This window comes from Noviherbaspirillum sp. ST9 (assembly GCF_048799745.1).
In the GTDB taxonomy this organism is placed as follows: domain Bacteria; phylum Pseudomonadota; class Gammaproteobacteria; order Burkholderiales; family Burkholderiaceae_D; genus Noviherbaspirillum.
The window spans coordinates 1-55,585 of the sequence record NZ_JBLWFR010000015.1; the positions used below are offsets into that span (position 1 = coordinate 1).

60 protein-coding genes (1 of these 60 cut by a window edge) are annotated in these 55,585 nt (G+C 60.3%); 33 read left to right on the forward strand and 27 right to left on the reverse strand.

Annotation, left to right across the window (positions count from 1 at the left end; translation table 11 throughout):
* The 8 genes from ACNOHI_RS23685 to ACNOHI_RS23720 form a co-directional block, all read left to right on the forward strand.
* Nucleotides 1-2,264 (forward strand): tetratricopeptide repeat protein (locus tag ACNOHI_RS23685; protein ID WP_420477187.1); only part of this gene is annotated, 2,264 nt, incomplete at its 5' end.
* Nucleotides 2,261-3,031 carry a glucose-1-phosphate cytidylyltransferase gene (gene rfbF / locus ACNOHI_RS23690; protein ID WP_420477188.1) on the forward strand — a complete coding sequence of 257 codons (771 nt, stop codon included), beginning with the start codon at nt 2,261-2,263 and terminating at the stop codon, nt 3,029-3,031. The genes ACNOHI_RS23685 and rfbF, both read left to right, overlap by 4 nt.
* Entirely contained in the window at nt 3,025-4,101 is a 1,077-nt protein-coding gene (rfbG, locus tag ACNOHI_RS23695; RefSeq protein ID WP_420477189.1) for a CDP-glucose 4,6-dehydratase, read from the forward strand. Before rfbF ends, rfbG begins: the two co-directional genes overlap by 7 nt.
* Nucleotides 4,098-5,336 (forward strand): methyltransferase domain-containing protein, encoded by a 1,239-nt coding sequence (locus ACNOHI_RS23700; protein ID WP_420477190.1) that lies wholly within the window; start codon nt 4,098-4,100, stop codon nt 5,334-5,336. Before rfbG ends, ACNOHI_RS23700 begins: the two co-directional genes overlap by 4 nt.
* On the forward strand, nt 5,333-5,872 hold the full coding sequence (rfbC, locus tag ACNOHI_RS23705; protein WP_420477191.1) for a dTDP-4-dehydrorhamnose 3,5-epimerase: 540 nt from the start codon (nt 5,333-5,335) through the stop codon (nt 5,870-5,872). Before ACNOHI_RS23700 ends, rfbC begins: the two co-directional genes overlap by 4 nt.
* Nucleotides 5,869-6,357, forward strand: coding sequence for an acyltransferase (locus ACNOHI_RS23710; protein WP_420477192.1), 489 nt, complete (start codon nt 5,869-5,871; stop codon nt 6,355-6,357). Before rfbC ends, ACNOHI_RS23710 begins: the two co-directional genes overlap by 4 nt.
* Nucleotides 6,354-7,184, forward strand: a complete 831-nt coding sequence (locus ACNOHI_RS23715; protein ID WP_420477193.1) for an NAD-dependent epimerase/dehydratase family protein — start codon at nt 6,354-6,356, stop codon at nt 7,182-7,184. The genes ACNOHI_RS23710 and ACNOHI_RS23715 overlap by 4 nt, the downstream gene beginning before the upstream one ends.
* 2 nt (nt 7,185-7,186) lie before the next feature.
* The gene (locus ACNOHI_RS23720; RefSeq protein WP_420477194.1) at nt 7,187-7,966 is read left to right on the forward strand and encodes a cephalosporin hydroxylase family protein; all 780 of its coding nucleotides are present in this window, start codon (nt 7,187-7,189) and stop codon (nt 7,964-7,966) included.
* On the opposite strand, the gene ACNOHI_RS23725 is transcribed toward ACNOHI_RS23720, so the two are convergent.
* Nucleotides 7,963-9,786, reverse strand: a complete 1,824-nt coding sequence (locus ACNOHI_RS23725) for a tetratricopeptide repeat protein (protein WP_420477195.1) — start codon at nt 9,784-9,786, stop codon at nt 7,963-7,965. The genes ACNOHI_RS23720 and ACNOHI_RS23725 overlap by 4 nt on opposite strands.
* A gap of 541 nt (nt 9,787-10,327) precedes the next feature.
* On the opposite strand from ACNOHI_RS23725, the gene ACNOHI_RS23730 reads away from it, so the two are divergent.
* The 8 genes from ACNOHI_RS23730 (at nt 10,328) to ACNOHI_RS23765 (ending at nt 17,493) form a co-directional block, all read left to right on the forward strand.
* The gene (locus ACNOHI_RS23730; RefSeq protein WP_420477196.1) at nt 10,328-11,866 is read left to right on the forward strand and encodes a flagellin; all 1,539 of its coding nucleotides are present in this window, start codon (nt 10,328-10,330) and stop codon (nt 11,864-11,866) included.
* A gap of 99 nt (nt 11,867-11,965) precedes the next feature.
* Nucleotides 11,966-12,352 (forward strand): flagellar protein FlaG, encoded by a 387-nt coding sequence (locus tag ACNOHI_RS23735; protein WP_420477197.1) that lies wholly within the window; start codon nt 11,966-11,968, stop codon nt 12,350-12,352.
* A gap of 21 nt (nt 12,353-12,373) precedes the next feature.
* Complete coding sequence (gene fliD / locus ACNOHI_RS23740) at nt 12,374-14,398, forward strand: flagellar filament capping protein FliD (protein WP_420477198.1); 2,025 nt, start codon at nt 12,374-12,376, stop codon at nt 14,396-14,398.
* A gap of 34 nt (nt 14,399-14,432) precedes the next feature.
* Complete coding sequence (gene fliS, locus ACNOHI_RS23745) at nt 14,433-14,918, forward strand: flagellar export chaperone FliS (RefSeq protein WP_420477199.1); 486 nt, start codon at nt 14,433-14,435, stop codon at nt 14,916-14,918.
* 4 nt (nt 14,919-14,922) lie between these two features.
* Complete coding sequence (locus ACNOHI_RS23750) at nt 14,923-15,261, forward strand: flagellar protein FliT (protein ID WP_420477200.1); 339 nt, start codon at nt 14,923-14,925, stop codon at nt 15,259-15,261.
* Between the two features lie 5 nt (nt 15,262-15,266).
* Nucleotides 15,267-16,412, forward strand: coding sequence for a flagellar hook-length control protein FliK (locus tag ACNOHI_RS23755; RefSeq protein WP_420477201.1), 1,146 nt, complete (start codon nt 15,267-15,269; stop codon nt 16,410-16,412).
* On the forward strand, nt 16,399-16,722 hold the full coding sequence (locus ACNOHI_RS23760; RefSeq protein ID WP_420477202.1) for an EscU/YscU/HrcU family type III secretion system export apparatus switch protein: 324 nt from the start codon (nt 16,399-16,401) through the stop codon (nt 16,720-16,722). Before ACNOHI_RS23755 ends, ACNOHI_RS23760 begins: the two co-directional genes overlap by 14 nt.
* Entirely contained in the window at nt 16,723-17,493 is a 771-nt protein-coding gene (locus ACNOHI_RS23765; RefSeq protein ID WP_420477203.1) for a flagellar brake protein, read from the forward strand.
* A gap of 25 nt (nt 17,494-17,518) precedes the next feature.
* Here the strand turns inward: ACNOHI_RS23765 and fliE are convergent, their stop codons facing one another.
* Entirely contained in the window at nt 17,519-17,860 is a 342-nt protein-coding gene (gene fliE / locus ACNOHI_RS23770) for a flagellar hook-basal body complex protein FliE (protein WP_420477204.1), read from the reverse strand.
* 324 nt (nt 17,861-18,184) lie between these two features.
* Here fliE and fliF point away from each other — a divergent pair, with 324 nt between their 5' ends.
* The 13 genes from fliF to fliR all read left to right on the forward strand — a co-directional run bounded on the left by fliF (nt 18,185) and on the right by fliR (nt 29,011).
* Nucleotides 18,185-19,741, forward strand: a complete 1,557-nt coding sequence (fliF, locus tag ACNOHI_RS23775; RefSeq protein ID WP_420477247.1) for a flagellar basal-body MS-ring/collar protein FliF — start codon at nt 18,185-18,187, stop codon at nt 19,739-19,741.
* A complete protein-coding gene (fliG, locus tag ACNOHI_RS23780) occupies nt 19,734-20,729 on the forward strand; it encodes a flagellar motor switch protein FliG (protein WP_420477205.1) in 996 nt (331 codons plus the stop codon). The genes fliF and fliG overlap by 8 nt, the downstream gene beginning before the upstream one ends.
* A gap of 17 nt (nt 20,730-20,746) precedes the next feature.
* The gene (locus tag ACNOHI_RS23785; protein WP_420477206.1) at nt 20,747-21,403 is read left to right on the forward strand and encodes a flagellar assembly protein FliH; all 657 of its coding nucleotides are present in this window, start codon (nt 20,747-20,749) and stop codon (nt 21,401-21,403) included.
* Nucleotides 21,400-22,800 carry a flagellar protein export ATPase FliI gene (fliI, locus tag ACNOHI_RS23790; protein ID WP_420477207.1) on the forward strand — a complete coding sequence of 467 codons (1,401 nt, stop codon included), beginning with the start codon at nt 21,400-21,402 and terminating at the stop codon, nt 22,798-22,800. The genes ACNOHI_RS23785 and fliI overlap by 4 nt, the downstream gene beginning before the upstream one ends.
* A 29-nt stretch (nt 22,801-22,829) precedes the next feature.
* The gene (gene fliJ, locus ACNOHI_RS23795; RefSeq protein ID WP_420477208.1) at nt 22,830-23,270 is read left to right on the forward strand and encodes a flagellar export protein FliJ; all 441 of its coding nucleotides are present in this window, start codon (nt 22,830-22,832) and stop codon (nt 23,268-23,270) included.
* Between the two features lie 10 nt (nt 23,271-23,280).
* A complete protein-coding gene (locus ACNOHI_RS23800; protein WP_420477209.1) occupies nt 23,281-24,567 on the forward strand; it encodes a flagellar hook-length control protein FliK in 1,287 nt (428 codons plus the stop codon).
* Between the two features lie 170 nt (nt 24,568-24,737).
* A complete protein-coding gene (gene fliL, locus ACNOHI_RS23805; RefSeq protein ID WP_420477210.1) occupies nt 24,738-25,259 on the forward strand; it encodes a flagellar basal body-associated protein FliL in 522 nt (173 codons plus the stop codon).
* A gap of 4 nt (nt 25,260-25,263) precedes the next feature.
* Nucleotides 25,264-26,265 carry a flagellar motor switch protein FliM gene (gene fliM / locus ACNOHI_RS23810; protein WP_420477211.1) on the forward strand — a complete coding sequence of 334 codons (1,002 nt, stop codon included), beginning with the start codon at nt 25,264-25,266 and terminating at the stop codon, nt 26,263-26,265.
* Nucleotides 26,258-26,674 (forward strand): flagellar motor switch protein FliN, encoded by a 417-nt coding sequence (gene fliN, locus ACNOHI_RS23815; protein WP_420477212.1) that lies wholly within the window; start codon nt 26,258-26,260, stop codon nt 26,672-26,674. The genes fliM and fliN overlap by 8 nt, the downstream gene beginning before the upstream one ends.
* Nucleotides 26,671-27,099 carry a flagellar biosynthetic protein FliO gene (fliO, locus tag ACNOHI_RS23820; protein ID WP_420477213.1) on the forward strand — a complete coding sequence of 143 codons (429 nt, stop codon included), beginning with the start codon at nt 26,671-26,673 and terminating at the stop codon, nt 27,097-27,099. Before fliN ends, fliO begins: the two co-directional genes overlap by 4 nt.
* Nucleotides 27,089-27,865: a flagellar type III secretion system pore protein FliP gene (fliP, locus tag ACNOHI_RS23825; RefSeq protein ID WP_420477214.1), complete on the forward strand. Its 777-nt coding sequence runs from the start codon at nt 27,089-27,091 to the stop codon at nt 27,863-27,865. The genes fliO and fliP overlap by 11 nt, the downstream gene beginning before the upstream one ends.
* 12 nt (nt 27,866-27,877) lie before the next feature.
* The gene (gene fliQ, locus ACNOHI_RS23830) at nt 27,878-28,147 is read left to right on the forward strand and encodes a flagellar biosynthesis protein FliQ (RefSeq protein ID WP_420477215.1); all 270 of its coding nucleotides are present in this window, start codon (nt 27,878-27,880) and stop codon (nt 28,145-28,147) included.
* A gap of 69 nt (nt 28,148-28,216) precedes the next feature.
* The gene (gene fliR, locus ACNOHI_RS23835) at nt 28,217-29,011 is read left to right on the forward strand and encodes a flagellar biosynthetic protein FliR (protein WP_420477216.1); all 795 of its coding nucleotides are present in this window, start codon (nt 28,217-28,219) and stop codon (nt 29,009-29,011) included.
* A 52-nt stretch (nt 29,012-29,063) separates the two neighbouring features.
* Here fliR and flgL read toward each other — a convergent pair whose 3' ends face one another.
* From flgL to flgB, 11 genes are all read right to left on the reverse strand, one after another.
* On the reverse strand, nt 29,064-30,257 hold the full coding sequence (gene flgL, locus ACNOHI_RS23840; protein WP_420477217.1) for a flagellar hook-associated protein FlgL: 1,194 nt from the start codon (nt 30,255-30,257) through the stop codon (nt 29,064-29,066).
* A 20-nt stretch (nt 30,258-30,277) separates the two neighbouring features.
* Nucleotides 30,278-32,185, reverse strand: coding sequence for a flagellar hook-associated protein FlgK (gene flgK / locus ACNOHI_RS23845; RefSeq protein ID WP_420477218.1), 1,908 nt, complete (start codon nt 32,183-32,185; stop codon nt 30,278-30,280).
* A gap of 95 nt (nt 32,186-32,280) precedes the next feature.
* Nucleotides 32,281-33,195, reverse strand: coding sequence for a flagellar assembly peptidoglycan hydrolase FlgJ (gene flgJ / locus ACNOHI_RS23850; protein ID WP_420477219.1), 915 nt, complete (start codon nt 33,193-33,195; stop codon nt 32,281-32,283).
* 1 nt (nt 33,196) lies between these two features.
* Entirely contained in the window at nt 33,197-34,330 is a 1,134-nt protein-coding gene (locus ACNOHI_RS23855) for a flagellar basal body P-ring protein FlgI (protein ID WP_420477220.1), read from the reverse strand.
* Nucleotides 34,331-34,349: 19 nt separating this feature from the next.
* Nucleotides 34,350-35,018 (reverse strand): flagellar basal body L-ring protein FlgH, encoded by a 669-nt coding sequence (locus ACNOHI_RS23860; RefSeq protein ID WP_420477221.1) that lies wholly within the window; start codon nt 35,016-35,018, stop codon nt 34,350-34,352.
* A gap of 21 nt (nt 35,019-35,039) precedes the next feature.
* Nucleotides 35,040-35,822: a flagellar basal-body rod protein FlgG gene (gene flgG, locus ACNOHI_RS23865; RefSeq protein ID WP_420477222.1), complete on the reverse strand. Its 783-nt coding sequence runs from the start codon at nt 35,820-35,822 to the stop codon at nt 35,040-35,042.
* A gap of 41 nt (nt 35,823-35,863) precedes the next feature.
* Entirely contained in the window at nt 35,864-36,604 is a 741-nt protein-coding gene (gene flgF / locus ACNOHI_RS23870) for a flagellar basal-body rod protein FlgF (RefSeq protein WP_420477223.1), read from the reverse strand.
* A 52-nt stretch (nt 36,605-36,656) separates the two neighbouring features.
* A complete protein-coding gene (gene flgE, locus ACNOHI_RS23875; RefSeq protein WP_420477224.1) occupies nt 36,657-37,877 on the reverse strand; it encodes a flagellar hook protein FlgE in 1,221 nt (406 codons plus the stop codon).
* 37 nt (nt 37,878-37,914) lie between these two features.
* Nucleotides 37,915-38,583 (reverse strand): flagellar hook assembly protein FlgD, encoded by a 669-nt coding sequence (locus ACNOHI_RS23880; RefSeq protein WP_420477225.1) that lies wholly within the window; start codon nt 38,581-38,583, stop codon nt 37,915-37,917.
* A gap of 14 nt (nt 38,584-38,597) precedes the next feature.
* Nucleotides 38,598-39,002, reverse strand: coding sequence for a flagellar basal body rod protein FlgC (gene flgC / locus ACNOHI_RS23885; protein WP_420477226.1), 405 nt, complete (start codon nt 39,000-39,002; stop codon nt 38,598-38,600).
* Between the two features lie 2 nt (nt 39,003-39,004).
* Complete coding sequence (gene flgB, locus ACNOHI_RS23890) at nt 39,005-39,418, reverse strand: flagellar basal body rod protein FlgB (protein WP_420477227.1); 414 nt, start codon at nt 39,416-39,418, stop codon at nt 39,005-39,007.
* Between the two features lie 170 nt (nt 39,419-39,588).
* Between flgB and flgA the strand changes: the two genes are divergently transcribed.
* The 3 genes from flgA to ACNOHI_RS23905 all read left to right on the forward strand — a co-directional run bounded on the left by flgA (nt 39,589) and on the right by ACNOHI_RS23905 (nt 41,196).
* On the forward strand, nt 39,589-40,296 hold the full coding sequence (flgA, locus tag ACNOHI_RS23895; protein WP_420477228.1) for a flagellar basal body P-ring formation chaperone FlgA: 708 nt from the start codon (nt 39,589-39,591) through the stop codon (nt 40,294-40,296).
* Between the two features lie 110 nt (nt 40,297-40,406).
* A complete protein-coding gene (gene flgM / locus ACNOHI_RS23900) occupies nt 40,407-40,712 on the forward strand; it encodes a flagellar biosynthesis anti-sigma factor FlgM (RefSeq protein ID WP_420477229.1) in 306 nt (101 codons plus the stop codon).
* Between the two features lie 7 nt (nt 40,713-40,719).
* On the forward strand, nt 40,720-41,196 hold the full coding sequence (locus ACNOHI_RS23905; protein ID WP_420477230.1) for a flagella synthesis protein FlgN: 477 nt from the start codon (nt 40,720-40,722) through the stop codon (nt 41,194-41,196).
* Nucleotides 41,197-41,245: 49 nt separating this feature from the next.
* Here ACNOHI_RS23905 and motD read toward each other — a convergent pair whose 3' ends face one another.
* The 10 genes from motD to cheY all read right to left on the reverse strand — a co-directional run bounded on the left by motD (nt 41,246) and on the right by cheY (nt 51,373).
* Nucleotides 41,246-42,007, reverse strand: a complete 762-nt coding sequence (motD, locus tag ACNOHI_RS23910; protein WP_420477231.1) for a flagellar motor protein MotD — start codon at nt 42,005-42,007, stop codon at nt 41,246-41,248.
* An 11-nt stretch (nt 42,008-42,018) separates the two neighbouring features.
* Entirely contained in the window at nt 42,019-42,756 is a 738-nt protein-coding gene (locus ACNOHI_RS23915; RefSeq protein WP_420477232.1) for a flagellar motor protein, read from the reverse strand.
* A complete protein-coding gene (locus ACNOHI_RS23920) occupies nt 42,738-43,469 on the reverse strand; it encodes an RNA polymerase sigma factor FliA (protein ID WP_420477233.1) in 732 nt (243 codons plus the stop codon). The genes ACNOHI_RS23915 and ACNOHI_RS23920 overlap by 19 nt, the downstream gene beginning before the upstream one ends.
* Nucleotides 43,470-43,513: 44 nt before the next feature.
* Entirely contained in the window at nt 43,514-44,323 is an 810-nt protein-coding gene (locus ACNOHI_RS23925) for a MinD/ParA family ATP-binding protein (RefSeq protein ID WP_420477234.1), read from the reverse strand.
* Complete coding sequence (flhF, locus tag ACNOHI_RS23930; protein WP_420477235.1) at nt 44,316-45,644, reverse strand: flagellar biosynthesis protein FlhF; 1,329 nt, start codon at nt 45,642-45,644, stop codon at nt 44,316-44,318. Before flhF ends, ACNOHI_RS23925 begins: the two co-directional genes overlap by 8 nt.
* The gene (flhA, locus tag ACNOHI_RS23935; RefSeq protein WP_420477236.1) at nt 45,641-47,728 is read right to left on the reverse strand and encodes a flagellar biosynthesis protein FlhA; all 2,088 of its coding nucleotides are present in this window, start codon (nt 47,726-47,728) and stop codon (nt 45,641-45,643) included. The genes flhF and flhA overlap by 4 nt, the downstream gene beginning before the upstream one ends.
* A complete protein-coding gene (gene flhB, locus ACNOHI_RS23940) occupies nt 47,725-48,894 on the reverse strand; it encodes a flagellar biosynthesis protein FlhB (protein ID WP_420477237.1) in 1,170 nt (389 codons plus the stop codon). Before flhB ends, flhA begins: the two co-directional genes overlap by 4 nt.
* A 161-nt stretch (nt 48,895-49,055) precedes the next feature.
* On the reverse strand, nt 49,056-50,270 hold the full coding sequence (locus ACNOHI_RS23945; protein WP_420477238.1) for an EAL and HDOD domain-containing protein: 1,215 nt from the start codon (nt 50,268-50,270) through the stop codon (nt 49,056-49,058).
* A gap of 51 nt (nt 50,271-50,321) precedes the next feature.
* Entirely contained in the window at nt 50,322-50,960 is a 639-nt protein-coding gene (cheZ, locus tag ACNOHI_RS23950) for a protein phosphatase CheZ (RefSeq protein ID WP_420477239.1), read from the reverse strand.
* A 14-nt stretch (nt 50,961-50,974) separates the two neighbouring features.
* Nucleotides 50,975-51,373, reverse strand: a complete 399-nt coding sequence (gene cheY / locus ACNOHI_RS23955; RefSeq protein ID WP_420477240.1) for a chemotaxis response regulator CheY — start codon at nt 51,371-51,373, stop codon at nt 50,975-50,977.
* Here cheY and ACNOHI_RS23960 point away from each other — a divergent pair.
* Nucleotides 51,372-51,560 carry a hypothetical protein gene (locus tag ACNOHI_RS23960; RefSeq protein WP_420477241.1) on the forward strand — a complete coding sequence of 63 codons (189 nt, stop codon included), beginning with the start codon at nt 51,372-51,374 and terminating at the stop codon, nt 51,558-51,560. The genes cheY and ACNOHI_RS23960 overlap by 2 nt on opposite strands.
* Here the strand turns inward: ACNOHI_RS23960 and ACNOHI_RS23965 are convergent.
* The 4 genes in view from ACNOHI_RS23965 to ACNOHI_RS23980 are tightly spaced (at most 55 nt apart) and all read right to left on the reverse strand, a layout consistent with a single transcriptional unit that may run on beyond the window.
* Nucleotides 51,549-52,625: a protein-glutamate methylesterase/protein-glutamine glutaminase gene (locus tag ACNOHI_RS23965; RefSeq protein ID WP_420477242.1), complete on the reverse strand. Its 1,077-nt coding sequence runs from the start codon at nt 52,623-52,625 to the stop codon at nt 51,549-51,551. The genes ACNOHI_RS23960 and ACNOHI_RS23965 overlap by 12 nt on opposite strands.
* Before the next feature lie 50 nt (nt 52,626-52,675).
* Complete coding sequence (gene cheD / locus ACNOHI_RS23970; protein WP_420477243.1) at nt 52,676-53,287, reverse strand: chemoreceptor glutamine deamidase CheD; 612 nt, start codon at nt 53,285-53,287, stop codon at nt 52,676-52,678.
* Nucleotides 53,288-53,290: 3 nt separating this feature from the next.
* Entirely contained in the window at nt 53,291-54,178 is an 888-nt protein-coding gene (locus ACNOHI_RS23975) for a CheR family methyltransferase (protein ID WP_420477244.1), read from the reverse strand.
* A 55-nt stretch (nt 54,179-54,233) separates the two neighbouring features.
* Nucleotides 54,234-55,585, reverse strand: the 3' portion of a protein-coding gene (locus tag ACNOHI_RS23980) for a methyl-accepting chemotaxis protein (RefSeq protein WP_420477245.1). It continues 268 nt past the right edge of the window; the window shows 1,352 of its 1,620 coding nt (coding positions 269-1,620); its start codon lies off the right edge, out of view — the gene reads right to left on this strand; it ends in the stop codon at nt 54,234-54,236.

The following is a 55,585-nucleotide window of genomic DNA, read 5'->3' on the forward strand; positions in this document are numbered from 1 at the left end:
TTGAACTGTGCTACACCTCGCCGGTATGGGACGTGTACCGCGAGGTCGACATCGTGCTGGACTGCTTCCCGCACAACTCCGGCACCACCACCTACGAAGCCTTGTGGATGGGCGCGCCGGTCGTCACCCTGGCCGACCGGCCTTCGGTCGGCCGCCTCGGCGCCAGCATCCTGTCCTGCATCGGCAAGCCCGAATGGATCGCCGGCTCGGTCGACGACTATGTCGAGCGCGCCGTCTCCCTGGCACAGGACACCTCGCTGCTGGCTCGGGAGTGCGCCTCCCTGCGCCAGACCATGCTCGCCTCACCCCTCCTGGACCAGGACGGCTTCGCACGCGACATGGAAACGGCCTACCGGAACATGTGGAACGCCTGGTGCAACGTTCCCTCACCGGCTGGCACGCTGTCGATCGGGCTCGCCTTCGAGCATCATCGTGCCGGCCGCCTGGCGGAAGCCGAACACATCTACCGCGAGCTCATCAAGCAGGATCCCGCCAACGTCGATGCGCTGCATTCGCTCGGCCTCGTGTATCACCAGCGCGGCGACCATACCACCGCCGAATTCATCATACGCAAAGCCCTTGACCTGATGCCGGCTTTCGCCACCGCACACAACAACCTCGGCTTCGTTCTCGAAGCGAGCGGCAAGCGGGACGAGGCGATCGAAGCGTATCGCCACGCCATCCAGGCGCGTCCCGATTACATCGACGCCTATCTCAATCTCGGCAATGCCTTGCATAACAACGGCCGGCTTGAAGAGGCGGCCGAAGTCTTCCGGCACGCTGTCGAACTTCGCCCGGACTATGCAAAAGCGCACAACAACCTCGGGTTCGTGTTGCAGAAACTGGGACGACTGGAAGAGGCGGCTGCTTCCTGCCAGCGCGCCATCGCCATCCAGCCCGATTATGTCGGCGCCTACAATAACCTGGGCGAGATCTTCCAGAAGCAGGGCCGGCTGGGCGATTCAATCGATTGCTATCGCAAGGCGCTCGACATTGACCCGAGCGCGGGACAGATCCAGAGCAACCTGTTTTTCTGCCTGAACTACCACCCGACCCTGCCGGCATCGGAGATTTTTGCCGCCTATCGCCAGTGGAACGAACAGCACGCGGCGCGCTTTTCAGCCCATCTTCCTCCGTTCGCCAACAGTCCTGATCCTCAACGCCGCCTGCGCATCGGGTATGTCTCGCCGGACTTCCGCGAGCACTCCGTCATGCACTTTGCCGGCGCGCTGATCGAAGGACACGACAAGGCGCGCTTCGAGGTGTTCTGCTACTACAACCATTACCTGCACGACGCCTGCACCGAACGCGTCATCGCCGCCGCCGACCACTGGATACCCTGCCTCGCCATATCCGACGAGGCGCTGGCCCAACGCATCCGCGACGACCGCATTGACATCCTGATCGACCTGGCCGGCCACACTGCTGGCAACCGTCTGCTCGTGTTCGCCCGCAAGCCTGCCCCCGTGCAGGCCTCATGGCTCGGATTCGGCTACACCACCGGATTGACGGCCATCGATTACCTCATCGGCGATGACGTATTCACTCCGACGGGCTGCGAATCGCTGTTCAGCGAATCCATCTGGCGCCTGCCGCATGCTGCCTGGGCCTACCGGCCGCCGCAGGATGCGCCTGAGCCGGGAGAGCTGCCTGCCCGTCGCAACGGCCACATCACCTTTGCGTGCCTGAGCCGCACGGACCGCATCAATTCCCGTACCGTCGAGGCCTGGGCCAGGATTCTGCAGCGCATGCCGACGGCACGCCTTCGCCTCGACAGCCGGAATCTCGGCGATCCGGGCGTGCGTGCCCGCATCGAGGCACAATTCGCTGCCCTTGGCATCCCGGCCAGTCAACTCCAGATGGGTTTTACTTCGCCGGCCTGGGAGGTCTACCGCAACGTCGACATCGTGCTGGACTGCTTCCCGCACAATTCGGGCACCACCACATATGAAGCCTTGTGGATGGGCGTGCCGGTCGTCACACTTGCCGACCGCCCCTCGGTCGGCCGCCTCGGCGCCAGCATCCTCTCCTGTATCGACAGGAAGCAGTGGATTGCCACCGATGTCGATGATTACGTCAACCGGGCGATCGCCCTGGCGGAAAACGCCGACCGGCTTGCCCGGGAGCGTGCCGGCCTGCGCCAGGCGATGCTTGCCTCGCCCTTGCTGGATCAGGCAGCATTTGTTCATGATATGGAAGAAGCCTACCGCGCCATGTGGTACAAATGGTGCGAAAGCGAAATCAAGAAAAGGGAGTTTGCATGAAAGCCGTCATCCTCGCCGGCGGGCTGGGGACCCGCATCCTTGAGGAAAGCCACCTGCGACCGAAGCCCATGGTCGAAATCGGGGGCAAGCCGATCCTGTGGCACATCATGAAGATCTTTTCCCATCATGGCGTGAACGATTTCGTGATCTGCCTCGGCTACAAGGGTTACGTCATCAAGGAATACTTCGCCAACTATTTCCTGCACATGTCGGATGTCACATTCGATCTCGGGAAAAACAGCATGGAAGTCCATGAGCAGCATTCCGAGCCCTGGCGCGTCACACTCGTCGATACCGGCGAACAGACCATGACCGGCGGACGCCTCAAGCGCGTAAAAAACTACCTGACACCCGGCGAACCGTTCTGCTTTACTTACGGGGATGGTGTCGCCGATATCGACATCACGGCAGAGATCGCGTTCCACAAGGCGCACGGAAAGCTTGCAACCGTCGCGGCTGTCCAGCCTCCGGGCCGGTACGGCGCGCTCGTGCGCAGCGGCGAAACAGTCGAAGGGTTCATGGAAAAACCGCGCGGCGACGGCGGCTGGATCAATGGCGGATTCTTTGTCCTGCAACCGGAAGTGGTCAAGTACGTTGCTGAAGATGCAACCAGCTGGGAGGTCGAGCCGATGACCAACCTCGCCGCCGACAAACAAATGATGGCGTACGAGCACAGCGGGTTCTGGCAGCCAATGGACACGCTGCGCGAGAAGAACATGCTTGAAGACCTGTGGCAAAGCGGCAAAGCTCCCTGGAAAACATGGTGACGACGGATATTCACGACCTCGCAACGGCCTTCCGGGGACGGAAGGTATTTCTCACGGGTCATACAGGCTTCAAGGGAGCCTGGCTAGCCCTGTGGCTGAAACGTCTTGGCGCGGAGGTCACTGGCTACGCGCTCGCTCCCAATTCAGAACCGAGCCTGTTTGAGGTCGCCGGGATCCGGAACACCCTGGCACGTCATGTCGTTGCGGATATTCGCAGTCTTGCTGACGTGACCACGGCGATGCGCACGGCTGCGCCCGACGTGGTATTCCACCTTGCCGCGCAGCCGCTCGTCCGTGCCAGTTACCGGGATCCTGTCGAGACATGGTCCACCAATGTCATCGGCACCGTGCATCTTCTCGAAGCAGTGCGCAGCTGCCCGTCCGTCCGGGCCGTTGTCGTCGTTACCACGGACAAGTGCTACCAGAACCTTGAACGTGATGTCGCCTTTGCTGAAACCGATCCGCTTGGCGGAAACGACCCATACAGCGCTAGCAAGGCCGGCGCAGAGCTGGTCGTCCAGAGCTACCGGAAAAGTTTCTTCGCCAACGGGCCACTGGTCGGGTCGGCCCGTGCCGGCAACGTGATTGGCGGTGGCGACTGGTGCGAAGACCGCCTGATTCCCGACGCTGCCCGCGCAACGGCAGCCGGCAACCCTCTCCTGATACGCAATCCGAACGCCACCCGGCCCTGGCAGCATGTACTGGAAGCGCTGCACGGTTACCTCCTGCTTGCATCACGACTCCTCGCCGGCGACGCCGCCTTTGCCGACGCATTCAATTTCGGCCCGAATGCGAGCGACAATATCGCTGTCGGTGACGTGCTCTCGCGAATGCAACAACACTGGCCGGAACTGCACTGGCAACTTGACCCGCAATCTGCGCATGCACCGCACGAAGCGCGCCTTCTGTGTCTCGACGCGAGCAAGGCGCAACGCATGCTGGGATGGACGCCGCGCTGGGACCTCGATACCGGATTGAAGAAAACCGCCGCCTGGTATCGCGAGGTGCTTCGCAATCCCGGGATCGCGCGCGCCCTGACGGAACAACAACTGGACGAATTTGCCGCATGAATACACCTGCCCTCTGCCGTTCCTGTGCCGAGCCGCTCACGCATACGGTAGCCGACCTTGGCCTCTCTCCCGTATCCAATGCCTTCGTCAAGCCGGAGGATGCCGCGAAGGGCGAGATTTTCCATCCACTGCACGCGTACGTCTGCCACCACTGCTGGCTGGTCCAGTTGCCAGCGACCACCGACGCCCGCACGCACTTCCACGAAGACTACGTGTACTTCTCGTCATTTTCGAGCTCATGGGTGGAGCACGCCAAGCGTTACGTCGACGCGATGATTCCGCGCCTCCATCTGAATGCATCCTCGAAGGTCATGGAACTCGCCAGCAACGACGGTTATCTGCTGCAGCATTTCGTGAAAGCCGGCATCCCCTGCCTCGGTATTGAGCCAACCGCAAATACGGCAGCGGCGGCGCGGCAAAAAGGCGTGGAGAGCCGGGAAATGTTCTTCGGCCGCAGCACGGCCGCGCAACTCGCCCAGGAGGGATGGCAGGTAGACCTACTTCTCGGCAATAACGTCCTCGCGCATGTTCCCGACATCAATGATTTTGTCGGCGGAATGCCGACCGTACTGAAACCGGAAGGCGTCGTCACACTGGAATTTCCGCACCTGCTCCGCCTGATGGCGGAAAACCAGTTCGACACGCTGTATCACGAGCACTACTCCTACCTCTCGCTGACCGCGCTTCTCCCCATCTTCAAACGAGCCGGGTTACGCCTGTTCGACGTCGAACAGCTCCCGACGCACGGCGGCAGCCTGCGCATTTATGCTTGCCGGGAGAATGCGTCGCACGCGGACACAGGCATGGTCGCCCGGTGCGTGCAACAAGAAAAGGACGGCGGGCTGACCGACCTCGGTACCTATGCAGCCTTTGAAGAAAAGGTGCGGGAAACCAAGCGCGCCCTGCTGACATTCATGATTGCAGCCAAGCGGGAAAAAAAGCGTATTGCAGCCTACGGAGCGGCAGCAAAGGGCAATACCCTTCTCAATTATTGCGGCATTGGCACCGACTTCATCGACTACGTCGTGGACAAGAATCCGGTCAAGCAAGGGCGCCTGCTGCCGGGGAGCCGGATTCCCGTACGTTCGCCCGACGCCGTATTCGAGACAAAGCCGGACTACCTGCTTATCCTGCCTTGGAACATCAAGGAAGAAGTGATGCAGCAGATGCAAGGCGTACGCGATTGGGGCTGCCGCTTTGTTGTCCCGATCCCGTCGGTTGAGGTTGTACTGTGAAGTTCATCCCGACCCCGCTTGCTGGCGCTTTCGTCATCGAAATGGAGCCAGTCGAGGACGATCGGGGCTTTTTCGCACGCACAGTCTGCACCGAGCAATTTGCGCTGCACGGTTTGAAAGCCGCTTTCGTCCAGCAAAGCGTTTCATTCAACACGAAAGCCGGAACCTTGCGCGGCCTGCATTTTCAGGCCGCGCCCCATGAAGAAGAAAAGCTGGTGCGCGTTACCGCCGGCGCAATCTTCGATGTCATCGTCGACCTGCGCCGGGATTCTCCAACCAGGGGGCGCTGGTTCGGCGTCGAGCTCACCGCTGCCAATCACCGGCAGTTGTACATTCCCTGCGGCGTTGCACACGGATTCCAGACACTCAGTGCCGGGACCGAGGTCCTCTACGAAATGACCGTCCCCTTCGCGCCGCAATCCGGGCGCGGGATTCGCTGGGACGATCCACAACTCGGCATAGAATGGCCGGCTTGCGGCGAGCGCACGATTTCCGCAAAAGACCGGGCGCTCCCTGCTCTTTCGGAGCTTTCATGATTGAAATTCATCCGACTGCCCGCGTGTCGGCACTCGCCGATATTGAAGATTCCGTACGCGGCACGCGCATCACGATCGCGGAAGGCGTCGTCATCGACTCCTTCGTGAAAATCAAGCCGGCGGGTGGCGCCGGCGATGTCTTCATCGGCCCGCACACCGTGATCAATTCCGGCTGCGTCCTCTATACCGGAAACGGTATTCGCATGGGGACAGGTGTGGCAATTGCAGCAAACTGCACCTTCGCTCCGGTGAACCACGAATACAAGCGCCGCGACATCCCGATTCGCGCACAAGGCTTTCGCCCAAGCAAGGGCGGCATCGTCATCGGCAACGATGTCTGGATTGGCGCGAACTGCGTATTCCTCGATGGCACCGTGGTTGAAGACGGATGCGTCATCGCGGCAGGCTCGGTTGTTCGCGGGACGCTTGAGGCGTACGCGGTCTATGGCGGAAGCCCCTTGGTGAAACTGGGAGAGCGAGGGTGAAATATACTGTCCTTGGTGCCTCCGGATTCATTGGGCGACACCTTGTTGCGGCCTTGGTGCGGGAGGGACACCAGGTTTACGCGCCCCCCAGAGGATCCGCGGAGATATTCGAACAGCCATTGGGGCACGTTCTATATTGCATCGGCTTGACCGCAGATTTCCGAACACGCCCCTTCGATACGGTCCGCGCGCATGTCACATTACTTGGCGATGTGCTTGAGAAAGCGGAGTTCGAGTCTCTCCTGTATCTCTCCTCGACACGCGTGTATGCGCGAAGCAGCTCTGGTACCGAACAAGCGAACATTCCGGTTGATGTCCACGATCCATCGGACTTGTACAACATCACGAAACTTGCTGGCGAATCCCTTTGTCGCTCTTGCGGACGGACCGGAGTGAAGATTGCGCGTCTGTCGAATGTCATCGGCAAGGACACGGCATCGGAGAACTTCCTGTTTGCATTGATCAGGGAGGCATTGTCCGGACGGATCTTGCTCCAATCCGATCCGGCATCTTCGAAGGACTATATCCTCCTGGAAGATGTGGTTTCGCTGCTACCGCGTATTGCCGTCAGTGGCAACCACTTCATTTACAACGTTGCAAGCGGCCGCAACCTGGCGCACACAGACATTGTCGAGGCACTCATGCGTTTGACCTCGTGCCAGTACGAGGTGCTGAAGGGATCTCCCCGGCACGATTTCCCCGCGATTGACATTGCCAGGATACGGACAGAGTTTGGCTTTTCACCCTCTTCCGTACTTGACCAACTTCCGACCTTGCTGGCCGAAGCGGCCAAAGGCAAGACAATACCAATTGACCAGGCAGGATGAAAATGGACCCCATTCAGCAATTCGAAAAAGAATCCCAGGAACGTATTGAGAAGTTCGGACAGGACCATGATTTCCAGGCACTGTCCCGCAACTGGCTTGAAGCATCAATGAGCCGCCAGTACGTCTACAACTTCCACCACATGGGCCGCCCGATCATCCAGTATCCGCAGGACATGGTCGCAATGCAGGAACTCATCTGGCAGGTACGCCCCGATCTCATCGTCGAAACCGGAATCGCACACGGCGGCTCACTGGTGCTGAGTGCATCGATGCTGGCCCTGCTCGACATGTCGGATGCGATCGAGGCAGGCGTGACGATGGATCCAAAGGTGTCGCGCCGCAAGGTGATCGGTGTCGACATCGACATTCGCCCCCACAACCGAGCCGCGATCGAGGCGCATCCGATGGCGAGCAGAATCCAGATGATCCAGGGATCCTCGATCGCAGCTGACGTGGTCGCGCAGGTCAAGGCAGCCGCGGACGGATATCAGCGTGTGCTGGTCTGCCTGGACTCCATGCATACGCATGACCATGTGCTTGCTGAACTGGATGCTTACGCGCCGCTGGTATCGAAAGACAGCTATGTCGTTGTCTTCGACACCTTCGTGGAAGACATGCCGCAAAAGTTTTTCCCCAACCGGCCTTGGGACGTGAGCAATAATCCGAAAACCGCAGTCTGGGAGTATCTCAAGTCGCACCCGGAATTTGAAATCGACCGGAGCATTCCGAACAAGCTGATGGTCACGGTAGCGCCCGACGGATTCCTGCGCCGCATCGCCTAGCGCTTCGATACTGCTTCGAGGCGCTCGACAACACGCTCAATGACATCGCCCCACTCCCCGGGACGACTCTGCCTGAATATCTGCATCCCCGGATACCAGGGCGAATCGTCCCGGCCGCGCATCCAGCGCCAGCACGCATCGAAGCGCGACAGCATCCAGACCGGTTTCCCCATCGCCGCGGCAAGGTGCGCAACAGACGTGTCGACACTGATCACGAGGTCGAGATTGGCGACGATGGCAGCAGTGTCCTCGAAATCGGCGATGTCGCGTGTGACGTCCTTCAACCGCTCCCATGCCGGATTGCTCCTTGCCTCCTCTGCAGCATCACCCAATTGAAGGCTGATGTATTCCACGCCCTGGCACCGTGCAAGCGGCACGAGCTGCTGCAGGCTTAAACTCCGCCGCCGATCCACCTGACTCTGTTGCTCGCTGAAACGCCGCGGATTGCCGGCCCACACAAGGCCGACCCGCATGCAGTTGGAGATCCCGAGTCTCTGGCCCCATTGGCCGACATGAACCGGATCAGGGGCGAGATAGGGAATTTGTGCTGGCACAGTTTCAATCCGGGTGCCGAACGCCAGCGGCAGGCTCATCAACGGGCAATGCAGGTCAAATGCCGGCAACGGGTCCCCTCGGTGCACGACAAGGCTGACGCCGCGCACCGAACGCAATAGTCTTCCAAGGGGAGCCTGGCATTCCAGTATGACGCGCGCGCCGAGGTCGGCCACCATCGGGGCATATCTCACGAACTGCAGTGCATCGCCGAGCCCCTGTTCGGCATGCAGGAGAATGGTTTTTCCGGCAACACCCTCGCCTTGCCATTGGGGAGAGGAAAAATCGCGCCGGTGCCGGCGGCTGCTTTCCGCGCCCAGCCAGCGCCATTCATACGCGCGCCAGCCGGACGCATAGTCCCCGCGCGCGAGGGCGAGGAGCGACATGTTGTAATTCAGTTCAGGATTGCCTGGCGACCTCGCGAGAAGCGTACGGAAGCAGCCTTCGGCTTCGTCGAAGCGTCCCAATTCGTACAACACCGCGCCGAGGTTGTGCCTGGCATTCTCATGCCCCGGCTGCATTGTTAACACATGGTTGAACCAGTCCGAAGCGTCCTCCAATGCACCGGCACTTCGGCATGCCACGCCAATATTGTAGGCAGCAGCGGGATAATGGGGCTGGATCTCGAGGGCACGACGAAAGCTGCCGACGGCTTCAATAAAGCGCATTGCCGCCGATTGGAGCACCCCAAGGTTGTACCACGCCAGGGCATGACGAGGTTGCAACTGAAGCGCCTGGGAGTAACAAGATTCCGCTTCGCCCAGGTTTCCCCTCTCTTTTAACACCGTCCCCAGATTGATCCAGCACTCCGGATGTCCAGGATTCGATGCCAGGGCACGCCGGTAGGCCGTCTCGGCCCCCTGTAAGTCCCCTTGTTCCTGGAAGGTGACGCCGAGGTTGTAATGTGTGTCGGCACCAGCCGGATCCAGGTCAATCGCCCGCTGATAACAGGCGTGCGCCTTCGCCCAGTCTTTAGATTCCCTGAACACATTACCAAGCGCGGTATGAATTGCGGAAGCGGAGGGATTTTGCCTCAGTGCCGCCTCCAACCGGCGCTGCGCCAATACGTAGTCTCCGCGTTGATATTCCAGCAACCCGGCAAGATAGAGCGCGTCCACGTTGGCCGGTTGGACAGCAAGTAACTTTTCGTACAACGGCTGCGCGCCGTTCAGGTCACCCGATTGATGCAATTGCATGGCGCGCTGCAACAAGGCGCCAACATCCTGTTCATGTCCGGCCTTTGAGCCGTCGGGACTGGAAACGCCCATCTTCTACCTGCCCTGGTTTAACGTTTGTCGATTTTGAAGCGCTCCATGGTATAGCACGTCCAGCCGTCTCGCATTAAACCGAGGCCCGCATGCAAGCAGACCGCCCGACATAATGCCAGTTATGCAATATCCAAATGAGGAATTGAAGGCTTGAAGCGTCGTTGAGCGTCGATTTGCCCCCTCGAGGCGTCCCATAAAATGTGCCAGCTGAAACTTTTTGAGAATTTCTCGAAAAAATTGATCCGAGACAGGCTTAATTCTGTAAGCAATTGAAACAAAACAGATTTTTCTCCGAAATTCAGCAAAAAAAATTTTCGTAAAGTTGGCTTAAGTTTTGGGAAATGGAGCCGAATAAGGGGTTGTAGAAGGAAACAGTTTCTCGGCGAATAATCGGAAAAAACAGGACTGCAACATTAAACTTTCCTGGCATCAATCCGATAAAGAGTTACAACAGCGGCCTGCACAGCAAAGCTGAACCAGCAAAAGGCCAAAGTTAGGCACGTTAGCCGAAGTCCTCGGACCCCAGTAAAGGAGAATCAAAATGGCCTCATATATCAACACCAACATTTCCTCGTTGACCGCACAACGCAATCTGACGTCGTCGCAGTCCTCGCTGACCACTTCCCTGCAGCGCCTGTCCTCCGGCTTGCGTATCAACAGCGCCAAGGACGATTCCGCCGGTATGGCAATTGCCGACCGGATGAGCGCCCAGATCCGCGGTGCCAACCAGGCAGTCCGCAATGCAAACGACGGCGTCTCCCTCGCACAAACGGCTGAAGGCGATCTCGCTCAGATCACCTCGAACCTCCAGCGTGTTCGCGAACTGGCCGTGCAGGCAGCAAACGCAAGTAACAGCTCGACCGACCGCGCAGCACTGAACAACGAAGCTTCCCAGCTGATCTCTGAAATCGATCGCGTGGCATCCAGCTCCTCGTTCAACGGCGTGAAACTGCTCGACGGCACCTTCACTTCGCAGGCCTTCCAGGTCGGCGCCAACAACACCGCCAGCGACCGCATCAGCATCTCGTCGATCGCCAGCGCAAAGACCGCAAGCCTCGGCGTCGGCGGCGGCTCCAGCTACTCCACCTCCTTCGCATCCGCTGCCGTCACCACGAGCGCGCTGTCCGCAGGCGACCTGACGATCAATGGCTACGAAGTCGGCGCATCCACGACGGACGGCGTGTCCTCCCTGAACGGTGACGCCAGCGCGATCGCAAAGGCAGCCGCAATCAACGCGATCTCGGCCCAGACGAACGTTACTGCAACCGTGTCCTCGACCGGCGTAACGGGTACCGCAGGCGCAGCATCCGCCGCTTCGGTCGCAGGCTACGACACGGCAATCAGCGCCGGCGTGTACACCATCAACGGTGTCGCCCTGGGTGCACTGAGCGCCGCTGCTTCGGCCGCCCAGCGTGCTTCGGATACCGCAGCAGCAGTGAACAAGATCAGCTCGCAGACCGGTGTGACAGCAACGATCAACACCTCGACTGGTGCAGTGGACCTGACCGCCGCAGACGGCCGCAACGTCTCCGTCGTCGTCAGCAACGCAGGCCAGGCTGGCATGGCGTTCAACTCGTCCTCGACGGGTATCACCCATACCGCCATCACCTCGGCTGCAGCCCAGAGCTCCACGAGCACGACGAGCGCAACGATCTCGCTGTCCTCGACCTCGTCCGCCGGTATCACCATCGGTGGTGCGAATGCAGCGCGCGCAGGCCTGTCCGGCAAGGTTGGTCTCAACTCGGCAACGGCTACTGCAGGCGCCGGTGTATCGACCCTCAACCTGGGCACGATTGCAGGAGCACAGGCGGCGTTGACAACAATCGATGCGGCACTGTCGACAGTGAACACCACCCGTGCATCGCTCGGTGCGATCCAGAACCGCTTCACCTCTGCGATCAGCAGCCTTGAAACGACGTCGGAAAACCTGTCTGCATCGCGTAGCCGGATCCAGGACGCAGACTTCGCGGCTGAAACTGCGAACCTGACCCGCGGCCAGATCCTGCAGCAGGCTGGTACGGCGATGCTGGCGCAAGCCAACGCCCTGCCGAACGGTGTGCTGTCACTGTTGCGCGGTTAATCGACAAAATGAAGTAGCAGAGGTAACTCGATAAGAGTACTCTGACAAGACGGAAGGCGGGAAACCGCTTTCCGTCTTCCCACTGTAAGGGGCAGAATCATGGACACCAATCGCATCTCGGGGGGCAACCAGGCGTTAACCGGATTTCTAGCGCCTACACAAAAGCATGAAATTCCGCAGGCACCTGCGGCAGCTGCCCCAACAGTTCCAAACAACGGTGAACGCGTCACCGCGCCCGAAGCGGCAAAAAACGTCAAGGTCAATGAGGCCGAGCTGAAGCGCTCCTTGGAAGCGATCAACCACTTTCTTCAGCCCGTCAATAACGATATCGAATTCAGCATCGACGAAGAAACCGACCGGACGCTGATCAAGATCATCGACACCAAGACACAAACTGTCCTGCGACAGATTCCCACAAAAGAAGCACTGGCAATCGCAAAAGAGCTGGACAGACTGCAAGGCCTGTTAGTCAAGGATAAAGCCTAATTCAAGGCAAGGACGGGCAAAATGGCGATCTCTTCCGCTGGAGTAGGCTCCAATCTCGACATCAACAGCATCATCACCCAGTTGATGAGCGTCGAACAGCAGCCGTTGGTGGCGCTGGCCAAGAAAGAAGCAAGCTTTCAAGCCAAGCTGACCGCGGTTGGCACCCTGAAAGGCGCCCTGTCGAGTTTTCAGTCAGCGACACGTGCACTGGCCGACCCGGCCAAGTTCCAGTCAATGCGCACCACGGCGGCCGATGCGACCATCGTTTCTGCCAGCGGTAGCGCGACCGCGGTTCCCGGCACGTATTCTCTTGAGGTCACGAAGCTGGCACAGGCGCAGAAACTTGCCACAGCAGGCCAGGCCAACAGCAATACGGCGATCGGCAACGGAACCCTCACGTTCGACTTTGGCACGATCGGCAACGTCCCGCCGGGAACGTTCAACAGCACGACCGGCCAATATACGGGCGCATCATTTACCAGCAGCGGCTCGGGCACAAAGACCGTTACGATCGACGCGACAAACAACTCGCTTTCCGGCATCCGGGACGCCATCAACAAGGCCAAGATCGGTGTCACGGCAACCATTGTCAATGACGGGGGAACTTCGCCCTATCGTCTTGTGCTGACGGAGAACAGCACCGGCAAAGCCAGCAGCATGAAAATTTCAGTGACGGGTGACGCGGCGCTTTCCAGTCTGCTGGCGCACGATCCGTCAAACGATACCGGCCAGGCGCTGAAAGAAACCATGGCCGCCCAGAATGCGGAGTTCACCGTCGACGGCATCGCGGTTTCCAAGAGCACCAATTCTGTCAATGATGTCATCCCGGGAGTGACGCTCAACCTCCTCAAGACCAACAGCGGCAGCGCGACAACCGTCACGGTTGCAACGGATACCAGCGCGGTCATGGGCAACGTCGGCCTCTTCGTGAAGGCGTATAACGACGTGACGCAGACACTCAAGGACCTGTCCGCCTATAACGCCACAACGAAACAGGCGGCAGTACTCAATGGCGATGCATCGGTAAGGAATATTCAGGCGCAAATCCGCAACCTGCTGAACACGACCATTTCCGGCGGCGCCGGCGCTTTTACAGACCTGTCGCAAATCGGCGTCACGATCCAGAAAGATGGAAAGATGGCGGTCGACAATACGAAACTGCAGGCCGCAATGGACAGCAGCTTCAAGGATGTCGCCGCCATGTTTTCTGCGGTAGGAAAGGCTTCGGACAGCCTGGTCAGTTATTCGGGCTCGACAAGCAGCACGAAATCAGGTGCCTACGCACTCAATATCACGCAACTCGCAACCAAGGGCACTTCCGTAGGCGGCGCTGCCATCGGCTCGCTGACAATCGACGCAACCAATGATGCGCTCGACGTCAAGCTTGACGGCGTGACCGCGAGCATTTCGCTTACGCAGAAAACCTACGCGTCCAACGCAGAGCTGGCTGCCGAAATCCAGTCCAAGATCAACGGCGTAGCGAATTTCGTGGCGTCGGGATCCGTGGTCAGCGTCACCGAGTCGGCTGGCGTCCTTACCCTGACATCGAGCCGGTACGGATCCGCCTCCAATATCAGCATTACCGGCGGAACCGGCAAGGACAATGTGGTGGGTGCCACACCGACGAATACTCCGGGGGTGGACGTTGCGGGCACGATCAATGGCTCCGCGGGCGCGGGTTCCGGGCAGATACTTACCGGCGCAACCGGAAATGATGCCGAGGGACTCAAGATCGTGATTTCGGGTGGCGCGCTTGGCGCACGCGGCACGATCAATTATTCGCAGGGCTACGCGTACCAGTTCGCCGGCCTTACGGACCAGATACTAGGCACCACCGGCGCGATAACGTCACGCACTGAAGGCATCAACAGCTCGTTGAAGAGCATCGCGCAACAGAAGGAACGCATTGGCGTCCAGCTTGCCGCAGTCGAGAAACGGTATCGTGCGCAATTCACCGCGCTGGATACGGCGATCAGCAGCATGAACAAGACTAGCGCGTTTCTTACCCAGCAGCTCGGCATTTTGAACAAGCAGGCCGCGGGTTAGCATACAGGGCAATATTGAGGAATCGGAGGAAAGAATGTTTGGATCGCCGAATAGTGGAGCAAGCGCATACGCAAAAGTCGGTGTCGAAACTGGCGTCGTCGCAGCTAACCCGCACAAGCTGATTATCATGCTGTTCGAAGGTGCGATGGTTGCCATTGCATCAGCGACCAAGCTGATGCAAGCCGGCGACATCCCGAACAAGGGACTCGCCATCTCCAAGGCAATCACAATCATTGAAGACGGCCTTCGTGCGAGTCTTGACAAGAATGTCGGCGGCGCCATCGCCCTCAATCTCGATGCGCTATATGAATACATGGGCACTCAGTTGCTCCTTGCCAATGCCAAGAACGATCCGGCCCTCCTTGATGAGGTGTATCAATTGCTGAACGGCCTGAAGAGCGCCTGGGAAGCCATTGGCGCAACAACGAACGCTGCAAACGCACAGGAAGTTGCTGCGCCCGTCAAGAAATCGGGTTACGACTCGCTGTCCCCACAAACTTCCAGCCTTGTGAAAGCCTGACCACATGAACAGCTTAGAAGTCATTTCTCTTTACGAAACCGTCGCAGATATTACCGACCAGATGCTTGCCGCAGCACGTGTCGGCGACTGGGAATTGCTGGCTCAGCTGGAAAGCCGCTGCTCCAGTCAGGTCGAATTCATCAGGAACAACGAAGAGCCACGGCAACCGCTGTCCCCGACCGCCCGTGAGCGCAAGGTCAAGATCATCAAGAAGATCCTCGATGACGACCGGCAGATTCGCGACATTACTGAACCGTGGATGGCCCAGCTGTCCGCGATGATCAAGAGCACCGGCACCGAGCGCAAACTCTCCCAGGCCTACGGCGCGAACCAGTCAGGTTAAACATCATGCTGCCGCGGGCCGATCTCAATCCCACCCGGCCCCTGGCCTCCCTGGAGGCCGCCACCACCGTCGTATCGTCGACGGACGCGCGCCTCGAAGTATTCACCCGGCTGAACCAGATCGCCATCGGCCGCGAACTCCAGGCGACCGTCGATGCGATGCTCGACAACGGCACCTACCTGGTGAAGGTTGCCGATACAACCGCCCGCATGGCCCTGCCCGTGGGGACCAAGGTCGGCGACACGATGTCCATGGTGTTCATCGCCAAGGATCCCCGCCCTACCTTCCTGCTGACACAGCAGCAAGGCAGCACACCCGCCTCCCTGAGCACCACCGCGCGCCTGATCGACCATCTCCTGCATGCCGCGGAACAGGAAGGCGCCCCGAGCGCCGTCACCACACGCATCCCGCTTGTCCCCTCGCCCGCGGCAATGGAGCCGAAGCAGGTGGCATCGGCCTTGCAGAACGCGCTGTCGGCGAGCGGACTCTTTTACGAGTCCCACCTCCACGAATGGATCAGCGGAACAAGACCCGCCGCGGAGCTGGCACGCGAACCGCAAGCACAGCTGTCAGGAAGCCTGAAACCTGCGCAAACAACTCCGGCCCAGGACGCGAACAGCGTCGATCTGGGGCGCCTTGCGGCGAATATGCGCGAGATTGGCGATGGCGCACACAAGCTGATGAACCTGATCCGCGAAGCGCAGCTTCAGCCCGCAAATACAGCCGCAATTGATGCCGACCTGATCGCGCCAACACAGTCCGCGCTGCCCACCGTAGAGCCGGAGGCTGCCCGCATGATCAACCTGCAGCTGAACGCACTCGAACACCAGGCGATCCGCTGGCAAGGCCAGTTGTGGCCAGGCATGCCCATGGAGTGGGAAGTCCAGGAAGAACACGAGCACGGCGGACGCTCGCAGGGAAACACTGAACCGTCGACCTGGATGAGTACGGTTCGTTTCGAACTACCGCACCTTGGCGGCGTTGCGGCCACCATCCGGCTGGTGGGTGATCGCGTCCATGTACAGGTCAACACCCAGACCGAAGACACGGCGACCACCGTCCGCGCCTTCGGCGGAATGCTCGCGGACGCGTTGGACGCAGCGGGCACGCCGCTCGATTCCTTGTCGGTGAAACAGCATGAATCGCCCTAACCCGGCCCAGAGCGCCGTTGCGCTCGCCTACCAGACCGGCGACCTTGCCCCCAAAGTTGTCGCCAAAGGCCGCGGCATGATCGCGGAAGAGATCATCTCGCGCGCACGTGAACACGGCGTGTTCGTGCACGAGTCCAAGGAGCTCGTCGCATTGCTGATGCAGGTCGATCTGGACAAGCACATCCCTCCAACCTTGTACCGGGTAGTGGCGGAATTACTCGCATGGCTTTACCATATCGACGCGATCAAGCACACTGGAGAAAAGGGGCCGCAACCACGCCCCTTACACGGACCGGAAAAGCAGGGATAAATGTCATTCAACACCAAGTTCGGCACGGAGGACGTCAGCCCGTACCAGGTACATTCGCGCCGCGAAATCATCGGATTGCTGCGCTCGATGCAGGAGCGCAATCAGCTTGTCACCATGCAGGCCGCCGGCGGTGCAGATGCGGTTGTCACATCGATACTGGAAGTTGACGAGGAAAGCGGCATCGTGGTGATTGACCGCGCGCCAACCAATACGGTGAACCAGCGCCTGATGGGAAGCGACAACGTTTCCTTCGAAACCGTCCTCGACAATATCCGCATCCTGTTTTTCACCAACAAGGTCAGGGAATGCCTTTATGACAATCTCCCTGCGCTGTATATCGCGATTCCACCCAGCCTGATCCGCCTGCAACGCCGCGAGTACTATCGCGTCCCTACCCCGGTCGCTAATCCGGTGCGCTGCGCCATCCGCATTCCTCCTGACGGGGAGGCCGGTGGTCCCGGTACAACGGCGATCGTCACGCTCAAGGACATCAGCGGCGGCGGTATCGGGGTGATTGATGAGAAGAAGACGCTTGATAACACGATCGGGCGCGTGTACACGGAGTGCAGGATCGATATCCCGGGCGGCACGGTCGTGACGTGTACGCTACAGGTACGCAATTCGCACGACCTGTCCCTTGTGAGCGGCAAATCCATCCGCAAGATCGGCCTGATGTTCGTCAACCTGCCCAGCCCCATGCTGGCGGTAGTGCAGCGTTACATCACGAAGATCGAGCGCGAGCGTAATGCCAAGGCGACCGGGCTGAACTGACTACGGCCGGGTGAGCTCAGGTGCCTTACACCTGCATGTTCATGATGTCGTGATAGGCCGATACGAGCTTGTTGCGGACCTGGATGGTGGCCTGGAATGCAATGTTGGCCTTCTGGGAATTGATCATGACATCGGACAGATTGACGCTGTCGTCGCCCAGCACGAATTTCTTGGCGAGTTCTTCCGACTTGGTTTGCGCACCGTTGACCTGATCGAGCGCGGATTTGAGCGCACCGGCAAAGTCGACTTTGGCCGCGGGCTTCTCTCCCTGGATGGGACTGACCGGACCGTCGGGACGCGTCGCCGCAGCCCTGAGCTGTGCGATCATTGCCTCGATCTTGCTCGCATCGATCATTCCGGTCTTCATTGATCCCCCTTCCATCGTCCGCCGCGCATGACGGCATTGCCTTTTTTCACAGCGCTAAGGTAACACGCAAAAAAGATGCGCCGGCCGGGGATAAACACAGGAAACATTGTTCTGTTCCAACGATCAAATCCGCATAACAGGACGAAAATCCTACACTAAGGCGAAAACCTCGATTTGCAGGACCAAAATGACCAATAACATCGTGAACGACAAGATTGCCGGAGGCGCAACGTGGCGGTAGCCGGTGAAGGCGCCGTCGTACCGGCTGCCCCTGGCGGGATAGTCGGCTTCGCCCAGACGCCGGGCGGGCGCAACTTTTTCCTGATGCTCGGCGTCGCCGCCGTGGTCGGCGTCATGTCCGGTGTCTGGCTGTGGAGCCAGCAGCCGGACTATCGCGTGCTCTTTTCGAATTTTTCCGACCGCGATGGCGGCGCGATTGTCGCCGCTCTGCAGCAGTCCAACGTCCCCTACAAGTTTGCCGACGGCGGCAGCGCCATCCTCGTGCCCGCCAACCAGGTCCATGACGTGCGCCTGAAGCTCGCCTCCCAGGGCCTGCCCAAAGGCGGCAACGTCGGTTTTGAACTGATGGAAAACCAGAAGCTCGGTGTTTCCCAGTTCCTCGAACAGGTCAATTTCCAGCGCGCCCTCGAAGGCGAACTGGCACGCTCCATCCAGTCGGTCGGCGCCGTGCAGGCCGCCCGCGTCCACCTTGCCCTGCCGAAGGCCTCCGTCTTCGTGCGCGACCAGCAGAAGCCGACCGCATCGGTCCTGCTGAACCTGCACGCCGGCCGCTCGATGGACCCGCAACAGGTCAGCGCAATCGTCCACCTGGTGGCGAGCAGCGTACCCGATCTCCCCACGAAGAACGTGACGGTGGTCGACCAGAATGGCAACCTGCTGTCGGAAACCGGCAACAAGAGCAGCAATGGCCTCGACCCGACGCAGCTCAAGTACGTCCAGGAACTGCAGCAAAGCATCGTGAAGCGCATCGAATCGATCGTCACGCCGATCGTCGGTCCGAACAACGTGCGCGCCGAAGCGACGGCAGACGTCGATTTCTCGCACTCCGAACAGGCCGCGGAAACCTACAAGCCGAACGGCACGCCGAATGCCTCCACGATCCGCAGCCAGCAGAGCAGCGAATCGCAGAGCAACGGCAGCCTCGGCGCATCCGGCGTGCCCGGCGCACTGAGCAACCAGCCGCAGCCCAACGCGACCGCGCCGATTGCCGGCGCCAGCGCCCCTGGCTCGACACCTCAAGCAGCGGCGACGCCCAGCGGCAATGTCCAGAAAGACATGACCGTCAATTACGAAGTCGACAAGACAGTGCGCTATGTGCAGCAGCCGATGGGCGGCATCAAGCGCCTCTCGGTCGCCGTCGTCGTCAATTACAAGAAGGAAGTCGCGAAGGACGGCAAGGTCTCGATGAAGCCGCTGTCCGACGCCGAGAAAGCCCAGATCAACGATCTGGTCAAGGAAGCAATGGGCTTCAACAAGGATCGCGGCGACAGCCTGAACGTGGTCAACAGCCCGTTCGCCGGCCCGGAAAAGGAAGAGATTCCGGAGACGCCGATCTGGAAGCGTCCGGAAGCCATCGACATGGGACTCTCCGGCGGCAAGTACCTGCTGGGCATCGCTATCCTGGCCTATCTGTTCTTCGGCGTCCTGCGGCCGCTCTTCCGTCGCATCATGAAATCGTTCGAACCGCCGCCGGCGCCGGTTGAAGACGACACCGTGGTTCACATCCAGCATGAAGTGGAACCGATGGGCACCAAGCCGCGCAGTTACCAGGACAACCTGGAGGCCGCGAAGACCTTGGCCAAGAACGATCCGAAGATGGTAGCTAACGTAGTCAAAGCATGGGTAGGCGCAAATGAATGAGGATGGCGTAACAAAAGGAGCAATCCTGATGCTGGCGCTCGGTGAAGAAGAAGCCGCCGAGGTGATGAAATACCTCGGTCCGCGCGAGGTGCAGAAACTCGGCGCGGCCATGTCCACCATGAAGGCGGTCGCCAGCGAACAGCTCGAAGCGGTGCTCAACGACTTCCGCGACGAAACCGAGCAGAACACCTCCTTCGGCCTCGACTCCGACGAATACATCCGCACGGTGCTGACCAAGGCGCTGGGCGAGGACAAGGCATCGTCCCTGCTCACCCGCATCCTCGGCACGCGCGACGCCAGCGGCATCGAAAGCCTGAAGTGGATGGACGCGCAGTCCGTCGCCGACCTGATCCGCAACGAGCATCCGCAGATCATCGCCACCATCCTGGTGCACCTCGAGCGCTATCACGCCTGCGAAGTCCTCACGTATTTCACCGAGCGCCTGCGCAATGACGTCGTGCTACGCATCGCCACGCTGGACGGCGTGCAGCCGACCGCCTTGCGTGAACTGAACGAAGTGCTGACCAAGCTGCTGACCGGTAACGAGAACCTGAAGAAGAAGCCGATCGGCGGCGTGCGCACCGCGGCGGAAATCCTCAACTTCATGAGCGGCGACACCGAGACCTCGGTGATGGACAACCTGAAGAACTACGACAGCGACCTCGCCCAGAAAATCATGGACGAGATGTTCGTGTTCGACAACATCATCGACATCGACGACCGCGGCATCCAGGTGCTGCTGCGCGAAGTGCAGTCCGAATCCCTCATCGTCGCGCTCAAGGGCGCCAACCAGGACCTGCGCGAGAAGATCTTCAAGAACATGTCGCAGCGTGCGGCGGAAATGATGCGCGAAGACCTCGAATCCAAGGGCCCCGTTCGCCTGTCCGAGGTGGAAGCGCAGCAGAAGGAAATCCTGCAGATCGTGCGCCGCCTGGCCGACGAAGGCCAGATTATCCTGGGCGCCAAGGGCGACGACCAGTTCATTTAATTTAGGCCAGGACCACAATGAGTTCGAATGTCATTCCGAAAGAACACCTCACCGCTTACCAGCGTTGGGAAATGGCGTCTTTCGGCGACGATCGGCCGAGCCAGCAGAATACCGCCGCGCAGCAGCTCGCGGCCCAGCAGCAGGCTGCCGAGGAATTGGCGCGCCAGCGCGAAGAAGCGCGCCAGCAAGGCTATGCGGAAGGATTCAACCAGGGCCATGCGGAAGGCATGCAGGCCGGCCGCATGGAAGCCGCGCGCGAAACGACGCGCATTCACCAGGTGGCGGAGTCGTTCGGCGCCGAGATGTCGCAGGTCAATGACGCCATCGCGGACGACATGCTCAATCTCTCGCTGGACCTTGCCAAGGCCATGCTGAAGACGGCATTGCGTGTCAAGCCGGAGCTGGTACTTCCTGTTGTGAGCGAGGCCATCCGCTACCTGCCCAGCGTGCAGCAGCCCGCCCTCCTCGTCCTCCATCCCCAGGATGCCGCCATCGTGCGCAGCCACATGACGGACGAGCTGGAAAAAGCCGGCTGGCGCATTACCGAAGACATGCAAATCGAACGCGGCGGCTGCCGCGTCGAAACCGCCAGCAACCAGATCGACGCCACCCTGCCCGTTCGCTGGCAACGCATCGCCGATGCGCTCGGCAAACAGACCGACTGGCTCGAATGAACGGCTCCCACACCGAGCGCTGGCAATCCTACCTGCGCGACTGCGCATCGCTCGTCACCATCCCTGAACCCATGCTGGTCTCGGGCCGCGTCACCCGCGTGGCCGGACTTGTGATGGAAGCGGTCGGGCTCAAGCTGGCAGTCGGCAGCGCCTGCACCGTGCCGCTCCCGAGCGGCGCAAAAATCGAAGCCGAAGTGGTCGGATTCGAGAACGACAAGCTGTTCCTGATGCCGCAGAGCGATGTGGAAGGCGTCGTGCCCGGCACGCGCGTCTATCCCGTGGAAGTGGTGCAAAGCCTCCCCCGTCCCGGCACCGTCAATCATCCGCGTCGCCGTCCCAGTGACCGTGGACGCCATTTGCCCGTCGGCGATGAACTGCTCGGCCGCGTGCTCGACGGCGCGGGGCGTCCGCTCGACAACCTCGGTCCGCTGCACAGTTCGCATGCGGCACCGTTGAGCGTACGCGCGGCCAATCCGCTTAATCGCGCACCGATCACCGACGTCCTGGACGTCGGCGTCAGGGCGATCAACAGCATGCTGACCGTCGGCCGCGGCCAGCGCATGGGCCTGTTTGCAGGCTCCGGCGTCGGCAAGAGCGTGCTGCTCGGAATGATGGCGCGCTACACCGGCGCCGACGTCATCGTCGTCGGCCTGATCGGCGAACGGGGCCGCGAAGTCAAGGAATTCATCGAGCAGATTCTCGGGACCGAAGGCCTGGCCCGCTCGGTCGTTGTCGCCGCACCGGCCGACACGCCGCCCCTGATGCGCCTTCAGGGCGCCGCCTACACGCACACCATCGCCGAATACTTCCGCGACCAGGGCAAGAGCGTCCTGCTCATCATGGATTCGCTGACGCGCTATGCAATGGCGCAGCGCGAGATTGCGCTGGCGATCGGCGAACCGCCTGCAACAAAGGGCTATCCGCCATCCGTCTTTGCCAAATTGCCAACACTGGTCGAACGCGCCGGCAACGGCCGCGTGGGCGGCGGCTCGATCACCGCGTTCTACACCGTCCTGACCGAGGGCGACGACCAGCAGGACCCGATCGCCGACTCTGCGCGCGCGATCCTGGACGGCCACATCGTGCTCAACCGCAGCCTGGCGGAAGCGGGCCATTATCCGGCGATCGACGTTGAACAATCGATCAGCCGCGCGATGCACAACATCACGAGCGACCAGCACCAGAAGCTGACGCGAAAACTGAAGCAACTCTACTCGCGCTACCTGCGCAACCGCGATCTGATCAGCGTCGGGGCGTACAGTCCGGGCTCCGATCCGGTGCTCGACGAAGCCATCGCAATGAACCCGCGAATCGAAGCCTTCCTGCAACAGGGGATCCACGAGCGATCCGGCATTCAGGAGAGCTTGGGGGAACTTGCCACGCTTTTCGGGGGATAGGTGCTGACGGCGCAGACCTATAATGAATCATGGCAATAAACCCTGCGCTCGAAACACTTATCGAACTGGCAACAAGCCAGACGGACGAGGCCGCCAAGCGACTCGGCCTTGCCATTCGTGCGTGTGAAGATACCGAACAGAAGCTGACCATGCTGCTGCAGTACCGCGAGGAGTACGAGGCGCGCTTCCGGGCGACCCTCACCTCCGGCTTCACGGCCGCGGGTTACCGCAATTTCCAGCTTTTCCTGGACAAGCTCGACACGGCAATCGCAGGGCAACAGAAGATCGTCAACGACGCCAAGCGCCGCATCGTCGACGAGCGCAGCCAGTGGCAGTCATGCGAACGCAAGCGCATGTCCTATGACACGCTGGCCACGCGGATGCACAAGGCGGAAGAGCGCAAGGCGAACAAGCTCGATCAAAAGCTGATGGACGAGTTCGCGACACGGCAGTCAAATTACAAACGGTAGGACACTGAGCATGCAAACCTCACACGTATCCAACGCGGCAAACGTGCTGGCTTCGACGCCGGCGCCGAACAAGCACTCCGATGCAAATGCTGCCGCAGAACCGTTCGGCCAGGTCCTGTCGCGCGAAGTCTCCCAGCGCAGCAACGCCAACGAGCCACCGAAGGCCAAGGAAACAGGCAACGCCGCACCGCCGCCCCAGCAGGCAATGAAAGCGCCCGCCAAGCAATCCGAATCCAAGGCACCGACCAAGCCCGCCGAGGCAAAGCCTGCCAAGGAAACCAAGGCGGCCGACAAGGCGCAGGCAGACGAGGAAACAAGCGACGTATCGTCGGCATTGCCGGACGACTTGCTCGCCCTTGTCGCTACAGTGAACGAATTGAATACTCCGGCAACGCCGGCAACCGATACACAACCGGTGCAAACGGCCCCCGTCGTGCAGGACGTCCAGCAAGCGATTGCGCCGACGGCCCTGCCTGGCATCGCCGTCACACCCGATGTGAAGCCGGCCGAACCGGAAGTCGCATTGCCGACGGCTGCACCAGCCATCGGCACGCAGGTTGAAGCAACGGCGCTCGCTACGGCCGGCGCAGCAATCAAGGAAGACAAGGCTTCGCTGTTGCCGAAGCATTCCGAGCGCGGCGCCAAGGTCGAGCTTCCGGCTGCGGCAACGCATGCCGCAGTCAAGGCAGAAGACGTGAATGCACAGGCGGCCGCCCAGTCGGCCTCCACCAAGGCACAGGATTTCACCGCCGCGATGAGCGATACGCTCAATGGCGTCGCCAACGGCATGCAGCCGGTGCAGCAGCAAGCGGGCTTGCACGCTTTGCAACAGCATGGCGCCCAGTCCGCAGAGCGCCTCACGCCGCGCGTCGGCACACCGGCGTGGGACCAGGCCCTCGGCCAGAAAGTCGTATGGATGGTGGCCGGCGAACAGCAAAGCGCCTCGCTCACGCTCAACCCGCCCGACCTTGGTCCGTTGCAGGTCGTACTGAACGTCTCCAATTCGCAGGCGAACGCCACCTTTATCGCCGCCCAGCCGGAAGTGCGCCAGGCGCTTGAAGCCGCGCTGCCGAAGTTGCGCGACATGCTTGGCGAAGCCGGCATCCAGCTCGGACAGGCCAGCGTCAACAGCGGAACACCGAACCAGCAAGGCAATTTCGAACAGCAAGGATCGCAGGCGGCGCGTGGCCATGGCCATGCAGGGAATCGCGAACCGGCAGCAAATGAAGGTCAGGCGCGCGTCAGCCGCGTCCAACCTGCATCGCCAGGGCTTGGACTGGTCGACACCTTCGTCTGACCTGCCGGAACAAAGCCCGCAGCGTAACCGTGGAAATGCATTGACTTACCCTCTCTTTTCGACACATCCTGCCGTTAGAAGGAACTGATAATCACGAATCGTACGATGCATTGATGGCTGTCGAAGCAAAGGAAGCACGGCAGGCATGAAAGCAGGATAGAGGAAGAAAGATGGCAACAGCCCCGAAAGGAAACCCGAAAGTCGTCCCGATCGAGGAGGCGGCCGGGGATTCCGCGCCACCAAAGAAATCGAAGAAAAAGCTCATCTTGATGCTGGGCGCAGTGCTGCTGATCGCCGCTGGCGGCGGCGGCGCATGGCTATTCATGGGCGACAAGCCACACGAGGAAGGCGCTCCCGCCAAGCAGGAGCCGCCCAAGCCGCCGGTCTTCGTGGCGATGGAACCGTTTACCGTCAACCTGCAGCCCGAAGCGGGCGAGCAATACCTGCAGGTGCAGTTCACGCTCCAGGTCGCTGACGAAAAGCAGGTCGAACTGATCAAGCTCTACATGCCGCTAGTCCGCAGCCGACTGCTGCTGCTCCTGTCGAGCAAGAAGCCTTCCGAGCTGTCCACGCCGGAAGGCAAGAAGAAGCTGCAGGAAGAGATCGTCGCGACGATCAAGCAACCCTTCACGCCGCAAAGCCCGCCGCAGGGCATCAGCGGCGTGTTCTTCACGTCATTCGTCATCCAGTAACACCATGGCTGATAATTTCCTTTCCCAGGAAGAAGTCGATGCCCTGCTCAAGGGCGTGACCGGCGACCAGGACGACAGTGCCACGCCGGAAGACGACTCGGGGATACGTCCGTATAACCTGGCCACGCAGGAGCGCATTGTCCGTGGCCGGATGCCGACGCTGGAAATCATCAATGAACGCTTCGCACGCCTGCTGCGCATCGGCCTGTTCAACTTCCTGCATCGCAGCGCGGAAGTGTCGATCGGCCCGGTGCGCGTGCACAAGTACAGCGAATTTATCCGGAACCTGGTAGTGCCGACCAACCTGAACCTGGTTCACATGAAGCCCCTGCGCGGCACCGCGCTGATGGTCTTCGATCCGAACCTGGTGTTCCTGCTGGTCGACAATCTGTTCGGCGGCGACGGCCGCTTCCACACCCGGGTGGAAGGCCGCGATTTCACGCAGACCGAACAGCGCATCATCCAGCGCATCCTCGGTATCGTCTTCGAAACCTACGCCAAGTCGTGGGAGCCGGTGTACCCGGTCGAATTCGAATACGTGCGCTCGGAAATGAATACGCAGTTCGCCAACATCGCGACGCCGAACGAGGTCGTGGTGGCGACGACATTCACGATCGAACTCGGCCCGGTCAGCGGCGAAATGCACTTCTGCACGCCCTACTCGATGATCGAGCCGATCCGCGACATCCTCACCAGCAGCCTGCAGGGCGAAACGCTCGAAATGGACAAACGCTGGGTGCGGCTGATGACGCAGCAGATCCAGACCGCCGAGGTGCAATTGGTCGCCGACCTGGGAACCGCCCGCATGACGCTGGGCGAAGTGCTCAACATGAAAGAGGGCGACGTTATTCCGCTCGCCATTTCGGAAGTTGTGCAGGCGAAGGTCGACGGCGTGCCCGTGATGGATTGCACCTATGGCAAGTTCAACGGCCAGTACGCGCTGCGCGTGGAAAAACTGTTGACCCACAGCTCAAACGAACTCATGCAAGGAGATGAACATGGCTGATGAAAATGATGGCCAGAGCTTAGCCGACGACGATTGGGGCGCGGCGCTCGCCGAGCAGAGCCAGGCGGAAGCCGCGGCGGCTGCAAAGCAGGCCAGCCCGGCGATGTTCCAGGATTTTTCCAGTGCCGGCATCAAGACGGGCACCCACAACGACATCGATTTCATTCTCGACATCCCGGTCCAGCTGACCGTGGAACTCGGCCGCACGAAGATCGCGATCAAGAACCTGCTGCAACTTGCACAGGGTTCGGTGGTGGAACTCGACGGCCTGGCGGGCGAACCGATGGACGTGCTGGTCAACGGCTGCCTGATCGCACAGGGTGAAGTGGTGGTGGTGAATGACAAGTTCGGTATCCGCCTCACGGACATCATTACGCCGTCCGAGCGCATCCGCAAACTGAACAAATGATCCGCCCCCTTTCATTCCTGACGATCGCCCTGTTGGCCAGCCTGCCCGCGCGAGCTGCCGAGGAGGTGGCTTCCACGGCCTCTACAGCCTCTGCCGGCAGCCTCATCCAGGTTCTTTTCGGCCTGGTCGTGGTCCTTGCCCTCATGGCGGGCGCCGCATGGATGCTCAAGCGCATGGGAATGACCAGCGCCGGGGGCAACAGCGTGGCCAAGGTCATCGGCGGCGTCAGTGTCGGCAACCGCGAACGCGTCGTCGTCGTGGAAGTTGGCGAGCAATGGATCGTTGTCGGCGTTGCCCCTGGCCGCGTCAACTCCCTCGCCACGATGCCGCGCCAGGAAACGATGCCCGTCGCCACAGCGGCAGATAACTCGAAGAATTTCGCCGCCTGGCTCAAGCAAACCATCGACAAGCGTAATGGCAATTAATCTCCCGCGCGTCGCGCGATCCACCGCGAAGACCCTGGGTTACCTTCTTCCGATTGCACTGCTCGGCATGCCCCTGCTGGCGGCTGCACAATCCGGCATGCCGGCGATCACCAGCACGCCCGGACCGGGCGGAACCCAGACCTACTCGCTCAGCCTCCAGACCCTGATCCTGCTGACCGCCTTGTCGGTGCTGCCGGCAGCACTGCTGATGATGACGAGCTTCACCCGCATCATCATCGTGCTCTCGCTGCTGCGCCAGGCGCTCGGTACGCAGACGGCACCGCCCAACCAGGTCCTGATCGGCCTCGCCCTGTTCCTGACGCTGTTTGTCATGGGACCGGTGTTCGACAAGATCTATGTGGATGCCTACCAGCCGTTGTCGGAGAACAAGATCAACATGACGCAAGCGCTTGAGCGCGGCGCCGCTCCGCTGAAGACCTTCATGATGAAGCAGACGCGGCAGGCCGACCTGGCGCTTTACGTGAAGCTGTCCAATACGCCCGCGCTCAACGGCCCTGAAGATGTGCCGCTGCGCGTGCTCATTCCGGCGTTCATCACCAGCGAACTCAAGACGGCGTTCCAGATCAGTTTTGCGATCTTCATTCCCTTCCTGATCATCGACATGGTGGTGGCCAGCATCCTGATGTCGATGGGCATGATGATGATGTCGCCCGCGATTGTTTCCCTGCCCTTCAAGCTGATGCTGTTCGTACTCGTGGACGGCTGGCAGCTGCTGATCGGCTCCCTTGCCCAGAGTTTTTACTAAGGAAGAATAAGCATGACTCCGGAAAGCGTTATGACCATGGGCCGGCAGGCCATCGAGGTGACGATCATGATCTCCGCGCCAATGCTGCTGGTCGCGCTTGCCATCGGTTTGATTGTCAGCATTTTTCAGGCGGCGACGCAGATCAATGAGACGACGCTGTCGTTCATTCCGAAGCTGGTCGGTATCTTCCTTGCGATGATCATTGCCGGTCCGTGGATGCTGACCGTGATGCTGGATTACATGCGGCAGATGTTCACCGGAATACCGGGTATGCTTGGTTAGTCCGCGTCCAGGACACCAGCGGCGAACAGCCCCCTTTGATCGCCGCGATCTCGCAACGACAGTCCACTGATGATCACTCTCAGTAGCGCCGAACTCAACACCTGGATTGCAGCCTTTCTCTGGCCCCTGACGCGCATCCTCGGCCTGATCGCGACCGCTCCATTATTCGGCAATCTCAGCATTCCTGTCCGCATCAAGGTCGGGCTGGGCATCATGCTGACCCTCGTCATTGCCCCCACCGTTCCTGCCTTGCCCGCTGCAGACCCGATGTCCCTTGCCGGGCTTCTCATCACCATCCAGCAACTGCTTATCGGCTTGTCGATGGGTTTCGCCATGCGTGTTGTGTTCGCGGCCGTGGAAATGGCCGGGGAAGTCGCGGGTCTTTCCATGGGCTTTGGCTTCGCCACCTTCTTCGATCCGCAAACGCGCGCCCGGACGTCGGCTATTGCCCAATTTCTCTCGCTGCTGGCGCTGATGCTGTTCTTAGCACTCAACATCCATCTGTCAATGCTGGCAACGCTCGCCGAAAGTTTTGTCAGCATGCCGATTTCGGCAGGTGCGATCGAGGGCCAGGCGTTCCGTCAGATCGCCAATTGGGGGGGGACGATTTTCACTGCGGGCGCACAACTCGCCCTGCCCGTGATTGCCGCTCTGCTCCTGACCAATATCGCACTTGGCATTTTGACGCGTGCAGCCCCACAGTTGAACCTGTTCGGCATTGGCTTTCCGATTACACTCGGTGCGGGCTTCATCGTCATTGCGCTCATGCTGCCCTACATCACGCCGCCGCTTGAAAGGATGTTCCAGCAAGGTCTGGAAACAGTAGGACGGGTTTCCACCCCGGCCCAGCCTCCGAGGAAGTAGAAAACAAAACGGGCGGCCACAGCCGCCCGCACAGCCTTGAAGCATGTAACAGTCAGCGCAGGAAATCAAACAAGGACAGCGACGTCACTTTCATGAAAGATTGCTGCGAGGCCTGCAGCGCGGTCTGCTGCTTCATCAGGTCAGTGATTGCGGTGACATAGTCCAGGTCCTGCAAGTCCGACAAAGTCTTTGCATACTGGATATTGAGGTCTGCGCCCAGGTTGTCGAGGGATTCGACTTCCTTCATGCTCGCGCCGATGCCAGCGCGCGCAGTCAGCACGTGGTCGAGCGCCTTGTCGATATTGCCATTCGCGATAGACAGGCCGCTGTTGTACTTGGTCTTGTCAGCCGCGGAGGACACAGGCGTCTGCAACACGCCGATCAACTCCTTGATGGTCGTAAATACGCTCTGGGTGGTCGTCGGACGGACCGTGTACACACTGTTCGCACTGGCCCCGGTGATCGTAACCTCGAGTCCCTCGACTTGAATGGCCTGGCCGCTTGTATAGGGCGCCGTTGCAACTGTTACTGCCGGCGTCGCGTTGGTCGTGATGGTGTAATTCGTGCCTGTGGCATCCAGGGTAATGTTATAGCCCGACCCGGTCACCTGATCGGCGTCGAAAACGGTCGCCTTTGAGATGCTGCCCGTCGCTGGTGTACCGAGGCCGGTCGAGAACGTCTTGCTGCTGCCGATCTGCTGGAAAACTTCACTTCCGTTTTGGTTGACCTCAAGCTGGCGGCCGTTGTGGACCTGCAGCTTGAATTGTCCCTGGTCACCCGAATAACTTGCACCCGTGGCGGAAGCCGCAAAGGGTTCTGTCGTATTTTGATAGCCCGCGAAGATGAAGTTTCCTACTCCATCACGGGTATTGGCGAGCCCGAGCAGTTCGTCGAAACGCCCTTGCAGTTCGGTCGCGATGAACTGCCGATCGGAATTGGTGAGCGCGCCGTTGCCGGCCTGTACGATCAGCGTCTTGATATCCTGCAGCGTGTGCGTAACGCCTTGCAGCGCGCCCTCCGTCATGCTCAATGCATCCATGGCTGACCGGCGATTGATGGCGAACTTGGCGTTGATTTCCTGGGAATTCGTCACTTCCAGTGCGCGTGCAGACGCCACCGGATCATCGGACGGCGTAATCAGCCGCTTACCGGTCGACACCTGCTGCTGCGTCTTGGACAGTCCCGTTTGCAGCTCTCCCATCCGGGCCACGCCGTTGTCATAAATCGTATTCGTGCTAATGCGCATGATATTTAGCTCCCGATGGATCAAGCACCGCCGAGTTCGAGCAACATTTCAAACAGCTGGCTTGCCGTCTGCATCACTTTTGCCGCTGCCTGATAGGCTTGCTGGTAACGCATCAGGTTTGCGGCTTCTTCATCCAGGTTGACGCCGGACTCCGACTGATGCGCTTGAATTGCCGCGGCAAGCAGTTTTTCCTCAGCCTTTCCTGTGACTTCCAGCTCGCGCGTCTTGTTGCCGACCCGACTGACCATCTCCGTATAGGCATTCTGGTAGGTCATCCCGCCTTCCAGCGTGTTTGCGGTCTGAAGGCCGGCGAGTTTCAGTGCGTTTCGATTGTCACCCACGCCTCCGGTATTGGGCCCGATCGTAAACGTATCGCCGGCGGACGGCGTGCCGGAAATCTGGATCGTCCATCCGTTGTACGAGATGTTTCCGCCGGACGTATAGGCCTGGTTGACCGGGTTCCCGGTACCGGTGCCATTGACGTTATACGTTCCGTCCGCGTTGAACGTGATGGTGACAGGTTGCTGCAGGTTGACATTGGTGGCATTGACAGTACCGGCGCTGACCGAAGCCGTACCGGTATTGGTCGTGGCCACAGCAGTGCGAATAGGCGCAGCCGCCGCGATATTCTTGATATCGCTGATCGCAACGCCGAAACTCGTCGCCCCTTCCCGGGTCGGCTGGATGACATATTCGTCATTGGCGCCGAAGGATGCCGGCGCCGACGCAGAGGCAATCGTAATGCCGTCGATTGTCTGCGGGAATGTAGTAAAGGTCGGGAACGTCGTATTGTCGGAGAGACGCGTCACCGTGAAGTTGCCACCGACGTGCGTGATTCGATAATCACTTGCGGTCAGCTGCGAAGCATCGGTAATTGTCGCGGTCACCGCGCCTGTGCCGGTATTGGCGGTGCTGGCATTAACACGCGGAGTGCCTGTGGTGAAGAAAGCGCCGCCGAGTGCGCCGGTCTGGTCCTGGCCGAGACGATGCTGCGCATTGAAGGTTTCTGCCAGGCCGATGGCAACCCTGCCAAGCTCATTCTGTGCCACATCGAGGGAATTGTTCCGGAAATCGAGCAACCCTCCGAGCTTGCCGCCCGTGATACTGCTGTCCGGAATCCGCGTCATCGTGCCATTGGACACGTATGCGAGCTGGAGTTTGCTCGCGTCGGTGGTATTAACGGCTGCCGTCAGCTTGAATACCTGCGTGCCGACAGTAAGTGCCTGGCCGCTTCCCATGAACACGTTGTAACTGTTGCCCTGCTTGACGACCGAAACTTTCACTTCCTTGCTCAGTTCGGCGATCACCTGGTCGCGCTGGTCGAGGAGGTCGTTTGCGGGTTTTCCTTCACCCGCGGTGCCTTGGGCCTTTTCGATCGCATCGTTCAGTGCGCCAATCTGCTGCGCATAGGTATTGATGGCACTGATGCTGCTCGTGATCTGCCCGTTGAGCGATTGCCGCATCTCATCGAGACGGCCACCGATACTGTCGAAACGCGCCGCCATCGCTTCTGCCGACGACAGCATGGCCTGGCGGGATGCAGCGGAACCGGGATTCGCCGCAACGTCCTGGATACCTTCGAAAAAATCCTGCATGGTCGACGAGATGCCGGAAGTGGCGTCCGCGAGCATGTTGTCGATCTGCTTGATCTGGGCGTAAAAGCTGTCGATCGCCCCTTTCGTTGTTTCACCGGCAACGACCTGGTTGTGCAGGAATTCATTGAATACGCGGCGAATCGTCGAAACCTCGGTACCTTTCCCGATAAAGCCGACACCGATGTCCTGCCCGGCCGACGCGCTTTGCACGACAACCTGGCGGCTGTACCCGGGCGTGTTCACGTTGGCGATGTTATGGCCCGTGGTGACCAGGCCCGTTTGGGCGGCGGTCAGGGCGCTTTGGCCTGCGCCAAGGATGGAAGTGTTTGCCATGATGATGTTTCTTTATCGAGGGATCGCTATCAGTATCAACGGCAAGGATGGCGGGAAACTTGAGGGTAAACGCGTCGATCCGTTGACGCCGTGCGTTACGCAGACATTGTCTGCTTGATAATGCGCGTCAGTTTGGCCGCGTATTGGGGGTCAGTAGCGTAACCGGCGCGCTGCAGGCCTTGTGCGAAACCCTCCGCACTCCGTGCATTTGCGATGACGGATTCATAACGCGGATTCTTGCTCAATAGATTGGCGTAATCGCGGAACGCGTCGGCATAGGAATCGTATGCCCTGAATTTTTCGACCTTGGTCTGCGGGGTGCCGTTGACGTACTCCGTTGTCACTGCTTCAACAACCTTTCCCTTCCAGCCGCTTGTCGCCTTGATGCCGAAAAGGTTATGACTGGCCACACCATCGGCTCCCACGATCTCGCGCTTGCCCCAGCCGCTTTCAAGCGCGGCCTGCCCAAGCATGAACTTCGCCGGAATGCCGGTTGCCCGGCTTGCCTCTTCTGCATGGGAGCCGAGGCGCTCGAGGAAGCCGCGGACATGCGCCGGCTGGGACGGATTCGGCTTGACGCTGTCCACGGCGCCGCTCGCCGCCGACTGTTCAAAGGATGGCAAGGGCAAGGGGCTGGCTTTGCCGCGAGTCAGCGACGGCGGCATGATCGACTGCAGATCGCCCTCTTCCGGTACGGCGGTATCGCCAAGCTTGGTCGACAGCTGGCGGAACAAGGCATCGGCCAGGCCGACACCCTTGCTCGCCAGCGTCTGGCTGAGCTGCTGGTCGAGCATGGAGGTGTACATGCGGCTCTGCTGGCTGTCGAACAGGCCCTCCTGGGGCGTTGCCTCGCGCATGCTCTTGAGCACCATGTTCATGAACAGGGCTTCAAACTGTTTCGCAGCACCCTTGAGCGCCTCCGGAGAATTCTGGCGCGCGGTCGTCCGCAGCTCGTTGACGTCCTTGACGTCGATCGCGAGTTTTCCGTTGAGGTTGGCGGAGCTGATCATGTCAGATGATTTCCAGTTCGGCGCGCAGCGAGCCGGCCGCCTTCATGGCCTGCAGGATAGCGAGCAGATCCTGCGGCGTGGCGCCGATGGCGTTCAATGCCTTGACCACGTCGGCGAGCGACGTGCCGCCCTTCAGCAGCAAGACCTGGCCGGGATCCTTCTGGATCTCGATCTGCGACGTCGACGTCACAACGGTCTGGCCGCCTGACAGGGGTGCCGGCTGACTGATGACGGGCTGGGTGTTGATGACCACGGACAGGTTGCCGTGCGACACGGCGCACGCGTCCAAGGTAACGGCCTGGTTCATCACCACGGATCCGGTGCGCGCATTGAGAATGACTTTTGCCTGTGTCTGGGCCGGCGTCACGTGCAGGCTCTCCAGTGCGCCAAGGAAGGCAACCCGCTCGTCGCTGATTTGCGGCGCGCGGACGCGAATCACCCTGCCGTCCTGCGCAGCTGCGGTTTCGGGACCGAATCGGCGGTTGATTGTGTCGACCACGCGGCTGGCGGTGGAGAAATCCGTGTCGTTCAATTCAACGTAAATTGCATCTTCCCGCCCAAGGGTTGTCGGCACGGCCCGTTCCACGGTCGCGCCGGCGGAAATACGGCCAACGCTCAAGTGATTGACCTGCGCCTTGCTGCCGCTCGCGGAGGCACCGACGCCTCCAACCAACACATTGCCCTGCGCGATACCGTAGACCTGGCCGTCCGCGCCCTTCAGCGGCGTCATCAACAACGTGCCGCCGCGCAGGCTTTTCGCATTGCCCATCGAGGAAACGGTCACGTCGATCGTTTGGCCGGGACGCGCAAAGGCGGGCAGCGATGCCGTCACCACAACCGCGGCCACATTCTTCAGCTGCAGGCTGGTCCCGGGCGGAACGGTCACGCCGAGGCTCTGCAGCATGCTGATCACGCTCTGGACGGTAAAGGGCGTCTGCGTCGTCTGGTCACCGCTCCCGTCCAGGCCGACAACGAGGCCATAGCCGATCAATTGGTTCTGGCGCACGCCCTGGATCGAGGCGAGGTCCTTCAAACGCTCGGCATGGGATGCGGGCGCAGCAAGAAGCACGCATGCGCCGAGCGCCGCGATAGCGACGGCTTTGATGCTGCGCAGCGTGAAAGAGACCGGTTTCATATCTTCAGCCCACGAGGAATCACAACGGCAGGATGCTCAGGAAGAAGCGTGTCATCTGCGACATCATTTCTGCCCGGTCGATCCGGCTGTTGGTTCGGTATTCGACACGCGCATCGGCAACCAGCGTCGACGATACGACGTTGCCGCTCACGTTGTCGGGATTGACGATGCCGGAGAAGCGCACGTACTCGACCCCCTTGTCGAGCGCAACCTGCTTCTCGCCGCTGACGACGAGATTGCCGTTCGGCAGCACCTCCACGACGGTCACCGCGATGGTTCCCGTAAAGGTGTTGCTCGAACTGGACGTGCCCTTGTCCTCGAACTTGTTGGCCGATTCGGCGTTGAGGGCAGCCTTCGCTGTCGTCGTTGCAGGAATGCCGAACAGCGTCGGTGCGCCGAACTCGACGCTGCCGCTCTTGCTGGTCGTATTGGCGGCGGACTTGCCGGCGCTGGTGCGCTCGTTGATTGCGATCGTCAGCATGTCTCCCACCATGCGCGCGCGGCGGTCCTCGAACATCGGACGATACGCCGACGCCTGGAAGATCGCACCATTGGCCTGGGGAACGGGCGCGGGGACCTGGGGGCGCACGTTAGTCGGATGCTGGACGATGGTTTCCGGTACCGTCGCGCAGCCGATCAATCCGGTGACGACCAGTCCAACCATGACGATAGCGGAAAAACCTTTCATTGCAGCCTCTCTTGCTGACGATCAGATCTGCGACAGGCGCTGCAGCATCTGGTCGGACGTCTGGATCGCCTTGCTGTTGATCTCGTACGCGCGCTGCGTCTGGATCATGCTGACCAATTCCTCGACCACATTGACGTTCGAGGTTTCGACATAGCCTTGTGCAATCAGGCCGGCGCCGTTCGTGCCGGGGGTATTCGTGCTTGCCGTACCCGACGCTGCCGTTTCAACGTACAGGTTCTCGCCACGTGCTTCCAGGCCGGCCGGATTGACGAAGGTCGCCAACTGGATGGCACCGATTTGCGTGGGCGAAGACTGGCCGGGTTGGGTCACCGACACGGTCCCATCGCGGCCGACCGTAAAGGTAATCGCGTTGGCGGGAATGGTGATGGCGGGTTGGATCACGAAACCGTTTGCCGTCACCAGCTGGCCGTTCGCATCCATGCTGAACGAGCCGTCGCGCGTGTAGGCCGTGCTGCCGTCCGGCATCAGCACCTGGAAAAAGCCTGCACCCTGGATGGCGATGTCCTTGTCATTGGCCGTCTGTTGCAGGTTGCCCTGGGTGAAAACGCGCTCTGCCGCAACCGGGCGCACGCCGGTACCGATCTGCAGGCCGGTGGGCAGCTGGGTTTGCTGCGACGACTGCGCACCGGGCTGGCGGACAGTCTGGTACAGCAGGTCCTCGAACACGGCGCGCGAGCGCTTGAAGCCCGCGGTATTAACGTTCGCGAGGTTGTTCGAGATGACGTCCATCTGCGTTTGCTGCGCATCCAGACCGGTTTTTGAAATCCAAAGTGAACGGATCATTTCATGTTTCTCCAGGTTCCTGCTTCATTCTGATGGACCCATCAAGCATTGATTGACAGGAGCTGCGTTGCCTTCGTCTCGTTGCTCTCGACATTCTTGAGCAGGTTCATGTGCGTCTCGAATTGGCGCGCGAGGCTGATCATGTTGACCATGGCGTCGACCGTGTTGACGTTGCTGCCTTCAAGAGCGCCGCCGGCAACGCGGACATTGGCGTCGGCATCGGCTGCCTCGCCACCGCGCACGCGGAACAAGCCATCGTCACCGCGGACGATCGATTCCTCGGGCGGATTGACGAGCTTGATCCGGCCAAGCGGTGTCACCGTCCGGGCGCCAGTAGCTGCCACTGCGGAAACGGTGCCGTCGCCACCGACCATGATCGAGACATCCGGCGGGACGGCAATTGGTCCGCCATCGCCCATGACATTGAGTCCGGACTGCGTCTGCAGCACGCCGTTCTCGCTGATCTTCAGGCTGCCGTTGCGTGTATATGCCTCAGTGCCGTCGTCGAGCTGCACAGTAATCCAGCCCTTGCCCTGCACCGCGACATCGAGATCGCGGCCAGTGTTGTGGATGGGTCCGGGAGTAAAGTCCGTCCCGACGGTCGCGTCCACGACAAAGGCCCGCGTGGGCAGGCCTTCGCCGATGACCGGCACCGTGCGGAACGAATCCAGCTGCGCCCGGAAGCCGGTTGTTGTCGCGTTCGCCAGGTTGTGCGAAGTATTGGCCTGCTGCTCCAGGATATGCTTCGCGCCGGTCATGGCGGTGTAAATCAGGCGGTCCATTCTTTCTCCCTGCACTGCCGGCGGTTACACCGGCACTACGGCTCCGGTTGCGTTACCTCAGGTTCACCAGGGTCTGCAGGATCTGGTCCTGCGTCTTGATCGTCTGCGCGTTGGCCTGGAACACGCGCTGCGCGGTAATCATGTTGACGAGCTCGGCGGTCATGTCCACATTCGAGTCCTCCACAGCGGAGGACTGGATCAGACCCATGCGGCCGGAGTTCGGCGTACCGATCAGCGCCACGCCCGAGGATGCGCTTTCCGCCCACTGGTTGTTGCCAAGCGGCTGCAGGCCATTCGGATTCGAGAAGTTGGCCAGGACGACCTGACCGAGGGTCGACGTCTTGCCGTTGGTATAGCGACCGGTAATGATGCCGTCGGAACCGATATTGAAGCCGGACAGGCGGCCGGAGGCGAAACCGTTCTGACTGGTCGAGTTCACACCGAAGACCGAGCCGAATTGCGTGGCCTGGCTCATATCCAGGTTGATGCCGGTGGCGCCATTGATCGGCGTTTCTGCGCCATTGGTCAACGGCAGGGTAATCGTCCCGGGAGAGCCGGAAAGCAACGTACCGTCGTTGTTGAAGACCAGGGTAATGGTCGCGGGAGTCGTCGTGATCGTCGCCGGAGCAACCACACTGGAGCTGGTGGGCGTCACCGTCCAGGTATTGTTGGCCGTCTTGCGGAAATTCAGCTGGAGCACATGCGAGTTGCCCAGAGAGTCATACACGGTGACCGATGTCGACTTGTTGTACGCAGGCGCAGCGGTGATTGCCTCACTGGAATCGAGATTGAACTGCATCTCGATGTTGCTCGTATCGGCAGGCGCAAGGTCAGCCGTGCTGATACGGAGGTCGGTCGGGCTGCCCGTCGAAAGAACGCCCTGGTTGTTCGCAGAGAAGCCGCTCAGGCGGCCGCCGTCGGCACTGATGATGAAGCCGTCCTTGTCGATCTGGAACTGGCCGTTACGCGCATAGCTGATGGCGCCGTCCTTGTTGAGACGGAAAAAGCCGCCGCCGTTGATCGCCATGTCGAGCGCGCTGTTCGATGCCGTGATATTGCCCTGGCTGAACTGCTGCGCAATCTGCGAAACACGGGTACCGATACCCGCGGTGCCAAGGCCGGATGTGCCGCTCAAGGAGTTGGCATAGACGTCCGAGAACTGCGTCACTGCCGACTTGAAGCCGACGGTGTTGGCGTTGGCGATGTTGTTGCCGATCGTCTCGAGCTGCTTGGATGCGCCGTTGAGACCGCTAAGACCTTGTTGAAAACTCATTTCACTTCTCCTTGATTCGGACTACCGGATCACAGTATTAAAGAATTTGCTTCACGTCGGCCATGGTGAAATCACCGACACCGGGCAAGGTGAGCTTCACACCTTGCGCATTGGAGGTAACGCTATTGACGACCCCGAACGACAGATTGGTCGCTTCCACCTTTTCATTGCCGCGCGTCGCCACTACCTTGAAGGTGTATTCCCCATTCGGGGCGTCGCCCTTGGCCGTTTCACCATCCCAGGCCAGCGGATGGACACCTGCTTTCAGCGCGCCGAGATCCATCGTATGCACGGCCTTGCCGGTGGAGTCGGAAATCGTGACGACGACCTTGTCGGCCGGCTCTGTCAGTTCGAGACCGAGCAGTGCCTTCTTGTCCTGCAGCTCGAGACTGGATCCCGGCACGAAGACGCCATGGCCAATCATGTTTGCCGCCGCCACCTGTTGGCTTGCCTGATAGCTGCCCATCAGCGACTCCATGGTGGCATTCAGCTTTTCGATGCCGGTCACGGTGGACAGCTGCGCCAGCTGGCTGGTGACCTGGGCGTTGTCGAGCGGGTTCAGCGGATCCTGGTTCTTCATTTGCGTCACGAGCAGCGTCATGAAGCGGTCCTGCGCATCCTGTGTGCTTGAAGTTGCCTTTTTCGCAGGATTCATGGCAGCCATGAGATCCTCGTTAACCTTGTTGTTCGTCTGTACGGTGGTCATTCAATACTCCTTGCTTACTGACCCAGGGTGAGCGTCTTCAGCAGCATGGTCTTCGCCGCATTCGCAACTTCGACGTTGTTTTGATACGAGCGCGATGCCGAGATCATGTTGACCATCTCTTCCACCACGTTCACGTTCGGCATCGCGACATAGCCTTTTTCGTCTGCCTGCGGATGCTTGGGGTCGTACACCATCTTGGGCGGCGACGGATCCTCCACCACCTGTTGCACCTTCACCCCGCTGGCGCCCGGCGTGTTCGATGGAACCGCCTGGAACACGACCTGCTTGGCCTTGTACGTCTGCCCTGTTGCACTGGTCGTGCTGTCGGCATTGGCAAGATTGCTGGCAACGGTATTCAGGCGCTGCCCTTGCGCGCTCATCGCCGAAGCGGATACGTTGAGAATATTAAAAAGCGACATGATTATTGCCCCTGGACCGCTGCAAGCAGCTTCTTGAGCTGACCACCCGCGAAGGTGATGCCCGCTTCGTAGCGCAGAGCGTTATCGGCGAACTTCGCGCGCTCCGCATCCATATCGACCGTATTGCCATCCACGCTGCCCTGCGCCGCGTTGCTGTAGAGGAGCGGCGCGCCGCTCGCGGTCGTTGCCGGCTTTCCGTTCAAATGATTCGGCGACGTTGTCACCAGCGCTCCGTTGGCCGCCGCCGAGCCGGGCGCCATGGCCTGCTTCAGCGCACTGCTGAAGTCGATATCGCGCGCCTTGTAATTCGGCGTATCGGCATTGGCAATGTTCGAAGCCAGCACCTGCTGCCGCTCAGAGCGCAAACGCAGCGCAGTCTGGTGAAACTGCAGCGCCTCGTCAAGCTTCCCGATCATGACTACCTCCGGAGACTTCGGTTACAAAAAAGACAACTCGAACCGATGATGGATTAATGTAGGCTTGATCATACGGAGGGCGATGTCACCCCTATCGAACGAGAAGACTTCGAAACTATCCCTTATTCATCATTTTGATTCACCACACCCTCTTTAAGATGTAGCCTGCAATGAATCCCATTTTCACCTCCCTATCCGCCGCCGCAGCGATTGCGCTATGTGTTTTGCCTGGCATTTCCCATAGCCAGGCGCAGCGCCAGGACACGTCCGCCATCAGGCAGACCGTCGAGCAATTCCTGCGCGTCCAGACAGCCGGGCTGCCCGGAGAGGTGAACCTTTCGGTCGGCAGCGTCGATGCACGCACCAACCTGCCGCAGTGCGCGGAGCCGCAAGCATTCATGCCGAACGGGAGCCGCATCTGGGGCAAGACAACCGTCGGTGTGCGATGCATGGCGCCCTCACCATGGACTATTTACGTTTCGGCAACAGTGCAGGTGATGGGCGAGTACGTGATTACCGCCGCTCCACTCGCCCAAGGGCACACGATTGGCACAACGGATATCGTCAAGATCAAGGGGGATTTGACCGCATTGCCAAATGGCATCGTCACCGACACCAACCAGGCAATTGGCAGGACAATCGCAATTTCACTGCCTTCCGGCGCGCCGTTGCGCGGCGACAGCCTTCGCAGCCAGCCCGCAGTGCAACAAGGACAATCGGTGCGCGTTGTGTCGTCTGGCCCCGGCTTTCGGGTGACTGCCGAAGCACGGGCACTTAACAATGCTTCCGAAGGTCAAATAGCACAGGCAAGGACTGCTTCGGGACAGGTCGTCAGCGGCATCGCCAAGGCTGGTGGCGTCGTGGAAGTAGGCTATTGAGCGACAAGAGATTTTTCCGGATTTCTGCAACAAGGCGCTAAAGTTTCCAAGAAATGCGTCGATAAGAAAGATGACAAGCAGTAGAAGACCAATCAGACAAGGAAAACGCCGTGAAAATCGATGACTCACTCAAGAAAACCGGAGGGTTGGGCGTTGGCACAACGCAAACCCGGTCTGGGAAAGGGGCCGACAAGGCCGCTCCGGTCAGCCCGGCTCCAGTCGGTTCTGACACAGTTCGTCTTTCTTCGAAGCTGGAGTCGCTGGCCCAGGTTGGCGGCAATTCCGTGTTCGACGCGAAGAAAGTGGAAGAGATCAAGGCCGCAATCGCGGAAGGCCGGTTCCAGGTGGACGCTGAAAAGGTCGCCAACGGTCTGCTCGATACGGTCAACGATCTGATTCGTACTCGCAAGGCTTAAGAAACACATGCAATCTCTCGGTAATACATTGGCGCAGACGCTCGCCGAAGAAGTCCGCGCCGCAGGCGCCCTGCTTGACTTGCTTCGCATGGAGCAGGCGCACCTTGTCGATGCCAACATCGATGAACTGATCAAGATTACCGAAGAGAAGACAAAAATCGTCGCCCGCATGGGCGAACTCTCGCTTGGCCGGCATCGCGCCCTGGCCGGCGCGGGACTGGAAGCCAGCGAAGAAGGCATGCAGAAATGGGCAAGCAGCCCATCGACGGAAACCGCCGCCGCCCAGTCCTGGTCCGCCCTGCTTCAGCTGGCACGCGAGGCAAAAGAACTGAACCGCACGAACGGCATGCTGATCGGCCGCCATCTGTCCCGCAACCAGGCGGCGTTGAACATCCTCCAGGGTGGCAGCGAAGGCGGCAACATGTACGGCCCGAATGGCCAGTCCGCCTCGCATTCCGGCAGCCGCCGCCTCGTCATCGGCTGATCCAGTCAAGGCCGGCGCTTCGCGCCGGCAAACTCCCCGCTCCAGTAGCTTATCGCGGTGCCTTTACAGGCACTTCCGTCGCGTTTTCCGGCAGGTTGGACAAAATCATGACCGACACGCGGCGGTTGCGCATCCGGCCTTCCGCCGTGTCGTTCGGCCCGACCGGTTGCGTCGGTCCATGGCCGACTGCCGTGAGGCGTTTTTCCGCGATGCCGCTGTCGATGAAGAGCCTGACGACGCTCGACGCACGCACAGACGACAACTCCCAGTTTGACGGGAACTGCGCATTCTTGATCGGGACACTGTCCGTGTGGCCTTCCACCTGGATGGCATGATCGTCATTGCGAAGGACATCCGCCACCGCTCGCAAGGCCTCGCTGCTTTCCCCGGAAAGCCTGGCATCGCCTGGAGCGAACAGGACGCTCGCATTGATCTCGACATTTACCCCGCGCGCACTTTGCGTGACGCGCACCTTCCCCTGCTGCACCAGTGGCGCCATGACGTCCTGGAGATTGCGCGCGACGGTTGTGAGCTGCTCTTTTTCACGGCGCAAGGCCTCGTTGTTGCGCTGCCGTGGCGGGAGCGCAAGGGGCAAACCGGAGGGCGCGGCCTCTGACGGAACCTTTGCCGTCGGCACGCGGCCGAACGCGTTCACGAGCGAATTTGACAGCACCCGGTACTTGCCCTCGTTGATGGAGGACAGCGCGTACATGACGACGAAGAAAGCAAACAGCAGCGTGATGAAGTCCGCGTAGGACACCATCCAGCGGTCATGGTTGTCGCTGTCGTCGTCGTATTTTTTACGCGCCATGATTGCCCGTGCTAGCGATAGGCGAGAATGCGCTCTTCGATGACGCGCGCATTGTCGCCGTTGGCAACGCTGCAGAATACATCCGTCAGCATCTCGCGACGGCGTACTTCGTCCGCTACGATGGTCTTGAGCTTGTTGGCGATGGGCAGGAAGACCATGTTGGCGAGGCCGACGCCATAGACCGTGGCCACGAATGCCACCGCGATGCCACCGCCGAGCCGGCTGGGGTCGGTCAGGTTCTCCATCACCTGAATGAGGCCGAGCACGGCACCGAGAATGCCGATCGTCGGCGCGTAACCGCCCGCTGCCTCCCAGATTTTCACCGCCTGGCGCTCACGCCGCTCATAAGTCGAAATATCAGTTTCAAGAATTTCGCGGATCTTGTAAGGGTCGATGCCGTCGACGATCAGACGCAGTCCCTTGACCGTAAACGGGTCCTTCACCGACTCGACGTATCGCTCCAGGCTCAGCAAGCCTTCACGGCGCGCGGTCGCGCTCCAGAGCGTGATTTGCTGTGCGAGGCCGCGCGACTTGTCAGGAGGAGTAACGAAGACCCATTGCAGCATCTTCGCACCACGCACGAACGTCGCCGTGCCGCTTTGCAGCAAAACGGCACCCACGGTACCAATCACGACGATCACGAAGGCCGCAGGCTGGATCAGCGAATCGATATGGCCGCCTTCCAGCGCCTGCCCGAACAGGACGCCGACGATGCCGACCAACAGGCCGACTAAGCTAGCCCAGTCCACGCCTGCTCCCGCAATCTCGAACGCATGCGCGCGATCGCCTGGCTGTGCAACTGGCAGACGCGCGATTCGGACACGCCCATGACGGCGCCGATTTCCTTCAGGTTCATTTCCTGCTCGTAGTAGAGGCCCATCAGGATCTTTTCCCTCTCGGGCAAGGCTTCGATCGCACGAATGACGGCATCGCGGAAGCCGGTGTTCATCAACGCCTTCAAAGGATCGCTTTGCTCGTCGACGCAGTAACGGTCGAGAAAATGCTCGCCCTCGTCCTTGTCGTGGAAATCCTCGTAATACACCAACTGGTGACCGCTGCCCTCGCCGAGCATCTCCTGGTACTCCTCCAGCGAGAGTTTCAGCTCCTTCGCGATTTCCGCTTCCAACGGCGTACGACCCAGTTTCTGTTGCAATTTATTCATCGCAACTTCAATTTTGCGCATGTTCTGGCGAATGCTGCGCGGGAGCCAGTCGCTGCTGCGCAGTTCGTCCAGCATCGCGCCGCGGATGCGCTGCACGGCGTAGGTCTCGAACTGCGCGCCGTGGTTTTCCTCGTAGCGGGTTACTGCGTCCAGCAGGCCGATCATGCCGGCCTGGATAAGGTCATCCACTTCCACGCTTGGCGGAAGTTTGGCTTTCATCTGGTGTGCCAGCTTCTTTACCAGAGGCGCATGCTCCTCCAGCAACTGGTTCTTGTCGGATTTTCCGCTAACGGTGTACATAGTTTTCGGGTGCCTGTGTTAGCACCATGCTCAGAACCGCCATGTTATCCCGCTGCGGCCATATCCGACAATACAACTCTCCCTGCAAGACGCCGGAATGCCACCGATGCCCCGGCGAGCGGGAAGGCATCCACGACAGCGCGGCCGAGGTGCATCGCACGCTTCAAATGTTCATCGGCGGGCACCGAGCCCATCGAATTCAACTTGACAGCCAGATAACGGTTGGCTGCCTTGGCCATGTTTTCAAAGACAACTTGCGCTTCCTTTTCCGTGGCGCCGGTGATGAGGATGCTGAACGGGCGTCGGCCGAGCTTGTTGTTGAGGCGCTTGATGAGCGTGTAGGCAACCTTGATCGATTCCGGATTATTCGCAACCTGCACTACGATCTCGGTCTCGTTCAAGGCTGGAATGGCGAGCGAATCTTCCTTGTCCAGTTCGGCGTCCACGACGACAATGTCGGCACGCGTGGCGAGCTGGTCGAACGCGTCGTCCATCATGTTCGCGAGTTGCGCATCCTTCACCGCGCTGCGCTGCGGGCCACGCTTGAGTGCCGCCACGTCAAAACCTTGCGGCATCTGCTGGATCGCATCATCGAGCCTGCGTTCCTGCCGCGCCACCTGTGTCAGCGTTGCACCGCGCAATGCGTTGAGGCGCGATGCAATTCCCTCCGACGCGAGACTTGCATCCACCAGCAATACGTCGCGGCCGGCCTGAGAGAGGGACGCAGCCAAATTGACAAGCATGGCGCCCTTCTCTTCGGCGGAAGCGGCGGACAGGAAGGTGTACACGCGCGGCTTCGGGCCGGCGAGCATGCGCCGCAGGCCTTCCGCCTGATCGAAATCGAAACTAGCCAAGGGTCACCTCGCGCAGACTTTTGTCGCCCATCGCCGCAGCCGCACCGATGATCAGCGGGAGTTCGTCGTCCTGGTACTGGAACGGCGCCGTTTCACGCTTGAGCTTGAACGCGCGGTCGATGAGGTAGTGCTGGTTGGGCACGTGCAGGTCTTCCGGAACACGCTGGCCGTTGGCCACATAGTAGAGGTTGAGCTTCTGGCGGATCAGCACGTCGAGGACGTTGCCGACCGTCGCTGCTTCGTCGAGCTTGGTGATGATGCAGCCGGCGAGCCCGCCGCCCTGGTAGGAGCGCACCACTTCGTTCAACGTCTCGCCGGTGGAGGTCGCGGACATGCAGAGCAGGCGCTTCACCCGCGCATCCGTGCCGGACAGCATGGCAATCTGTTCCGCCACCATCTTGTCGCGCTGGCCCATACCGACGGTATCGATCAGGACGGTGTGCTTATTCTTCAATTCCTCGAGGGCGATACGCAGGTCGGTTTCGTCCTTCACGGAATGCACCATCACGCCGAGAATCTTGCCGTAGATGCGCAGCTGTTCGTAACCGCCGATACGATAGCCGTCCGTCGTGATCAGCGCGAGTTTGCCGGCGCCGTGACGCATGACGCAGCGTGCGGCCAGCTTGGCCGTCGTCGTCGTCTTGCCGACACCGGTCGGGCCGACCAGCGCGTAGACTCCGCCCTTTTCGAGGATTTCGCTCTCGTTGCCGATCACGTTCAGGTTGCGTGCCAGGACGGATTTGACCCATGCCAGGCCGTTCTCTGCTTTTTCGCCCGAGGGCAGCTTCTGCGTCACATAGCGCGCAAGGCTGGCACTGAAGCCGGCGGACAGCAGTTCACGCATTACGTTGGCCTTGAGCGGCTCGCGCTTCTGCTGGCTGCTCCAGGCGATTTCCGCCAGTTGGGATTCCAGCATGCCGCGCATGGCGCGCAATTCGGACATCACTTCCGAGATATCCGCGCTGCTGCGTTCTTTCGCGCCACCGTGCCGGCTTGCTGCGAGTGCATCGGCAAGGTTGGATGCCTGGTCGCTGTCGATGGGACGGCCGGCGCCAAACGCGGGTGCCACGGCTTCAGGCGCGGCTTCCGGCTGGCGCTTGACGCCGAATGCGGCAAGTGTCGATTCGGAGATCGGCGGCTTGACCGGTTTCTCGATCACCGGTTCGGCCAGCGACGACATGTCTTCCGGCGCAAGGGCAAGGATCTCGACCATACCGTTGATGGTCCGGTTGGAGAGGATCACCGCATCAGGGCCCAATGCTTCGCGCACCAGCCGCCACGCATCGCGTGAGGTTTTTGCGGAGAATTTTCTTACGTTCATGCTTGGCCTCCAACTAGGCTTGTAACTCGTATCGTCTTGGAATCAGGAAGTTCAGCGTGCGACAGCACCTTCAGCTGTGGCAGCGCGCGGCGCAGGAAGCGTGCGAGCAATGCCCGCAGCGGTCCCGGCACCAGCAATACCGGCGGCAATCCCATCTGCTCCTGCTGACGTGCCGCACGCTCTGCCTGTTGCGCGATCGTGTCGGCGAGGCCTGGTTCGATGCCGGCGCCTTCCGGGCCGCTCGATTGCAAAGCCTGCATCAGGATGCGTTCCAGCCGGCTGTCCAGGGTGATGACGGACAGCTCATTGGCGGACGGGAAAATCTGCTGGACGATCGCACGGCCGAGCGCAACTCGCACCTGTGCCGTGAGTTCGTTCGGATCCGGGTTGACCGGGCCGTATTCCGAGAGCACTTCGATAATCGTGCGCATGTCGCGGATGTGGACGCCTTCGATAAGGAGGTTCTGCAGCACTTTCTGCAGCGTCGACAGCGAGACGACTTTCGGCACCAGGTCTTCGACCAGTTTGGGTGCTTCCTTGCCCAGATGGTCGAGCAACTGTTGCACTTCCTGACGGCCCAGCAACTCAGCGGCGTGGGTGGTGATCAGGTGGTTCATGTGGGTCGCGATGACGGTACCGGCATCGACCACGGTGTAGCCCATCGCCTGCGCCTGGTCGCGCAAGCCGGCATCGATCCAGGTTGCCGGAAGGCCGAATGCCGGATCAGTCGTCGGCGCACCCGGAAGGTTGCCGTGCACCATGCCGGGATTGATCGCAAGGAACTGGCCGACATAGGCCTCGCCCTGCCCGACTTCCACGCCCTTGAGCGTAATGCGATAGGCCGACGGCTTGAGTTCCAGGTTGTCGCGGATATGGACCGGCGGCGAGAGGAAGCCAACTTCCTGCGCAAACTTCTTGCGGATGCCTTTAATGCGACGCAGCAGTTCGCCATTCTGTGACTTGTCGACCAGCGGAATCAGACGATAGCCAACTTCCAGGCCGAGGGTGTCAACCGGCATGATGTCCTGCCAGGTTGCCTCTTCCACTTCCGGCGCCGCCATGGCGACTTCCGGTTCCGGAGCCGGCGCTTCGGCAACGCGCTGGTTGCGCTTCTTGAGCAGATAGGCGCCGCCGCAGAGGGCGCCGCCGAGGAGCAGGAACGCGATATGCGGCATGCCAGGGATCATGCCCATGCCGCCGATGATGCCGCCGGTGATGTACAGGACATCGGGTTTGGCGAACAACTGGTTGACCAGCTGGCCGCCAATATCCTGCTCGCTTGCGACGCGAGAAACCACCACACCCGCCGCTGTCGAAATGATCAGCGAGGGAATCTGTGCAACGAGGCCGTCGCCGATTGCCAGCAGCGTGTAATTCTTGATCGCGGAATCGAATGCCAGGTCGTGCTGGACCATGCCCACGATGAGGCCGCCAAAGATGTTGATGACGGTGACAAGGATGCCGGCCACCGCGTCGCCGCGCACATACTTACTGGCACCGTCCATGGCGCCGTAGAACTCGGCTTCCTGTGCCACCTCGGTGCGGCGCTTGCGTGCTTCCTGCTCGCCGATCATGCCCGCGTTCAGGTCGGCGTCGATTGCCATCTGCTTGCCCGGCATCGCATCGAGGGCGAATCGTGCGCCGACTTCGGCGATACGTCCCGCGCCCTTGGTGACGACCACGAAGTTGATGATGGTCAGGATGATGAACACCACGATACCGACTGTGTAATTTCCGCCGATCAGGAAGTGGCCGAATGCCTCGATCACCTTACCGGCGGCGTCTGGGCCGGTATGCCCTTCGGTCAGGACAACACGCGTCGACGCGACGTTCAGCGACAGGCGCAGCATGGTGCTGACCAGGAGCACGGTCGGGAACACCATGAAGTCCAGCGGCTTGACCGTGTACAGGCTGGTCAGCAGCACGATGATCGACAGTGCGATGTTGAAGCTGAAGAAAATATCAAGCGCAAATGCCGGCAATGGCAATACCATCATTGCCAGCATCATGATGATGAGGAGTGGCGCGGCAAGCGCCTTGCTCGATTGTCCAGTGAGCCACGCGGGCAAAGTCAGGCCATTCATTGCATCAATCCATTATCAGGCGTTGCTGGCTTGGCATTCAGCGGATCCATATCGGCCGGCACATCGATCTGCTCCGGCGCAGCCGGACGGACGCCGCCGCGCTGGCCGTAGGCGCGCAGCTGGAATACGTAGGCCAGCACTTCAGCGACCGCGGTATAGAGCGCCGCCGGGATTTCATCGCCCAGGTCGGCGTGACGATACAGCGCACGCGCCAGCGGCGGCGCCTCAAGCATGGCGACCTTATGTTCCGTTGCGATTTCGCGGATCTTCGCGGCGACTTCGTCGGCGCCCTTGGCGACCACGATCGGTGCGCGCATCTTGCCTTCGGTGTATTTCAGTGCGACGGCGTAGTGGGTCGGGTTGGTCACCACGACGTCGGCGGTCGGGATTTCGGACATCATGCGGCGCTTGGCCATCTCGCGCTGCAACTGGCGGATGCGCGCCTTGACCATCGGGTCGCCATCGGACTCCTTGGATTCCTGGCGCACTTCTTCGCGTGTCATCTTGAGCTTGTTCGCGTAATGCCACATCTGGTACGGCGCATCGATAAGTGCAATTACGACCAGGCCAAAGACGATGGTGATGAATCCGGTCAGCAGCATGCTGCCAAGGTGCGCCCAGCCGGTGTGGAGCGGCTCGGCGCTCAAGGCAAGCATTTCCTCGGTCTGGCTCGAGATCACCATCCAGGCGATAACACCGATGAGCAATGCCTTTCCGATCGCCTTGACCAGCTCGACCAGGGAACGGGTCGAAAACATGTTGCCGATGCCGCTGATCGGATTGAGCCGTGCGAAATTGGGCATCAGGGCCTTGGTGCTGAACAGCCAGCCGCCGATCAGGAGCGGCGATCCGACGGCAACCAGCAGCAGGATGCCTGCCAGCGGCGCAAGGCCGATCAGGACGTCAATGAGGCCGGGAACGATACGGGTCAGGAGGAGGCTGAAATCGAATGCCTGCTCGCGCTCCAGCGTGAGGCTGGAGGCAAGCATGTCGTTGAGACGCCGGATGAGCTGCTCGCCAGAGAACCAGAGACCGAGCCCGGCAGCGAGCAGAACGGTGCAGGTGGCCAGCTCCCTCGATCGGGGAACATCGCCTTCCTCACGCGCCTGCTCCAGTCTTCTGGGCGACGCGGGTTCTGTTTTTTCGAGATCGCTGTCTTCGGCCACCGCCGGCTCCTATCTTCACCGCAGCGCGTTCCGGACGACGCACTGGGGACGAATAGGAAGGATTATTCGCGATATAACAGAATCGCTATCGACGGAATAAGTGAGGAAACCACCCGTTATTCGTTGCCGCAGGATAACGGATGGTCAAGACGGGAGAAGGCTCAGATTTTCAGGCTTTGTGCCCATGCCAAAGCAGACATCTGCGCCTGGTTGACCTGCTTGGCGCCGATGCACAGCGACATTGCCATGGAATCAACTTTTTTCGAATTCAGCTCGCACGCTTCCGCGAGGGCGAGGAAGGGTCCGTAAATCCCTTCACGACTGAGCAATGCCTGGGTGACCGATTCGGACAACTGGATCTTTTCCAGCACATCCTCCATTGGCACGCCGAGCAGCTTGTCGAGCAGCGAGAACATTCCGGCAACGAACAAGTTCTCCGCCTCGTTCTTCGGCAGGAATGTACTTCCGAGCAGCTCGGAGAATCGTCCGCGAATGACCGCGGTCTGCATCAGCACCGGCGAATAACCCGTCGTCGTCGCCGTCGCCAGAAGCAGCGCCAGCCAGCGGTACAACGGCGAGTAGCCAAGCATCGTGACGGCATGCTTGAGGGACTGGATTTCGCAGCCGAGACCGAAACCGGCGGAGTTGATGTAGCGAAGCAGCTTGTAGGACAAGGCGGCGTCGCGCTTCAACACGCCTTCGAGCTGCTTGACATCCTCATTGCGGCGCACCATATCCATTAACTGGAGAATCATGGCTTGCGCAGGATTCATCTCCTTCGTGTGGTTGCCGGGGCGCGGGGACAGGTGCAAATGGCCGACGAATGCAAACATGTGCAATTGGGCGCACACGTCATACGCCTGCCAGCTGTTGACATTCCGTCCTACGAGTCGCAGCGACGGCATCCCGAGCGAGCGGTAATACTGCACTTGCGGCACGAAATCAGCGCCGCCGATCTGCAGCTCGAAATACGAGACATGCGAAAGCAGAGCCTTGTCGATGCTGGCGAGATTGGCATCACGAATGGAAATGCCATAGCCTTTTGCATGCATCGCGCGGATTGCCGCTGCCGCCTCGTCATTTGAGACATCGGCGCCGCGGAAGGCCAGTACCGTCCCTTTCGGTGGGAGGGCGGAGAATACTTCATGCCCCAACAGGGCGGGCGAGGCTTCGATGAACAGGATCTGTTCGCCGAGCAAGGCGCCGGAATCGGTATTGTTGAGCTGGTCCGCGACAAAATGCGCAAGTGACACGATTTCCGCCGCGGTCGGGCTCTGGCCCGCTACGTGGATATGCTGCCAATACAGCTCGTAGCCAAGCACCCTTTCCTGCGAATTGAGCAGCGGCTCGCGAACAATAAAGTGCTCTTGTTGCATGAATGGGTTAGATGATGGGATGGGTTGGCGACGCCGGTGACGTCGACATGGTCAAAAACCGAGGCTTTCGAGCAGGTCGTCGACCTGGCCCTGGCTGGACACGACGTCTGCGTTACCAGTGGGGTTGATCTGCGGGCCGTTCAGGAGGCCGTTGCCGGTCTCGCGCTTAACGTCGGCAGGCGAATAATCGACCAAAAGCTGGACCAGCTGTTCTTCAATGTTGTGCGCAAGCTCGGTCACTTTCCGGATCACCTGGCCAGTCAGGTCCTGAAAGTCCTGAGCCATCATGATGTCCATCAACTGCTGTTTGGTCACCGCAGCTCCATCACGGGTTTCGCCCAGGAACGCCACGGTGCGTTCGGCCAGCGCGCGATACTCCTGCTCTGAGAATCCGGCAGCCATCGCAGCCTGCCAGTCGCGCGAGATGACTGCGGCATCCGCCTCGATCCTGTCCTGAATCGGGCTGGCCAGCTCGGTTGCGGTCAGGACGCGCTGCGCGGCCTGCTCCGTCATCTTCGCAACGTAATCCAGACGGTCGCGCGCGTCGGGAATCTCGTGCGCCGCCTTGGCGATCAGCTTGTCGAAACCCAGCCCGCGCAGGTTATCGTGCAGCATGCGCGTCATCTGACCGACGCGCGCAAGCATCTCGTCCTGCGGAATGTTTTCCGCAACAGCGTTCGCCTGATTCAAGGCCCGATCCACAATCAGGCCCCGACTTTTTCCAGCTTCTCGAAGATCTTCGTCAGCTTTTCATCGAGCGTGGCAGCAGTAAAGGGCTTCACGACGTAGCCGTTCGCACCCGCCTGGGCCGCTGCAATGATGTTTTCCTTCTTCGCTTCCGCCGTGACCATCAGCACCGGCAGCTTGGACAACGCTGCGTCGGCGCGGATGTTCTGGAGCATCGTCAGTCCATCCATCACCGGCATGTTCCAGTCGGAGATGACGAAGTCGAACTGCTCGCTGCGAAGTTTGGAGAGCGCCATGGCACCGTCTTCTGCCTCATCGACATTCGTGTAGCCCAATTCTTTCAGCAGATTGCGAACGATACGACGCATCGTCGAGAAATCGTCAACCACCAAGAATTTAGTATTCGGACCCGCCATGAATTACTCCATTGTTTCTCAAACCGTTGTAAGCGCCGTTCACCTGCACGGTGAAAACGAGCGCCCTAAGTATAATCCTTCCGCTCTTGATTATGCACCTAAAGCATTATCCGCTTCTGCAGCGGCAACTAAAAGCGACAACAGTCAAGGCGAAATTTATCTTCTGACAACACCATCAAACGCGTAGCGCGCGGCTGCTATGGGCTGCAAGGTAGCCGAGGACCATTCCCGGCAATGCCTGCAGCGCACCCACCTCATGGGTGGCGCCGACCGCAATGGCTTCGCGCGGCATCCCGAACACCACGCACGACGCTTCATCCTGCGCAAAATTGTAGGCGCCGGCATTCTTCATCGTCAGCATGCCGGCTGCGCCGTCTTTCCCCATCCCGGTCAGGATGACGCCGACGGCGTTCTTGCCGGCGCAACGCGCCGCGGAGTCGAACAAGACGTCGACCGAGGGACGATGGCGATTCACCGGCGGCCCCTGATCAAGCTGCGTGACGTAGTTGGCGCCGCTGCGCGCAAGCTGAAGATGCGAATGACCCGGCGCGATGAAGGCGTGACCAGGCAGCACACGCTCCCCGCCCTCCGCTTCCTTGACCGTGATCTTGCACAGCCCGTCAAGGCGTTTGGCAAATGAGCGGGTGAACCCTTCCGGCATGTGCTGGGTAATCAGAATGCCCGGGCAGTCCGAAGGCATCTGCATCAGGAATTCCTTGATGGCCTCGGTGCCGCCAGTGGATGCGCCAATGATGATGAGCTTTTCGCTACTGGTGAGCGGATTGCGGATCATCGGCAGTCCCTCGGACGACGTTTTCTGCGCGTCCGGGTGAGGAATCGTGCGCGCCCTGACCCGTGCCTTCGCGGCCGCGCGGATCTTGTCGGTGATGAGTTCGGCGTATTCCATCATGCCGCTCTGGATCGACAGCTTCGGCTTGGTCACAAAGTCGACCGCGCCAAGTTCCAGCGCACGCAACGTGATTTCCGAACCGCGTTCCGTCAACGACGACACCATCACGACCGGCATCGGACGCAGTCGCATCAGCTTCTCGAGGAAGTCGAGCCCGTCCATGCGCGGCATTTCGACGTCGAGCGTCAGTACGTCTGGATTCGTCCGCTTGATCAGGTCGCGCGCCACGATCGGGTCGGGTGCGACACCGACAACTTCCATGTCGGGCTGTTTACTGATGATCTCGTTCATGACACTGCGGATCAATGCCGAGTCGTCCACGATCAACACTTTAATCTTCATGACACTTGCTTTCAGTTCCGGGCGAGCGCCCTTCCGGGTAAATCAGAAAATCAGCCAAACAGCTCGACATCGCCCGCCACCGGGTTGGTGAGGAGGCGACTTGCGTAATCCTGCTCGCGATTCACCAGCGTGTTGTTGTTCAGTTGCTTGAGCTTCTTGACAAGCACTTTGCCGGTACGAGGAAAAAAGTAAACCTTGCGCGGATAGATATCGTTCAGGTCTTCCGCGACGACGCGGATGTTCTCCGCGCGCAGGTAATCCCGTACGAACTGGGCGTTGCGCTCGCCGACATTGATGGCGATGAAGCCGCGCAGCACGTTGCCGCCGCCGAACACCTTCGCCTCCAGGTTTTCGCGCCGCGCGCCCGCCTTGAGGAGGTCATTGATCAGCACTTCCATGGCGTAGGTGCCGTAACGCATGGAGGCGGAGACCGGGCTGTCCGTGTCCGACCCGCCATCCGGCAGCATGAAGTGGTTCATCCCGCCGATTCCCGTTACACGATCGCGGATGCAGGCCGACACGCATGAGCCGAGGACGGTGACGATCATCATGTCCTTGCAGGTGTAGTAGTACTCGCCCGGAAGGATCTTCGCTGCGTCGCAGTCGAACGTCCGATCATAGTAGACGTTGGTAGCAAAATGCTCTTCGAGGGCGTTGCTCATACCTTATTTCTCAGTCCTGCGTGGGACCGCGCGATGGCCTGCGCCGCGGTGGGGATCCAGTTCATAAACGGTCTTGCCTCGCAGCTTGAACGCATCGGATACATATAAAAAGTTTTCGGAGTGGCCGGCAAACAGCAGTGCGTCCGGCTTCATGAGCGGCGCAAAGCGAGTGAGGATTTTACCCTGCGTCGGCTTGTCAAAATAGATCATGACGTTTCGACAAAAGATCGCGTCGAACTGTCCCTGCACCGGCCAGTCGTTCGATAAAAGGTTCAACTGCTTGAACGTCACCATCTGGCGCAATTCCGGCCGCACGCGCACCAGCCCGGCGCGGTCGCCCTTCCCCTTCAGGAAGAACCGGCGCGCCTGCTCGGGCGGCATCTTGTCCAGGCGCTCGATCGGATAGATGCCGGCGGCGGCGGTTGCCAGCACATTCGTGTCGATGTCGGTAGCGATGACGTGCGCCTGCGGCGTCAGTGTTCCGAGCGCCTCGCACAAGGTCATTGCGATCGAATACGGTTCCTCGCCCGTCGAGCTCGCCGCGCACCATACCGTGACAGGCTCCTTCGCACCGCGGACGTGCTCGGCAAGAATGGGGAAATGGTGCGACTCCCGGAAGAACGATGTCAGGTTGGTGGTGAGCGCATTCGTAAACGCCTCCCACTCGTCGCTGTCCTGGCGGCTCTCCAGTCCGTCCAGGTACTCCTGGAAAGAACGGATACCGGTCGCGCGCAGTCGACGTGCAAGACGGCTGTACACCATCTCCTGCTTGCTTTCCGCGAGCGCAATGCCGGCCCGCTGATAGATCAGGGATCGCACGCGCTCGAAGTCGCGAGGCGTGAACTCGAACTCTTTCGTCGTTTCCTGTTTCTGTCTGATCGAATTCACCACACCCTGATTTCTTTCTTCATTATTGTTTGCCAAGTCATTGCGCTGCACCGCCGCCTCAATGCCCCTTGGGCTTACTCTTCGGCGGCACCGCCACGGCTGACGGTTTTGCCTGTGCCAGCGGAGCGCTGGAACGGTATCCGACCCGGAAACCGCCCCAATGCTTGCCATTGACATAGATTGGCACGGACAGGTCGTGCATCACTTCACCGGTGTCGCGCTTGTATGTCTGCAGCAGGAACGGCTTCGTGCTCGAACCGCAACGCGCGCCCGTGCGGTCATTGAAAATACGCTTGGTCCGATTGTTCACCAGGTCGGTATCGTAGTTACCGGTCAGCGGCTTTGAGAACTTTCGGTTGTGTGTCGGGAAATAGCCGTTGTTGTCGACTGCGCCGGCATAGGCAATCTGCGGCATCCTTTCGAGAATCGGTTCCTGGACCGCCGGCAGGACTCTGTCCGTGAAGGCGTCAAACGCTGTCTTGTGTTTCGGCGGGTTGGTATTGGGAATAGGCTTGTAGGTACGGTCGAACAAGGCAGCTTCAGAAATCTGGCCGCTGGAGATCGCCTGTTCGAACAGTTTTCCGACCTCCCTGGCCGCCTGCTGCGCCACCGCCCGGATTTCATCGTGAGAGGTCTTCGCATTCGAATGCGACAGTACTTCGAACAGCATCTCGCCACGTTCGGACAGGATGGTGGCCGATTTCGCGGCGCGCGGCAATTCGTCTTCCGTTGCCAGCATGCCGTCACGAATGCGGGAAATCGCGTCGGCGATGACGTGTGTCGTTTCGACATGCTCGCGCGAGGCGCCGGCGATCTGCTGGATCTCGCTTTCGGAAATCGCAGCGGATCGTTCGATGTTTCCGAGGAAGGTGTGCACGCGTTCGACGTTATGGGCGGCCTCCGTCACCTTGCCTGTCAGCGCTGTCATGCCGGCGGCCGCGCGCTCGGCCTCTTCGTTGATTTCGCGGACCATCACGCCGATATCGTCCGTTGCCGATTTTGTACGTTGCGCCAGCTGGCGCACTTCGCCGGCCACCACGGCAAATCCCCGGCCGTGCTCGCCGGCCCGTGCCGCTTCAATGGCGGCGTTCAGCGCCAGCAGGTTGGTACGTGCCGCAATTTCGTTGATCACTTCGGTGATGACGTGAATCTTGCGTGATTTTTCCTGGAGCTTGCCCATGACTGCCGATGCCGCTTGCGCATCCAGCCGTGCGTTGCTGATCTGCTGCAGGCCCTGATCGACTTCGGAGCGCCCGGCAACGCTTTCGGTACGAACGTCCGCGGCGACCTTGGATGCGCGTTCGGCATTGGCGGCAATCTGCTCTGTCGTCTGGGCGGTCTGCTGTGCGCGTCCCACGATCTCTTCCGTGGTCTGCAGGTCCACATCGACCTTTTTCTTGATCGAATCGA

What these genes read in the sequence shown, in the direction of transcription:
- rfbF (WP_420477188.1), top strand. Translation starts at nt 2,261, where the DNA reads ATGAAAGCCGTCATCCTCGCCGGCGGGCTGGGGACCCGCATCCTTGAG.
- rfbG (WP_420477189.1), top strand. Translation starts at nt 3,025, where the DNA reads ATGGTGACGACGGATATTCACGACCTCGCAACGGCCTTCCGGGGACGG.
- ACNOHI_RS23700 (WP_420477190.1), top strand. Translation starts at nt 4,098, where the DNA reads ATGAATACACCTGCCCTCTGCCGTTCCTGTGCCGAGCCGCTCACGCAT.
- ACNOHI_RS23710 (WP_420477192.1), top strand. Translation starts at nt 5,869, where the DNA reads ATGATTGAAATTCATCCGACTGCCCGCGTGTCGGCACTCGCCGATATT.
- ACNOHI_RS23720 (WP_420477194.1), top strand. Translation starts at nt 7,187, where the DNA reads ATGGACCCCATTCAGCAATTCGAAAAAGAATCCCAGGAACGTATTGAG.
- ACNOHI_RS23725 (WP_420477195.1), bottom strand. Translation starts at nt 9,786, where the DNA reads ATGGGCGTTTCCAGTCCCGACGGCTCAAAGGCCGGACATGAACAGGAT.
- ACNOHI_RS23730 (WP_420477196.1), top strand. Translation starts at nt 10,328, where the DNA reads ATGGCCTCATATATCAACACCAACATTTCCTCGTTGACCGCACAACGC.
- ACNOHI_RS23735 (WP_420477197.1), top strand. Translation starts at nt 11,966, where the DNA reads ATGGACACCAATCGCATCTCGGGGGGCAACCAGGCGTTAACCGGATTT.
- fliD (WP_420477198.1), top strand. Translation starts at nt 12,374, where the DNA reads ATGGCGATCTCTTCCGCTGGAGTAGGCTCCAATCTCGACATCAACAGC.
- fliS (WP_420477199.1), top strand. Translation starts at nt 14,433, where the DNA reads ATGTTTGGATCGCCGAATAGTGGAGCAAGCGCATACGCAAAAGTCGGT.
- ACNOHI_RS23750 (WP_420477200.1), top strand. Translation starts at nt 14,923, where the DNA reads ATGAACAGCTTAGAAGTCATTTCTCTTTACGAAACCGTCGCAGATATT.
- ACNOHI_RS23755 (WP_420477201.1), top strand. Translation starts at nt 15,267, where the DNA reads ATGCTGCCGCGGGCCGATCTCAATCCCACCCGGCCCCTGGCCTCCCTG.
- ACNOHI_RS23760 (WP_420477202.1), top strand. Translation starts at nt 16,399, where the DNA reads ATGAATCGCCCTAACCCGGCCCAGAGCGCCGTTGCGCTCGCCTACCAG.
- ACNOHI_RS23765 (WP_420477203.1), top strand. Translation starts at nt 16,723, where the DNA reads ATGTCATTCAACACCAAGTTCGGCACGGAGGACGTCAGCCCGTACCAG.
- fliE (WP_420477204.1), bottom strand. Translation starts at nt 17,860, where the DNA reads ATGAAGACCGGAATGATCGATGCGAGCAAGATCGAGGCAATGATCGCA.
- fliF (WP_420477247.1), top strand. Translation starts at nt 18,185, where the DNA reads ATGCTCGGCGTCGCCGCCGTGGTCGGCGTCATGTCCGGTGTCTGGCTG.
- fliG (WP_420477205.1), top strand. Translation starts at nt 19,734, where the DNA reads ATGAATGAGGATGGCGTAACAAAAGGAGCAATCCTGATGCTGGCGCTC.
- ACNOHI_RS23785 (WP_420477206.1), top strand. Translation starts at nt 20,747, where the DNA reads ATGAGTTCGAATGTCATTCCGAAAGAACACCTCACCGCTTACCAGCGT.
- fliI (WP_420477207.1), top strand. Translation starts at nt 21,400, where the DNA reads ATGAACGGCTCCCACACCGAGCGCTGGCAATCCTACCTGCGCGACTGC.
- fliJ (WP_420477208.1), top strand. Translation starts at nt 22,830, where the DNA reads ATGGCAATAAACCCTGCGCTCGAAACACTTATCGAACTGGCAACAAGC.
- ACNOHI_RS23800 (WP_420477209.1), top strand. Translation starts at nt 23,281, where the DNA reads ATGCAAACCTCACACGTATCCAACGCGGCAAACGTGCTGGCTTCGACG.
- fliL (WP_420477210.1), top strand. Translation starts at nt 24,738, where the DNA reads ATGGCAACAGCCCCGAAAGGAAACCCGAAAGTCGTCCCGATCGAGGAG.
- fliM (WP_420477211.1), top strand. Translation starts at nt 25,264, where the DNA reads ATGGCTGATAATTTCCTTTCCCAGGAAGAAGTCGATGCCCTGCTCAAG.
- fliN (WP_420477212.1), top strand. Translation starts at nt 26,258, where the DNA reads ATGGCTGATGAAAATGATGGCCAGAGCTTAGCCGACGACGATTGGGGC.
- fliO (WP_420477213.1), top strand. Translation starts at nt 26,671, where the DNA reads ATGATCCGCCCCCTTTCATTCCTGACGATCGCCCTGTTGGCCAGCCTG.
- fliP (WP_420477214.1), top strand. Translation starts at nt 27,089, where the DNA reads ATGGCAATTAATCTCCCGCGCGTCGCGCGATCCACCGCGAAGACCCTG.
- fliQ (WP_420477215.1), top strand. Translation starts at nt 27,878, where the DNA reads ATGACTCCGGAAAGCGTTATGACCATGGGCCGGCAGGCCATCGAGGTG.
- fliR (WP_420477216.1), top strand. Translation starts at nt 28,217, where the DNA reads ATGATCACTCTCAGTAGCGCCGAACTCAACACCTGGATTGCAGCCTTT.
- flgL (WP_420477217.1), bottom strand. Translation starts at nt 30,257, where the DNA reads ATGCGCATTAGCACGAATACGATTTATGACAACGGCGTGGCCCGGATG.
- flgK (WP_420477218.1), bottom strand. Translation starts at nt 32,185, where the DNA reads ATGGCAAACACTTCCATCCTTGGCGCAGGCCAAAGCGCCCTGACCGCC.
- flgJ (WP_420477219.1), bottom strand. Translation starts at nt 33,195, where the DNA reads ATGATCAGCTCCGCCAACCTCAACGGAAAACTCGCGATCGACGTCAAG.
- ACNOHI_RS23855 (WP_420477220.1), bottom strand. Translation starts at nt 34,330, where the DNA reads ATGAAACCGGTCTCTTTCACGCTGCGCAGCATCAAAGCCGTCGCTATC.
- ACNOHI_RS23860 (WP_420477221.1), bottom strand. Translation starts at nt 35,018, where the DNA reads ATGAAAGGTTTTTCCGCTATCGTCATGGTTGGACTGGTCGTCACCGGA.
- flgG (WP_420477222.1), bottom strand. Translation starts at nt 35,822, where the DNA reads ATGATCCGTTCACTTTGGATTTCAAAAACCGGTCTGGATGCGCAGCAA.
- flgF (WP_420477223.1), bottom strand. Translation starts at nt 36,604, where the DNA reads ATGGACCGCCTGATTTACACCGCCATGACCGGCGCGAAGCATATCCTG.
- flgE (WP_420477224.1), bottom strand. Translation starts at nt 37,877, where the DNA reads ATGAGTTTTCAACAAGGTCTTAGCGGTCTCAACGGCGCATCCAAGCAG.
- ACNOHI_RS23880 (WP_420477225.1), bottom strand. Translation starts at nt 38,583, where the DNA reads ATGACCACCGTACAGACGAACAACAAGGTTAACGAGGATCTCATGGCT.
- flgC (WP_420477226.1), bottom strand. Translation starts at nt 39,002, where the DNA reads ATGTCGCTTTTTAATATTCTCAACGTATCCGCTTCGGCGATGAGCGCG.
- flgB (WP_420477227.1), bottom strand. Translation starts at nt 39,418, where the DNA reads ATGATCGGGAAGCTTGACGAGGCGCTGCAGTTTCACCAGACTGCGCTG.
- flgA (WP_420477228.1), top strand. Translation starts at nt 39,589, where the DNA reads ATGAATCCCATTTTCACCTCCCTATCCGCCGCCGCAGCGATTGCGCTA.
- ACNOHI_RS23905 (WP_420477230.1), top strand. Translation starts at nt 40,720, where the DNA reads ATGCAATCTCTCGGTAATACATTGGCGCAGACGCTCGCCGAAGAAGTC.
- motD (WP_420477231.1), bottom strand. Translation starts at nt 42,007, where the DNA reads ATGGCGCGTAAAAAATACGACGACGACAGCGACAACCATGACCGCTGG.
- ACNOHI_RS23920 (WP_420477233.1), bottom strand. Translation starts at nt 43,469, where the DNA reads ATGTACACCGTTAGCGGAAAATCCGACAAGAACCAGTTGCTGGAGGAG.
- flhF (WP_420477235.1), bottom strand. Translation starts at nt 45,644, where the DNA reads ATGAACGTAAGAAAATTCTCCGCAAAAACCTCACGCGATGCGTGGCGG.
- flhA (WP_420477236.1), bottom strand. Translation starts at nt 47,728, where the DNA reads ATGAATGGCCTGACTTTGCCCGCGTGGCTCACTGGACAATCGAGCAAG.
- ACNOHI_RS23945 (WP_420477238.1), bottom strand. Translation starts at nt 50,270, where the DNA reads ATGCAACAAGAGCACTTTATTGTTCGCGAGCCGCTGCTCAATTCGCAG.
- ACNOHI_RS23960 (WP_420477241.1), top strand. Translation starts at nt 51,372, where the DNA reads ATGAATTACTCCATTGTTTCTCAAACCGTTGTAAGCGCCGTTCACCTG.
- cheY (WP_420477240.1), bottom strand. Translation starts at nt 51,373, where the DNA reads ATGGCGGGTCCGAATACTAAATTCTTGGTGGTTGACGATTTCTCGACG.
- ACNOHI_RS23965 (WP_420477242.1), bottom strand. Translation starts at nt 52,625, where the DNA reads ATGAAGATTAAAGTGTTGATCGTGGACGACTCGGCATTGATCCGCAGT.
- cheD (WP_420477243.1), bottom strand. Translation starts at nt 53,287, where the DNA reads ATGAGCAACGCCCTCGAAGAGCATTTTGCTACCAACGTCTACTATGAT.